Genomic DNA, 55,136 nt, shown 5'->3' on the forward strand with positions numbered 1-55,136 from the left:
TGCTGGATGGGAAGGACATCACCGGTCAGGCGCCGGAACGAATGGTCGCGCACGGAATGGCGTATGTCCCGCAGGTATCCAACGTCTTTGGAACTATGACCGTCCTGGAAAATCTCGAGATCGGAGGGGCGCGCCTGTCCCGATCGCGGCGCGAAGCGCGCATCGAGGAGATGGTTTCGCTTTTCCCGGTGTTGGGCGAGCGGCGCAAACAGTTGGCAGGCACGCTCTCTGGCGGGGAACGGCAGATGCTGGCGCTGGCGCGCGCGCTCATCCCCGAGCCGTCGGTCATTTTGCTGGACGAACCCTCGGCCGGGGTGGCGCCGAAGATCGTTGAAGAAATCTTTCAACTGGTCGCCGGGCTCCGCCAGACCGGCGTTTCCGTCCTGATGATTGAGCAGAACGCCCGACAGGCCCTGCCGTATGTCGATCGCGGCTATGTTCTCGAAGGCGGCGCGGTCAAGATGACCGACACGGCCGACTCTCTGCTGCATGACGCCGAGATCGCCAAGCTCTATCTGGGCGGCTGATGCAGATACGGTGATACTTGACGATAACACATAACCCACGCGTGCGACACGAAGGATCCAGACGGCGATCGTATTGGATCGCTCGATGCGGACCTTCCCCGCGAGGCCTTCATCCACATTCGGGATGGATTCGGCGGCCGCACTGGAGCCGCCGAGACATGCCTGAAAGCCATACGCGCAGCATATAAATGGGGCCAAGATTGGTGGTATCCCCCAAACAGCCCCGTATTCAGTGTGAAGTCAGGGCACGAGAATAAAGGGGGCGCGACTCCGTGGAGCGCCGAAGATGTTGAGAAATTCTTGAATAAGCACGGCCCAGGCGCCATGGCCCGGCTATGGTTTTGTCTGGCGCATGCGACACACGGGAGGATTGGCGATGCCCCGACTCTCGGGCCAGGCAACGAGCGCGTTCATGACGGTGTGCGTCAACTTGAGTAGCAGCCAAGGAAAAAGGGTCTGCCTTCGTTGCACTTCCATTCGACGGAGCGCTCGCCGAAGAACTTGAACACCATACCGATCGGGAGACATACCTTGCGACTGAATATGGAAAGCCCTTCGCGTCATCGGGTAGCCTCGACAACCGTGTGCGAAAATGGGTCATCGCCGCGGGCCTCGTTGGCCCAAACGGGAAGGCGAAGCGATCGCAGCACGGTATCCGGAAAGGAGTTGCGGCAGCCATGGCAGAGAATGGCGCGACCGAATACGAACTGATGTCATCGTTCGGATGGACAGCAGCAAAGACAGCGGGAATCTACACCAAGAGATTCCAGCGCCGAGGGGCTGCGGCGGCCGCTTCCCGGCGGCTTGCTGGCGCGCAAGATGGACCACGGCCAGAAATTCGTGGTCCAGTTTCTGGCCTAAGTGTCAGTAAAACAAGGGAAAAATAGGTGTAGTGGTAGCCCGTAGGGGAATCGAACCCCTCTTTCCAGGTTGAAAACCTGGCGTCCTAACCGATAGACGAACGGGCCATCCTTGGCGTGAGGCGGTATCTAGGCAAAGCGGCCTCTGCGTGCAAGGGAAAATTTTGCCGGATTTGCAGTTTTTTACTCGCCGCCGTCCGCGGCGGGGCTGGCGTCTTCGAGGCGGAGCTGAACGCTCTTGCGTCCGCCCCATTCGTTGATCTCGAGTCGGCCGGCGAGGTGAAAGCGTTTGCCGCCGTGGTTTTCCAACGCGGCGCCCATCGGGCCGTCGTATGCACCGAATGCGATCGCGTCCATGGTGGCGCCCATTCCATCGCCAAAGCGGATCTTGAGGTGGCTATCGCCGACGCGACGGGCATAGCGCAGTTCCATGTCCGCGAACGCAAATCGCGGCGCGGGGGCCCCGGCGCCGAAGGGGCCGGCGGCCTCGATCCTCTCGATCAGCTCGACCGTCGCGGCGCCGGGCATCAGCACACCGTCAAGGCGCAGGTCGGCCGGGCCGGCCTCGCCCGCGCCCTGCCGCGCCAGCAGCTCCGACAGGCGAGTCATGGCGGGCTCCAGCAGTTCGCGCGCCACGCTTAACCCTGCCGCCATTCGGTGCCCGCCGCCCTTGAGGAGCAGCCCTTCGGCCGCCAGCCGCTGTATCGCCGCGCCCAGGTCCACGCCGGCGACGGAACGGCCCGAGCCCTTGCCTTCATCACCATCCAGGCCGATCACGATGGCGGGGCGATTGGTCGCTTCCTTGAGGCGCGAGGCGACGATCCCCACGACCCCGGGATGCCAGCCCTCGCCAGCCGCCCAGACCAGCGGCGCGTCCAGCCCGCGATCCTCAGCCTGTTGCATGGCGGCGGCGCGCACGGCGGCTTCGACCTCGCGTCGCTCTGTGTTCAATTCCTCAAGCCGGTCGGCCATGGCCCGTGCCTCAGCGATGTCGGTGCAGGCCAGTAGGCGCGCGCCCAGATCGGCCTTGCCGATGCGACCGCCCGCGTTCACGCGCGGCCCCAGGACAAAGCCCAGGTGATAGGAATTGGGCGCCTTGTCCAGTCGCGCCACATCGCACAGCGCAACCAGTCCGGGGCGTTCACGGCGGGCCATGACGCGCAGGCCCTGCCGGACGAAGGCGCGGTTGACGCCGGTCAGGGGGGCGACATCGGCCACCGTGGCCAGCGCGACCAGGTCCAGCATCGCCATCAGGTCCGGCCCCTGAGTGCCCGCCGCGCGCAACTGCCGCCCCGCTTCGACCAGCATGAGGAACACCACCGCCGCGGCGCACAGGTGGCCCTGATCGCCGGTCTCGTCCTGCCGGTTGGGGTTCACCACCGCCTGCGCCGGCGGTAGGGTTTCACCGCCAAGGTGATGATCGAGGACGATCACATCAGCGCCCAAGGCCACCGCCGCGGCGATCGGCTCGTGCGAGAGAGTGCCGCAATCAACGCATATGATCAGATCATGCGTGCGCGCCAGCTGTTCCATCGCGGGGGTGTTGGGGCCATATCCCTCGTCGATCCTGTCGGGCACATAGAGCGTTGCCTCGCGGCCCATCCGGCGCATCCAGTCCAGCAAAAGCGCCGCAGAGGTGCCGCCGTCGACGTCGTAGTCGGCGAAGATCGCGACCCGTTCGGTGCCGCTGCCCACTGCGGCCAGGAAACGCACGGCGGCTTTCTCCATATCGCGCAGGCCGCGCGGGTTGGGCATCAGATCGCGCAGTTGTGGTTCAAGAAACGCGGCGGCGGCCTCGGGGGCAACGCCGCGCCGGGCCAGCGTCATGCACACGGGCGCCGGCAGGGCGGTGCTTTGCGCCATTGCCTCGGCCATGCGCTCCACCTCCTGCCCGGGCCCGATCCAGCGGCGCGCGGTCAGTGATGCGTCGACTCCCAGAAAACTCACGGTGTGCTTTCCCATTGCTCAAGCGGTCTCAGTGTCCCGAGGTCCCCACCGGCCGGTACGATATGCGGCTCAGACCGTTTCGATCCGCAACGCGACGGGGCTTTCGGTGACATCATCGGTTGCTTGCATTGCCTCCAGCGCGGCGTCGATGGCCGCGCGCGTGGTCTTGTGGGTCACGATCAGGATCGGCGCGCTGTCGTCGGGGTGATCATACTGGCGCATCCGGTGGATCGAAACGCCCGCCTCGCCGAGCATCGCCGCGATACGCGCCAGCGTGCCGGGCCGGTCCCTCAGCGACATGCGCAGGTAATAGGGTGCAGGCAGCGCCGTGCGGGCCGGCTTGGCCTGCGTCAAGGTCGTGGCGGGCTGGCCAAACACCGTGCTACGGGTGCCGCGTGCGATATCGCAGATGTCGCCCATCACCGCGCTTGCGGTGGGGCCTTCGCCGGCACCGGCGCCGCGCATCACGATCTGGCCGACTGCATCACCTTCGAGCACCACCATGTTGGTGCCGCCTTCGAGCTGTCCAAGCGGCGAGGCCGCCGGAACCAGGCAGGGCGACATCCGCTGTTCCAGGCCGCGACCTGTCATCTGTGCCACGCCCAGCAACTTGATGCGGTAGCCCATATCGGCGGCGTGGCGAATATCCTCGAGCGCGATGCGGTCGATGCCTTCAAGCTCCACCGCGTCGAAACTGACCTGCGTGCCAAAGGCGATCGACGACAGGATCGCCAGCTTGTGGCCGGCGTCGATGCCGCCGACATCAAGCCTCGGGTCGGCCTCGAGAAAGCCTAGGCGCGCGGCCTCTTCGAAGAGCGCGTTATAGCCCAGCCCCTCGGCCTCCATCCGGGTCAGGATGTAGTTGCAGGTGCCGTTCATGACGCCCATCACGCGGGTGATGCCATTGGCCGCCAGCCCCTCGGACAGGGTCTTGACCACCGGGATGCCGCCCGCGACCGCCGCTTCGAAGCGGATCACGCGCCCGGCGGCTTCGGCGGCTTCGGCGAGTGCCTGGCCGTGGATGGCAAGCATTGCCTTGTTGGCGGTGACAACGTCCTTACCGGCCTCGATCGCGGCCTCCGTCGCGGCCTTGGCGGGGCCATCGCTACCGCCCATGAGTTCCACCAGAACATCGACATCATCACGCCGGGCCAGCGCGACGGGGTCGTCTTCCCAATCGTAGCGGTCCAGGTTGACGCCGCGATCCTTGTCGCGGTTGCGCGCCGACACGGCGGTGATCACGATGTCGCGCCCGGTGCGGGCCGAGAGCAGCGCGGCTTGCGTCCGCACAATTCGGATCACGCCGACACCGACGGTTCCCAATCCGGCAATCCCTAGGCGCAGGGGCTGTGTCATCGTGATCTCCGTTCTTGGTCATGTTTGCGTGTTGATGGCGATGTACCGGGTTCGCCCCCACCTTGCAACGCGGCAATCGCCGGACCGGGGGCGCTGCCCCCGGACCCCCGGGATATTTCCGGCCAGAAGAAACACCGTGCGCGGCGGGTGTCGGGGGTCAGGGCGTTTCGGCGCGCAGCCGTGCGGCGCGGGCGCGCAGGGCGTCGGCGCGCGCCTTCAGGGCCTCTTCCTGGGTGTCGGGATCAGAGCGCGCGCTGTCCTGCGGATCGTCCAGCAGCGGCTCGATCGGTTTGAGGGCCGGGTAGGGGGCCTGTTCGTCTTGGGGCGCGACGGTATCATCGAGGGCGGGAAACCGGGTGCAGCCCGGGATCGCGGGAAGCAGTACTGTCAGGATCATGAGGCAGGCAAGGGTGCGCATCGTGCGGTCCGTTCATCCGTGTGCATCATGTGTGCCGCACTCCCGCGTGGCTTGCAAGACGGGGCTTTGATATGAACGCGCGTTCAGTTAAGCAGGCTCCATGGCACGAACGCAGGGGTCTCATTCGGATATCACCGGGCCGCGGGTACACCGCGCGGCGCTGCGGTTGTTTGCGCGGCATGGGTTTGCCGCCGTGTCGATGCGCCAGATAGCAGCCGAGGTGGGCGTGCAGGCAGGTGCCCTCTACAACTACACGACCGACAAGCAGAGCCTGCTGTTCGACCTGATGCGCGAGCACATGCATGAATTGCTGGCGGCGCGCGCGGAGCTGGCCCAGGGCCGCGATGCGCTTGAGCGGCTGGAGGCATTCACGCGGTTCCATATTCGGTTTCATCTTGATCGTCCGGATGCGGTGTTCGTGTCCTACATGGAGTTGCGCAGCCTGACGCCGGGCAATTTCGAGGTGATCGAGAGCTTGCGCCGCACCTACGAGGACCAACTGGAGCAGATCCTGCGCGAGGGGGTGCGTGACGGGGTGTTCGCGGTGCCCGACAGCAAGATCGTCACTTTGGCGGTGATCGCGATGCTGACCGGGGTCACCACCTGGTACCGCAGCGCCGGCCGCTTGAGCGCGGGCGAGGTGGAACAGGTATACTGGGACATGGTGCGCAAGGCTGTCTCGGCAGTATAGGGCGTGCCCCGCGCATTGCCCCCTCGCATCCCGGCGCTTGGCAGGATATGCGTTCGCGGCGGGATCAAGGAAGGAAACAGGCGATGACGAGCGAGACCGGCCCGGACAAGGGCCCACAGCAGACAGAGGCACCGGAGGTTATGGCGCGGGTCGGGGCGACCGGGATGCGCCGTCTGATCGGGGTTGGGATGTTGGTGGTGCTGGGGGGCGCGATGCTCTACATCGCTTTGGCCTCGCCGCCGCAAGAGACGGGATGGCAGGTTTTCCTGCTGGTCGTGGGGGGCGGCGCGCTGATCCTATCGGAGAGCATGCGCCGCGCAACGCGGTGGCAGCTGGAACTGACCGAAACAGGCCTGCGCATGAGCGACGGCACGGTGGTGGCGCCGTTGGACATGATAGAGGGGATCGAACGGGGGATGTTCGCTTTCAAGCCATCCAACGGCTTCACGCTTCGCCTCTCCGAGCCGCTGGGGCGTCAGTGGCTTCCTGGGCTGTGGTGGCGCGTTGGCCGCCGCGTGGGCGTGGGCGGTGTCACGCCGCGACCTCAGACCAAGTTCATGGCCGATACGCTGCAGGCGCTGCTGGCAGAGCGCGGCACATTGGGCTGACGCCCGCGCGCGGCCTGCTCAGGGCGCTTGATCGTCAAGATTCCCAAACCAGCTTGGGGGCGAAGCGCGGACGCGTGAAAACCCGGTTGTGCAGATCTTGCGAAAGCGGGCCGATATTGAACGGCGCTGTATAGTGGGACCAGGTTTCGACCAGGATGATGCGCTCGCCATCTGGGACCACTGGTAGCACGTCGGTCATGTCCGCGACGTTGGAGGCGGTCAAAGCATCGACATCCCCGCGTGTTTGTGACCAGTCACGCCTGAACTTCTTGCTCTTCTCGTGCCAGCGGACGACGGTGACCCGGAGCCGCGCGGTGTCGTCAGAGCGCGCGAGGAACTTGAACATGTTGTCCAGGCCATCGAGATAGTCGTTGTTTATCGCGGTGGTCTCGCGCGAGAGCATGTCGCCAATCGTAAAGGCCGCTTTCTGGTTGATGCTGGTTTGGCGAAAGGCGTCGAAGAAAACGAACATCGCCATGTAGGCCCAAAACAGGATAGGCAGTATTATCACTGCTTCTACCGCAACGGTGGCGCTCGTTTCCTTGCGGAACCTGCGAAAGAAGCCTTTGATCGCATTTGGTAAAATCATCACAGTGGCTCCTGCACGAAGGCCGTACTACTTACCATGGCGGCATACCCCGCCCCGTCCTTGGTCAGTGCATCACCCAGTCCCGTGAGTGGAAAGAGGGGCTGATACTTCACGCAGACCCGGATCACCATCATCTGGTTTTCCTGTCCGTTTTCGAAGGTGCGGACGGGTTTCACCTCTTTTGATTGATCGGTGCAATCGGGCGTCGGATCTGGGGCGACCCAGTTGCGTGGGTCAATCTGGATCATCTCGACGCGCAGGTTGTCGTTGCAATCGGGGATCATTGCTGCGGTATCGCAGATCTGCGTCTTGATTTCGCTGTGTTGCGGTGCGCTGCCGGTGCCCAGGCGGATGTCCCGCACCGTCATGTCCACAGCGCGCTCCAGCATCGTGTGCCGCATGGTGATGAAGCCCAGCTCGGCCGACGAGAGCAGGAAGAACACCATCACGGGAAACATGATGACGAACTCCAGGGTCGGGTTGGCCCGCTCGTCGCGCCAGAACCCTATGAACCGCATGTGCGTGCGTGTCATTGAGTCAGCCTCAGCTTACTGATGGATGCGGCGATGGAGGCGAATGCCTCTTCGATTTCCAGGCCCTCAACGTCGAAATAATGGCTTGCTGAGCTGGCGCAGCGCTTCAATACGCGGCGGCCACTGCGTGGCGCCTCAAAACCGATGGTGAAGACAACAATGCCTTCGTCCTTGGCGGCGTCGCAGATGTGATCGGTGCGCTGATCCTTGGCGGTGCCGTTCAGGTACGTGTAGGCGGAGTTGTACCAGTCGGCCCATCGGCTGCTGCTGAACGCATAGTTGTAATGCGCATTCCATGCGAGTGACACCTGCGCCCACAGCTCGGGGTAGGTCAGGCGCACGGCCGTGCCGGGCTCACTCTGCTCTGAACAGATGTATTGGTCTTGCCAGTTTATAAGTTCCCACTGGCATTGAGTGTAAGTGCCGTTGCCATACGGATGATCGTGCCATTCGTCGGCATGCGGCCAATAGTAGTTGGTCTCCCGTTCGCTTTTGTAAACGGAATACTTGCCTGTCTCCTCGTTGTACCAAACCTCCGAGTCGCCGTCGCGCAGGGAGGGATTGAGCATGTATTGGTCCGTGTTCTGCCCATCCGACATGAGCACCACGATCTTGAGCGTTTCGCCATCGCGATAATCGGCGGGGCGGCCTTCGAAGTCCGAGCTGATCTCGCCCGCCGCGACCAGGTCGCTGACCACGCTGCGCGTGCCGGGATCAAGCAGGGTGGTGCCCCATTTCATTCCGATATCGATCGATGTGTTGCCCTTCGCTGTCAGGCTGTTGATATGGTTGTGAAGTGTCGTGCGATCCCCCGAAAGAGGCAGGATCTCGGACTCGGCCCGCGTCGGGCAGACCGGAGTGCTGATCGGGTCTTCGGAATAGGTGAATACGTCGAAATGCGCGGTGCGCTGCATCGCGACGTCGCGTGCAAGGTTCGGCTTGCTGTACTGATCTGCGATGAAGTTCACGCAGTGCGAATAGTCATGCTCGTGGGTGGTTGTGTACTGGTCAAGAAGGGCCTCGCCCGCGTTGACCTGCGTGGCGTAGGGCACGACCGAAACGGACACATTGCCCTCTTCCGAGTTGTCCAGAATGGTGTCGACGAACCCGCGCGCCGCCGGTTTCAGGCGGCTGAGCCGCGAGTTGCTGTTCATTGAGCCGGAGATGTCGAGGACCAGAGATACCTCAACGCTGCCGATACTTTCCTCGGCGGCGCCGGCGCCTGGGGCGGTTAGGGTTTCGACGCCCGTTAGGTGCATGAAATGCGTGTCAAAGGTGCTTCTGGCCGTGGCCTGCACCTTGCGAAAGCCCACGCCCTGGGTGACGGTGACATCGTCGCGGGTCAGGTGGTTGCCCAGCCCCGACTTGTCGAAGTAGTTCATCACCACGTCTTTGGGGTCCAATGTCTGGTCCAGGTCGGCGGCGGCCAGCACCGCACGATCAAGCGTGTTCTGGAGGCGCGTCCGCTCCATCTCGAAGCGCATGAGATCGACACCGATGCCGCCGACAAGGATCATGATCAGGAACATGTAGAGGGACAGTATCACCATGACGCCGTCTTCTTGGCGCGCGAAACGATGCATGTGACGTAGGACGCGATCCCGCACCGAATGGGCGTCGCACGATGGCTTCGCTTTTTGACACAGTCGCATGAAGAGTACCCCTATTGCGCAACGATTCGCCGCTCCCCAACCGGACGAACGGCAGGCGCCATTAATCACCTGTAAAGATGGCCGAATTTGGGCGGAAGTTCGTCAGGCCACCTGCTATATTCCGAATGTGAGTAAACAAAAATGCCAAATATCTGGAATTGATCGACTTTAAGAAATGGTAATCGAGCAAGTTTCCGAAAAATCTGTGCGCTTTCGTCGCGATTTTCGCGGGAAGTCATGGATTGACGGTTTCATTTTGCGTTCAAACGCGCAACCTTTCTGGTACTGCCCTGCAAACATGCAACAATCAGGTTTTGCGCCCGCAATTTGAGCGATCGCACCCAGGAGGACCCCAAGAGATGGCCGAGATCAAAGAGCCAACCTTTCGCGAAAGTGTAGATTTGATGTTCAACCGCGCGGTGGCGCTCATGGATATCGCTCCTGGTCTGGAGGAAAAGATACGAGTTGCCAACTCGACCTACACGGTGCGGTTCGGTGTGCGGTTGCGAGGGCGGATGCATACGTTCACGGGATACCGATCCGTCCATTCCGAACATATGGAGCCGGTCAAGGGCGGCATCCGCTACGCCATGGAGGTCAATCAAGACGAGGTGGAGGCGTTGGCGGCCCTGATGACCTATAAATGCGCCCTGGTCGAGGCCCCCTTTGGCGGGTCAAAGGGCGGGCTTCGCATCGATCCGCGCGAATGGGACGAGCACGAGCTGGAGCTGATCACCCGCCGGTTTGCCTATGAGCTTATCAAGCGCGACCTGATCGACCCGGCGCAAAACGTGCCGGCCCCCGACATGGGAACCAGCGAACGCGAGATGGCATGGATCGCGGACCAGTACGCGCGCATGAACACCACCGACATCAACAGCCGCGCCTGCGTGACCGGCAAGCCGATCGACAACGGCGGCATCGCCGGGCGGGTCGAGGCCACGGGGCGCGGCGTGCAATACGCCCTGCGCGAGTTTTTCCGCCACCCGGAGGACGTGGCGGCCGCGGGCCTTGAGGGCAAGCTGGAGGGCAAGCGCGTGATCGTGCAGGGACTCGGGAACGTTGGCTATCACGCGGCCAAGTTTCTGCATGGCGAGGACGGCGCGCTTATCACCGGCATTATTGAGCGGGATGGCGCGCTGTATAATGAAAAGGGCCTGGATGTCGAAGCCGTGAGGGAATGGATCGTCAAGCATGGTGGCGTGACAGGGTACCCCGATGCGGTGCATTCCGCAGAAGGCGCCAGCGTTCTGGAAGCCGAGTGCGACATCCTGATCCCGGCCGCATTGGAGGGCGTGATCAACCGCAGCAACGCGGAGCGGATCAAGGCGCCGCTGATTATCGAGGCAGCGAACGGCCCGGTCACGGCCGGCGCCGATGACATCCTGCGCGAGAAGGGCGTCATCATCATCCCCGACATGTATGCCAACGCCGGCGGTGTGACCGTGTCCTATTTCGAATGGGTGAAGAACCTCAGCCATATCAGGTTCGGCCGCCTGCAACGCCGCCAGGAAGAGGCGCGCCACCAGCTTGTTGTAGACGAGTTGGAGCGGCTGGACCGCTACCTGGGCGATGCGTGGTCGATCCGCCCGGAGTTCAAGGAAAAGTACCTGCGCGGCGCGGACGAGCTTGAACTGGTGCGCTCGGGGCTCGATGACACGATGCGCATTGCCTATCAATCCATGCGCGAGGTCTGGCATGGGCGCGACGACGTCCACGATCTGCGCACCGCCGCCTATATCTGCGCGATCAGCCGCGTTGTCGCCAGCTATCGTGCCAAGGGGATCTGAGTCGCTCTCAGCCTCGATCGTGTGATTCCCGCCGCCGAGAGGTGTTTACGGCGCGGCGGCGGGACCACGCACATCCGGTTCAAGAGTTTCTGAAGCACGCTTCAGCGCAGTTGGCACAACGCGTGCCCCGGCGCCGAGTTGCGTCGTGCATTGACCCGGGAATGTCGAAAACCCCTGCTGCTGGCGCAGTTGCCCATTGCTATGCTGCGCCGGAGTTGGTTCAGTTGGACCGCACGGATACGAGGGGGATGTCATGCGCTTTTCGGGACTGCGCGTTCTTAAGGAAGGGTTGACCGGCAACAAGGGCTGGCAGCCCCACTGGCGCGACCCCGAGCCGAAACCGGCCTATGACATGATCATCATCGGCGGTGGCGGCCACGGATTGGCGACGGCCTACTACCTCGCGCGTGAACACGGGCTGACCAATGTCGCGGTCCTGGAAAAGGGCTATATCGGGGGCGGCAACGTCGGGCGCAACACGACCATCGTGCGGGCCAACTATTTCCTGCCGGGGAACTCGGAATTCTACAGCCATTCGCTAAGGTTGTGGGAGGGACTTGAGCAAGAACTCAACTACAACGTGATGCATTCGCAGCGGGGGCTCATCAACCTGTTCCACTCGGACGGGCAGCGAGACGCCTTTGCGCGGCGCGGCAACGCGATGATCAACCAGGGCGACGATGCCGAACTGCTGGACCGTGACGGCGTGCGCCGGCATTTGCCCTACCTGGATTTCGACAACGCGCGCTTTCCCATCTATGGCGGGCTGTACCATCCGCGCGGCGGCACCGCCCGGCACGACGCGGTGGCGTGGGGCTATGCGCGCGGCGCCGATCAGCGCGGCGTGGACCTGATCCAGAATTGCGAGGTCACCGGCATCGACATCGAGCAGGGCCGCGTGACCGGGGTGCAGACAACGCGCGGCGCGATCCGCGCGAAAAAGGTGGGCATCGTGGTGGCCGGCCGCTCGGGACAGGTGGCGGCGATGGCGGGGATGCGCCTGCCGATCGAAAGCCATATCCTGCAGGCCTTTGTCACCGAGGGGCTGAAGCCGTGCATCGATCACGTGGTCAGCTTCGGCATGGGGCATTTCTACATCAGCCAGTCCGACAAGGGGGGGCTGGTGTTTGGCGGTGACCTGGATTTCTACGCCTCCTACGCGCAGCGCGGCAACATGCCGATGATGGAGCACGTGATGGAGGCGGGCATGACCCTGATGCCGATGATCGGCAAGGCGCGGGTGCTGCGCAGTTGGGGCGGGATCATGGACATGACACCCGATGGATCGCCCGTCATCGACAAGGCGCCGGTTGAGGGGCTCTACCTGAACTGCGGCTGGTGCTATGGCGGGTTCAAGGCGGTGCCGGGGTCGGGCTACAGCTTTGCGCATCTGATGGCCACCGACCGCCCGCACGCGCCGGCGGCTGGTTTCCGGCTGGATCGTTTCCAGACGGGGCGCGGTTTGATGGACGAGGAAGGCACCGGCAGCCAGCACAACCTGCACTGAGGCGCCAGTGGGAAAGGACGGTATCTTGAGTATTTACAGCAAGATGAAGCGCAGGAGGAGCGCATGAGGATCAGCTGTCCGATTTGCGGCGAACGCGACCGGCGCGAGTTCTACTACCAGGGTGCGGCGGTGGCCCTTGACCGTCCCGCGCCCGATGCCGCGGCGCAGGCGTGGGATGATTACCTTCACAACCGCGACAACCCGGCGGGGCCGGTGCGCGAGATGTGGCATCACGAGGCCGGCTGCGGTGCATGGTTGGTGGTCACGCGGGATACGGTCACGCATGAAATGCTGGCAAGCGACCTGGCGTCGCGCGTGCAGGAGGCGGGATCATGAGGCTGCCGAAGGGGGGATTGATCGATCGCGATCAGGTGGTGCGTTTCAGCTTTGACGGGCGTCACTACGAGGGTCTGGCGGGGGATACGCTGGCGTCGGCGCTGCTGGCCAACGGGGTGCGGTTGATGGGCCGCTCATTCAAGTATCACCGCCCGCGCGGTGTGCTGACGGCGGGGTCGGAGGAACCAAACGCGTTGGTCACCGTGGGGCAAGGCGGACGGCAGGCGCCGAACCTGCGGGCGACGATGCTGGAACTGCACGAGGGGCTGGTCGCCCGGAGCCAGAATGCGTGGCCGTCGCTGGAGTGGGACCTGCTGGCGCTGAACGATGCGTTCGCCCCGTTTCTGAGCGCGGGGTTCTACTACAAGACATTCATGTGGCCGCGCTCATTTTGGGAAAAGCTGTATGAGCCCATCATTCGCCGCGCCGCCGGGCTGGGGGCGCTGTCGGGCGCGCATGATAGCGATACCTACGAGAAGGCGCATGTCCATTGCGATCTGCTGGTGATCGGCGGCGGCCCGGCCGGGTTGATGGCGGCCTTGGTGGCGGCGCGCGCAGGCGCCGATGTGATCCTGGCCGACGAGGATACGCGCGTTGGCGGCCGGTTGAACGCCGAACGCGAAGACGTGGATGGCAAGCCCGGCCACGCGTGGGCCTCAGAGGTCGAAGCCGAGTTGGCAGCGATGGAGAACGTACGCGTGATGACACGCACCACCGTCACCGGAGCCTATGACCAGGGCAGCTATGGCGCGTTGGAACGGCTGCCAGCCGATGTGGCGGCGCGCGCCGGTGCGCCGCGTGAGTGTTTCTGGCGGATCGTGGCGCGGCGCGCGGTGATGGCTGCGGGGGCGCTGGAGCGGCCTGTGGCCTTTGCGGGCAACGACCGGCCCGGCGTGATGATGGCCGGGGCAGTGCGGGCATATATCAACAGATGGGCGGTTGCGCCGGGGCGCCGCGTGGCCGTTTTCGGCAACAACGACGGCGCGCACCGCACGGCGGCCGATCTGGTCGCGGCGGGAGTGCACGTGGCTGCCCTGGTGGATTCGCGCCCCGATGCGCGCAACGATCTGGATGTGCCGTTCTTTGCCGGCGCGCAGGTTTGCGGCAGCAGTGGGCGCAAGGCGCTGGAGGCGGTCGAGATCGAGGTGGCGCCGGGCCGCCGCGAGAAGATACAGGCCGATTGCCTGGCGATGTCGGGGGGCTGGAACCCGTCGGTGCACCTGGCGTGTCATATGGGCGCGCGGCCCGAGTGGAGCGAAGAGATCGCCGGCTTCGTGCCGCGCGACGGGATGGTGCCGGGGATGTCGGCGGCCGGGGCCTGCGCCGGCGCGATGTCTACGCATGCCTGTCTGCGCGACGGCGCCAAGGCTGCGCAAGACGCGCTGGGGGAATTGGGCCTCAAGGCGGCAAAGCTTCCTGATGTGCCTGACGCGGGCGATGCGCCCTATAGGATCAGGCCGCTGTGGCAGGTGCCGGGGCGTGGGCGCGCTTGGCTGGATTTCCAGAACGATGTGACGGTCAAGGATGTGACCCTTGCCGCGCGCGAGAACTTTCGCAGCGTCGAGCACATGAAGCGCTACACCACGCAGGGCATGGCGCCGGACCAGGGCAAGAACTCGAACGTTGGCGCGCTGGCGGTTCTGGCGGATGCCACGGGGCGTTCGATACCCGAAACGGGCACGACCACCTTCCGCCCGCCCTACGTGCCGGTTCCGATCGCGGCCATGGGCGCGGGCGCGCAGGGGCAGGGCTTTGCGCCGCGCCGCCTGACCACAAGCCACGCGGCATCGCTGGCCATGGGGGCGCCGATGATCGAGGTGGGGCTGTGGTATCGTCCGTCGTTTTTCCCCCGCGCGGGCGAGACAACCTGGCGTCAGTCGTGCGACCGCGAGGTTGCGCATGTGCGCGAGGCGGTTGGCATTGCCGATGTCTCGACCCTGGGCAAGATCGATATCCAGGGCGCCGATGCGGCGCGGTTCCTGGACTTCGTCTATACCAACACCTTTTCCACGCTGAAGGTGGGCCGCGTGCGCTATGGCGTGATGCTGCGCGAGGACGGGCATGTCATGGATGACGGCACCACCGCGCGGCTGGGAGAGGATCATTTCGTGATGACCACCACCACCGCCGCCGCGGGACAGGTGATGCGGCACCTGGAGTTCGTGCACCAGTGCCTGTGCCCCGATTGGGATGTTTCCATGATCTCGGTCACTGAACAATGGGCGCAATTCGCGGTCGCCGGGCCGAAATCGCGCGATCTGCTCAATGGCGTGCTGGATATGCCCGTTGACGGCGAGGGTTTTCCGTTCATGGGCTGCGGGGCGGTCACGCTGGCCGGTGTCGCGGCGCGGTTGTTCCGGATATCGTTCTCGGGGGAACATGCCTATGAAATCGCCGTGCCGGCCCGGTATGGCGCAAGCCTGTTCCGGCTGCTGGTTGCCCGCGCCGAGGAAATGGGCGGCGGCGCCTATGGCATGGAGGCGCTCAATGTGCTGCGGTTGGAGAAGGGTTTGCTGACACATGCCGAACTGCATGGCCGCACGACGGCGTTTGACCTGGGAATGGAGCGGATGATCAGCGCGAATAAGGACTGCATCGGTAAGGCCGCCGCCGCCCGCCCCGGCCTGACGGAGCCTGATCGCGAGCGGCTGGTCGGGTTGAAGCCGGTTGGCGCGGTCAAGCAATTGACCGCGGGGGCGCATTTGTTCGACGAGGCAGACGCGGCCACGCGCGAGAACGATCAGGGCTATGTCACCTCGGTCGGGTTTTCGCCGACGCTGGGGCATTACGTTGGGCTGGGCTTTCTCAAACGCGGGTCTGATCGGTATGGCGACGTGATCCGCATGGTTGATCACCTGCGCGGGGTTGAGGCGCTGTGCGAGGTGACCCCGCCAGCATTCTTTGACCCGGACGGAGGGCGCGCACGTGATTGAACTAACCGCCAAGAGCCCCTTTGACGGGATGCTGCCGCTAACCGTGGGGGCGCTGAGCCTGAGCGAGGTTGATACCGGCGCGATGACAGCGCTAAGCGCGCGAAAAGGGCAGGGCGAGGCGTTGGCCTCCGCGTTCAAGCAGGCGCATGGTGTCGCCTGGCCCCGCGCGGGACGCGCCACCGGGCGCGAAGGGTGCCGGGCGTTATGGTTCGGGCATGTGCATGTCCTGCTTATGGGGCCGCCTGCCGCCCCGGCGTTGGCCGAATGGGCGGCATTGGTGGATCAGTCGGATGCCTGGGCGGTTGCCCGGCTCGAAGGGGCGGGCGTGCGCGACGTGCTGGCGCGGCTGACACCGCTGGATTTGCGCGAGGGGCAGTTCAAGCGCGGCCGCACCGCGCGCAGCGAGGTGGCGCACATGCCCGCATCGATCACCCGCATCGGCGCGCAGAGCTACCAGGTGATGGTGTTTCGGGCGATGGCCGGCACCCTCGTGGAAGAGGTGCAAACAGCCATGCAAGGGGTTGCAGCGCGCGCTGGCGGCTGACATCAAGACGCGGAGATTAACGGATAACAGGTGTGTCCAATGATGCGGTTCGCAATGATCGGTATGGTCTTGATCCTGAGTGCCCCCGCCGCGCAGGCCGAAACCGACGAGGAAAAGGCCGCGCGTTGCAGTCAACAGGCCGCGCTGATTGGTGGGCTGGTGGCGCAGCGCAGCGATGGTGCGTCTGTCCAGGACGCGATCCCGACGGTGCGCGAGGCGCATGCCGACATGGATGACCGTTATGTCGCGCTGGTGCCGGTCCTTGCCGATTGGGTTTATTCTCTGCCGCAAGAGCAGCTTGGCGCCGGCGTGGCCGATAGTTTCGAGGCGGCTTGCGTGGGATATGACGCCTGACCGCGCCATGGCCCATGGTCAAGCCGGGGCGCGGAGGCTATATTATGCGCCATGAGCCTGCCCCCCGGATTCCTTGATGAACTGCGCACCCGCACCTCGCTAAGCCAGGTGGTCAGCCGCAAGGTGATCTGGGATACCCGCAAGTCCAACCAGGGCAAGGGCGACATGTGGGCGCCGTGTCCGTTCCACCAGGAAAAGACGGCCAGTTTCCACGTCGATGACCGCAAGGGGTTCTATTACTGCTTTGGCTGCCACGCCAAGGGCGACGCGATTTCCTTCGTCCGGGAAACCGAAAACGTCGATTTCATGGAGGCGGTCGAGATCCTTGCGCGCGAGGCGGGCATGTCGATGCCCGCGCGTGATCCACAGGCACAGCAAAAGGCCGACCGGCGCAGTCAACTGGCCGAGGTGATGGAGATGGCCCTGCGCCATTTCCGCATGCAGTTGCAGACACAGGCAGGGACAGAGGCGCGCGAGTACCTGGCGCGCCGAGGCCTGGATCAGGGCGCGCAGGACAGATTTGAGATCGGATTTGCGCCCGACAGTTGGCAGGGGCTGTGGGATCACCTGAAATCCGCCGGGGTGTCCGATGATTTGATCCTCGATTGCGGGTTGGCCAAAACGGCGCAATCCGGCGATCGACGCTATGATACGTTCCGCGGGCGTATCATGTTCCCGATCCGCGATCCGCGCGGGCGCTGCATTGCCTTTGGCGGGCGCGCGATGGATCCCACTGATAACGCCAAGTACCTCAACAGCCCCGAGACCGAGCTGTTCGACAAGGGGCACACGCTCTATAATCACGGGCCCGCGCGCGAGGCAGCCGGCAAGGGCCAGCCCCTGATCGTGGCCGAAGGCTACATGGATGTGATCGCGCTTGGCGAGGCGGGCTTTGGTGCGGCGGTGGCCCCCTTGGGAACCGCGGTGACCGAGACGCAGTTGCAACTGCTTTGGCGGATCGCGCAGGAGCCGGTGATCGCGCTGGATGGCGACGCGGCGGGGCTGCGGGCCGCTTATCGCCTGATTGACTTGGCATTGCCGCTGCTGGAGGCGGGGCAATCGCTACGCTTTGCGATCCTGCCGCCGGGCAAGGACCCGGATGATTTGCTGCGCGCGGGCGGCGCGCGCGCCATGCATGCGCTGCTGGATCAGGCCATGCCGATGGTCAACCTGCTGTGGCAACGCGAGACTGAGGGGCGCAACTTCGATAGCCCCGAACGGCGCGCCGCGTTGGACAAGGCCCTGCGCGAAAAGCTGCGCGAGATCCGCGATCCGTCGCTGCGCAGCCACTATGGCCAGGCGATCAAGGAAATGCGGTGGACACTGTTCAACCCCCGCCGTGCGCAGAGAGGGGCGCCCCGTAGGCCGGGGGGCGGGGGGCGCGGCGCGTGGATTTCCGCCCCGGCGCCGGCGATGCCGGGCACCAAATCCTCGCTTCTGGTGTCGGGGGACAAGCACACGCAGGACCACTTGCGCGAGGCCGTGATCCTGGCGGCCTTGGTGTGCACGCCCACGGTTATCCCTGAGTTCGAGGCGCAGCTCGACAGGATGGAATGCCGCGCGCCCGAGCACGCGGCGATGCGCGATCTGCTACTGGATCACGCGGCCGGCGCGGTTGCGGCGGCCGGCTCTGATCCGTTGCGGGACGCTATCAAGCAACGTTTGGGTGATAATGCGCTTGAAAACTTGCTGTCGTTGCCCCATGTGGCCATTACACCGCCCGTGCGCTGCCCCGGTGACGCCGACAAGGCCCGCATGACCGTGGCCGAGGAACTGGCCAAGATCGACGCGCTGCGCGGGCTGGATGCCGAGGTGGCCGAGGCGGAAGAGGATGTAACCGGCCTCGCCGATGAGGCGATGACCTGGCGACTGCATCAGGCGGCTGAAATGCGCAACAGGGCGCTGCGCAGCCAACAGGAGGATCGCACCGAATACGATACCGGCCCCAACGGGGCACGAATCAGTCGCACCGAACGTAGCGCGCTGGACGCGTTACTGGATCAAATTGGCCACGCAAAACCCAAGAGCTAGAGGTTTTGATGGAGAACCGTTAAAGAAATCAGGGTAAACGAGTGCGCGAATCAGTTGTGCGCGTTATTGATTCGGGTCACGAATCACCCTGAGCACCAGTCAGCCACCCGTGCAGGAGCATTACATGGCCGCAAAAGACGCCGAGAACACGCAACCGGATGTTTCCGACACCGAGGTCTCGCTGGACATGAGCCAGAACGCCGTCAAAAAGATGATAGCAGAGGCGCGTGAAAAAGGGTTCATCACCTACGATCAGCTAAACAAGGTGTTGCCGCCCGAGCAGGTGTCGTCCGAGCAGATCGAGGATGTGATGTCGATGCTGTCCGAGATGGGCATCAACATCATCGAGGACGAAGAGGCCGAGGAAGAGGATTCCAAGTCCACCGCCATCGTCGAAACCTCGTCCAACCGTGATGTCGCGCTGTCGTCGGGTGCCAGCGACAAGATGGATCGCACCGATGATCCGGTGCGCATGTACCTGCGCGAAATGGGGAGTGTTGAGCTTCTGAGCCGCGAGGGCGAGATTGCCATCGCCAAGCGGATCGAGGCGGGGCGCAACACGATGATCGCGGGGCTGTGTGAAAGCCCGCTGACCTTTCAGGCGATCACGATCTGGCGCGACGAGCTTCTGTCCGAGGACATTCTGCTGCGCGACGTGATCGATCTGGATGCCACCTTCGGCAACCAGCTGGGTGAAGATGCCGACACGAGCGTGGCGCCCGTCGACCCGCCGGTCGAGGCGGCGAATGTCACCTCGGCCCCGGCCAGCGACGAGTCCGAGAAGCAGCCCGAATACGATGCCGACGGCAACCCGATCGCCAAGGATGACGACACCGACGAGGAAGAAGAGCAGGCCAACATGAGCCTCGCCGCGATGGAGGCCGCACTCAAGCCGCGCGTGCTTGAGGCGCTGGACCGCATCGCCGAGGATTACGCCATGCTGTCGGAAATGCAGGACAGCCGCATTTCCGCCACCCTGAACGAGGATTCCTCGTTCTCGGAAAAGGACGAGGCGACCTACCAGAAACTGCGCGCCGAGATTGTCGCGCTGGTCAACGACCTGCACCTGCACAACAACCGGATCGAGGCGCTGATTGATCAGCTTTACGGCATCAACCGGCGCATCATGCAGATCGACAGCGCGATGGTGAAGCTGGCCGACCAGGCACGGATCAACCGCCGCGAGTTCATCGACTGCTACCGCGGATACGAGCTGGACCCGAACTGGCTCGAGAGAATGGCCGAGAAGCCGGGGCGCGGCTGGCAGGCGTTCATCGAGCGGTCCACCGACAAGGCCGAGGCGCTGCGCGCCGACATGGCGCAGGTGGGGCAGTATGTGGGTCTGGATATTTCCGAGTTCCGACGCATCGTTCAGCAAGTCCAGAAGGGCGAGAAAGAGGCGCGCGTCGCCAAGAAAGAGATGGTCGAGGCCAACCTGCGGCTGGTGATCTCGATCGCCAAGAAATACACCAACCGGGGCCTGCAATTCCTGGACCTGATCCAGGAGGGCAACATCGGCCTGATGAAGGCGGTGGACAAGTTCGAGTACCGCCGCGGCTACAAGTTCTCGACCTACGCGACGTGGTGGATCCGGCAGGCGATCACGCGCTCGATCGCCGACCAGGCGCGCACGATCCGCATCCCGGTTCACATGATAGAGACGATCAACAAGCTGGTCCGCACCGGTCGCCAGATGCTGCACGAGATCGGCCGCGAGCCGACGCCCGAGGAACTGGCCGAGAAGCTTCAGATGCCGCTGGAGAAGGTTCGCAAGGTGATGAAGATCGCCAAGGAACCGATCAGCCTGGAGACCCCGATCGGGGACGAGGAAGACAGCCAGCTGGGCGATTTCATCGAGGACAAGAACGCGGTTCTGCCGCTGGATGCGGCGATTCAGGACAACCTCAAGGAAACCACCACGCGGGTACTGTCGAGCCTGACGCCGCGCGAGGAGAGGGTGCTTCGGATGCGGTTCGGGATCGGGATGAACACCGATCACACGCTGGAGGAAGTGGGCCAGCAATTCAGTGTGACGCGGGAAAGAATCCGGCAGATCGAGGCCAAGGCCCTGCGGAAATTGAAGCATCCCAGCCGCAGCCGGAAGTTGCGGTCCTTCCTGGATCAGTGATCAAGGGCCCCTTCCCGGCACTTGGGGAGGGGCGGCGCGCTTCACTGTGGGCGCTACAGGCTAAGCCGTTGATTTCATTGTGAAATCAGGATCAGAGGCGGGCGTTTTGCGTGAATTGCCCTGTCGCGACGCCGATCCGGAAAATGCGATCAATTTGCCTAAAATTTCCCTAGCCGACCACCTCGAAGCTTTCGGCGCCTTCTGGGGCGGCGGGGGATTGCTCGATATCCTTGACACTGGCCATTGCAGGGCCGCCGCGCAGGTCGTTTATCAGGCCCCGCACGGCGTCTTGCGGGCCCTCAAGATGCGCCATTACAGTGCCATCGGGCATGTTGCGCACCCAGCCCTTGATGCCGCGCCGGCGTGCGGCGCGCTGTGCCCAGGCGCGGTAAGAGACCCCCTGTACGCGGCCAGATATTTGCACTTGCTTCGCGGAAATGTCTGTCATCGGGTACTTGCCTCCGATAGGGCGCGCCGGCGCGAGGGGGATCGCGGCGGACGCATGACCGCCTGTTTGGCGATCAGGGGTTGACGTTTGGGACAGAACGCGAACATCCTGTCCTCTCTTGAACCAAGGATCACATTGAATGCTTGACTTTTCAACCTTTTCAACGACGACCTTGATCCTGTTTGCGGCAGTTGTGGTCGCGTTGGTGGCGCTGTTGTGGGCGTTGCGGCGGGTGGCGGCGGTGCGCTCGGACCTGGCCGACGCGCAGGTCACGTTGGCCCGTTTGGAGGAACGCGCCAGCGGCGCCGAGCAGCGCGAGGCGGACGCCGCCGCCTATCGCGCTCAGCAAGAGGAACAAGCCCGCCGCGCGCATGAGGAGCTGCGCTCCGCGCTGGAGGACGAGCGCCGCGCGCTGGAGCAGGAACGCCGTCAGGTCGCCGAACGCGACACCCGCATAGGCGAGTTGAAAACCACGCTTCACAAAGAGCGCGAGGCCGGCGATGAGCAGCTCAAGCTGCTCAAATCGGTACGCGAGGACATGGAGGCGCGGTTCAAGGCGCTGGCGGATCATTCGGTCAAGACGCAGGGCGAGACGCTTTCCAAGCTGAGCCAGGAGCGGCTTGAGGCGCTGTTGAAACCGCTGCGCGAGAATGTCGGCAAGTTCGAGACGGAGTTACGCCACGCCCATCAGGGCGCCGCCAAGGAACGCGAGCGCCTGAAGACCGAGATCGAGCAGCTATCGGCCAAGTCGCAGGCGATTTCGGACCAGGCGGTGAACCTGACCCGCGCGCTGAAGGGCGACACGCGCCAGCAGGGCGCATGGGGCGAGATGATCCTGACCAGCCTGCTGGAGCGGTCGGGCCTGCGCGAGGACGAGGAATATTTCACCCAAAGCCATGCCACCGACGAGGAAGGGCGCCGCTATCGCCCCGACGTGGTGGTGCGCTTGCCGGGATCGAAAAGCCTTGTGATCGATTCCAAGGTGTCGCTGGTGGCGTATGAACGCGCGGTGAATGCTGAAACGGACGAGGAGCGCGCGATTGCCCTGCGCCAGCATCTGACGGCGATGAAGGCGCATATCGACGGGCTGTCGTCGAAGGCCTATCACCGGGTCACGGATGAAACGGTGGATTACGTGGTGATGTTCCTGCCGATCGAGGGGGCGCTGTCGGAGGCGCTGCGCGCGCAGGGGGATCTGACGGGCTATGCGCTGGAGCGGCATGTGACGATCGCGACGCCGACGACCCTGATGATGGCGCTGCGCACGATCGAAAACGTCTGGGCGGTGGAGCGGCGCACGCGTAACGCCGAGGAAATCGCCGACCGCGCCGGGCGCCTTTATGACAAGGTGGCGGGGTTCGTCGACGCAATGCAGGAGGTGGGCACGCGCCTTGATCAGGCGACGCGTGCGCATGGCACCGCGATGAGCCGGCTATCGACGGGATCGGGCAACGTGATCGGGCAGGTCGAGAAGCTACGCAGCCTTGGCGCCAAGACCAGCAAGAGCATCGCCGTACAAAGCGAGGATGGCGGCGCGATCGAGGATCAGGGAGATGATGGGGAGCGAGAGGAGAGCGGGGAGGCGTGATGCCGGAGCAGGCGACATTCACCGTGGGCACACAGGGCGCCGGCCTTTACGAAGTCACGCCGCGGGTGCGCGAGTGGCTACGCGGGCAGGGCGGCGACGGGGTGCTGACGCTGTTTGTTCGGCACACCTCGGCCAGCCTGCTGATACAGGAAAACGCCGATCCCGATGTGCAGGCCGATCTACGCGCGTTTTTCGACCGGCTGGTGCCGCATGCCGATAATCCGGCAATGGGGTACCTGCGCCACCGCTCCGAGGGGCCCGACGACATGCCCGCTCATATCAAGGCCGCGATGATGCCGGTCAGCCTGTCGATCCCGGTGGCGGATGGGCGGGCGGTGCTGGGCACCTGGCAGGGCATTTACCTGTTCGAGCATCGCAGCGCCCCACATAAGCGGCAGATCGCCGCACACCTGTCGCGCGGGTAATGCGCCTTGCCTGCGCGGATCCGTCCGCTAGATTTGAAATAAAGTGACGAGGATCGCAGCCGATGACCGCAGATCGAGCAAAATTGCCGTTTATGCGCGCCGCCCTGCTGGCTGTGCTATGCGCGGCATTCGTGGCCGCGCCTGCGGGCGCCAGCGACCGGTTCACCGCCAAGAACCTGCTTCGCGTTTACGCGCTGGAGCGCGCGGGCGCGTTCGAGGTGGTCGCCGCGCGCGGGGCGGGGCCGAGCGAGATATGGTGCGCCGCTGCCGAGTATGCGCAGGCGCGCCTTGGTCCCGATTTCAGCCGCCGCATTTTCATCTCGCGCCCCTTGTCGCGCAGCGTGCACGAGCCGGCGCGCAAAGGGGTCGGGTTTACCGTAGCCCCGACGCCCAAGGTGCGCGCGGGCCCGCGTCCGGGCGAGGCGGGGGTATTCACGGTGTCGGTGTCTCGGCTGGGGTTCAACCTGTCGACAAGCCACGCCCACAACCTGTGCCGGGGCCTGCGGGACAAGCCCGTCTGCCCGCTTTGCGATTGATCGATCGCGCGGCGCGCCTCGCCTATCTAGAGGCTTCATTTCTCCCCTACCCAAAACCTTGCGGCTGGCCTATAGTGCCTGTGGATAACTGGGGCAGGAACCCCAGACACCGAGGCAGAGACGACAATAAGGGGATCGGCTATGCGCTGCCCGTTTTGCGGAAACATGGACACACAGGTCAAGGATTCACGTCCGGCAGAGGATCATGTCTCGATCCGGCGACGGCGGTTTTGCCCGGCATGCGGAGGCCGGTTCACCACCTACGAGCGCGTGCAACTGCGCGATCTGGTGGTCGTCAAGTCCAACGGCCGACGCGAGGATTTCGACCGCGATAAGCTGGAGCGATCGGTGCGTATTTCGCTGCAAAAGCGGCCGATCGAGCCCGAGCGGATCGACCAGATGGTTTCGGGTATCGTGCGCCGACTTGAAAGCATGGGCGACACCGACATCCCCTCGAAGGTGATCGGCGAGATCGTGATGGAAAGCCTGGCCAGGATCGACACCGTGGCATATGTGAGATTTGCCAGCGTTTACAAGAACTTTCAAGCGGTCGAGGATTTCGACAAGTTCGTGTCCGAGCTGCGCCCGGACGTGCCCCACGAAGAATGAACCCCGATACAGCAACCGATGCGGACACACGTTTCATGGCGCTGGCCCTCTCGCTGGGCCGGAGGGCACAGGGCAACGCGTGGCCCAATCCCGCCGTCGGTTGCGTCATTGAGAAGGACGGGCGCATATTGGGCCGCGGCTGGACCGCGCCGGGAGGGCGACCGCATGCCGAGGTGGCCGCGCTGGCGCAGGCCGGCGCGCGCGCACGCGGCGCAACCGCCCATGTCACGCTTGAGCCCTGCGCCCACCACGGCGAAACCCCGCCCTGCGCGCAGGCGCTGGTCGACGCCGGCATCGCCCGCGTGGTGGCGCCGCTGCAGGACAGCGATCCGCGCGTGTCCGGGCGCGGGTTCGAGATGTTGCGCGCGGCCGGGATCGAGGTGCACACAGGCGTACTGGCCGACCGCGCGGCGCATGACCTGGCGGGGTTTTTCCTCAGCCGCGAGGCGGGGCGGCCATGGCTGACGCTCAAGCTGGCCACCAGCGTTGATGGCCGCATCGCCACCGCAACCGGCGAAAGCCAATGGATCACCGGCCCGCAGGCGCGGCGCGCGGTGCACGCGATGCGCGCCAGCCACGACGCGGTGCTGGTGGGGGCGGGCACGGTGCGCGCGGATGACCCGATGCTGACGGTGCGCGGCCTGGGCCCGGTGCCCTGCCAGCCGGTGCGCGTGGTGGCGTCGCGGCGGCTGGACTTGCCGCTGACCGGGCAACTGGCGCAAAGCGCGCGGCAGGTGCCGTTGTGGCTGTGCCACGGCGACCGCACCGACCCGATGACGCGCGGCGCGTGGGAGGGGCTGGGCGCGCGCCTGCTGCCCTGCGCGGCCGGCGGCCGGCAAATCGACCCGGAGGCGATGTTGCGCACGCTTGGCGCCGAGGGCCTGACACGGGTGTTTTGCGAAGGCGGTGGCGCGCTGGCGGCCTCGCTCCTGATGGCGGGGCTGGTGGACGAGCTTATATGCATCACCGCCGGTGTCGCGCTCGGCGCCGAAGGGCAGCCGGGCATCGGCGCGTTGGGGCTTGAACGGCTCGCCGATGCGCCGCGGATGGTGCTGGCGGAAAGCCGTGCGATCGGGCCGGACGTGCTACACCGCTGGCGGCGCGGCTGAACCGGGATCAGGGGGCGCTGCCCCCGCCGCCCGGTGGGCGACTCCCCCGGGATATTTTGGGCCAGAAGATGCACGGGGCGTGCTGCCCTATCCTTCATCTTGCCCTAAATACTCCCGCCGGAGGCGGACCGAGCCGGCGCCCGAAGGGCACAGGCGAGACAGGCATGAGCGCGGCGTAGCCGCGCGCCGCTGGATTATTCTAGCGCCACAGGTGGGCTTGGCTGGCGAGCGCGCCTTGCGCCTTGGCCAGGAGCCGGACCCCGAGGCCGCCGCGGGCGTGGACGCGGTCGCGCAGGCGCTCAGCGATCACTTCGGCCGGACAGGGCAGGCCGGTGAGCGGGTCCATGTAGCGCGGGTAGTCGATCAGGGTGGCATGGGCCAGCCCCGCGAGGCCGGGGCGGGCCGTTCGGCGCGGCAGGGCCGGGCCGCGGTGATCGGTCAGGCCCCAGCCGGCGTAGAACGGCGCGCCAAGGGTGGTGACGGGCACGCCGCGCAGCAGCGCCTCGAAACCCAGCAGCGAGGTCATGGTCCACAGGCCCTGCACCTCGGGCAGGAGCGCGACCGGATCGGCGTGGTGCAGCACCATGTCGGCCAGGCCCGCGGCCGCATCCGGGGGCAGGGCGCCGCGGCGCAGGCCCGCCTCGACATCCGGGTGCGGCTTGTAGAGGATCACCGCGTCCGGGTTGGCCGCGCGGGCGGCGCGCAGCAGGTCATGGTTGGTGCGCACCGCTCCGGTGGCGCCAGCGCGGATCGAGGCGTCATCCTCGACCTGCCCGGCGACCAGGATGCGGCGGCCGTCGGGCAGCGGCGGCAAGGCCGCGCCTTGCAGGTTGTACTTGCTGACGCCGCCGCTGCGCAGGGCGGCGACCAGGGTCTCGGCGCGGGTTTGCTGATCGGGGCGCAGGACCGCACGCGCCGCGATCAGCCGCTCCAGGCGGCTTTCGCGGGCGGGATCGTAGTAGATGCCCAGGTCGTCGCAAACCAGCGATAGCGGCGCGACCAGTTCGGCGCCCAGGCCGCTGGAGCGCAGGAATCCGTCCTCGACGCGCACGGCGCCGTCTCCGGGGGCGGTATGTCCGGCCCATGTCATCAGGCGGCGGCCGTCCTTGGGCGCGCCCTTGCCCTGATCGAAGCGCACTGCGCGGTAGCGCCCGAAAAAGCGGTTGAGCGCCCCGCGTTTCCACAGGCGCATGCCGCGCGCGTGCCAGCCGCGCCGGTCCTCGCGCCAGGCGCGGGTTTCGGCGTCTAACTGGTCAATCGCCTGCTCCAGCGTGCACAGTCTGTCGCGGCAGGGATCGTACCAGATCGGGTAGAGGATCATCGCCGCCGCGAACAGCTGCGTGCGGGTAAGGCTCCGCTGGCGGCGGGTGATCGGGCGGGCATCGTGGCTAAGACCCCACCCGGCGTAGAACGGCTGGCCAAAGACATGCGGGCGGTGCCCGGCCATGATCGCCTCGAACCCCATTTGCGAGGACACGGTATAGACCGCCACCGCCCCTTCGAGGAGGGCATGGGGGCTGACCGGGGCGGTGCACAGGGTGATGCGGTCGGGGTCGGCCTCGGCGCTTTGGGCGGCGAAGTAGCCCGCGCGCGCGCCGCTGGCGGTGTCGGGGTGCGTTTTGATCACAATGGGGGTTCCAGGGTGATCGGCTTGCGCGTGATACAGCATCTCGCGGAACGTGTTGGCATCAGAGCCGCCGATCCGCACGGCGGCGTCATCGCGGGTCTGGTCGATTACCAGGACGTAGCCCGGCGGCGGCGGTGACAGGTCCGGATCGTGGGCGTTGTATTTGCTCAGATCCGCCTCGCGCAGGCGGGCGATGGCGCCGCGCGCGCGGTTCAGAAGTGCGGTATCGTCAAGCGGGTCCTCGGCCAGGATCCGCTCCAGCCTAGATGGGCGCGCCGGGTCGTAGTGCATGGCGCGCTCGTCCAGCAACAGGCCGATGGGCGGGCCGCCGCGGGCGCGTCCGGGATGCACGGAGCGCAGGAAGGCATCCTCGATCCGCACAAGCGGCGCGCCGGTGCGCGAAGCAAGCCATTCGCCGCGCCGCGCGCGGGGCGCGTGGCCCCAGACCGCGACCTGATCGCCGGCGCGGGGCCAGCCGAGGCGCAACTCATAGCCCGCCAGTTGCAGGATGCGGCGCAGGCGACGCTGGCGCAGAAAGCCGCCGCTGAGGTGGCACAGCCGCCGGGCCGTGGTGCCGGTATCGGCCGCGCGCGCCATAGCCCGGGTCAGTTGCCGGTGGCGTTCGACAGGGTGTTGACCGCGCCGAGCGAGCCGGTCATCGCCGAGATCGTCTTGTTCCACTGGGTAAAGGGCGCCTCAGTCACGTAAAGGGTATCGCCGTCGCGCACCGCGAAATCGCGGGCCATGAACATGCCGTTCGGCTCGGTCAGGTCGAGGACATAGACCATGCGCTGTGCGCCTTGCAGGTCGTTGCGGCCAAGCACCTGGTTGGCGATCTCGGCGGGCTCATTACGCATGACGAAGACGCCGGTCGGATCGGCGGCGTTGGACATCAGGCCACCGACCTGCGCGATCGCCTCGATGCCCGAGAGCGTCTGGCTTTCGAAGCGCACGCGCGATTGCGAGCCGGTTGCGCCAAGCGCGGTAAAGGAACGGGTGTCGCCCTCGACCAAAATGCGGTCGCCGGGGCGCAGGGCGATGTCGTATTCGGGGTGATCATAGAGGTCTTCGAACCACACGGTGCCGCGCTCGCCGTTGCGAATGACGGTGACTTGCGCGATCTCGGGCTCGATGGTGACGCCGCCGGCCTTGGCCAACATCGAGGAAAGGGTGCGGGTGGGCCGCTCGATGGGGTAGACGCCCTGTCCGCCAATGGCGCCGACCAGCGACACGGTCGCCCCATCGCCGGCAAGGCGGCGCACTTCGACCTGGGGATCGGGCGTTTGCACGCCCAACTTTTCGGTGATGATGCGGCGCAGCGCCTCGGGGGAGTTTCCGGAGGCGCGGATGCGACCGGCATAGGGGACAAAAATGAAGCCGGAGCCGTCGACCTGCACCTGCTCCAGCGCGGTGGAATTCGCCGCCTCGCCCGACAGCAGGCCATCATCCACGTTTTCCCAAATGGTCAGGCCCAGTAGGTCACCGGGGTGGATCGTGTCCGAGCCAAGTTGCCCGGCGCGTTTGAACGCCTCGGAAAAGCCGAGTGACGGGACAACGGAGGTTGCGCGGGTGACGCGGTCATTGACGGCGACGATGAAGGCATCGCCTTCGCGCTGCACGGAGCCTGCGAAAATCTCGCGCTTGTTCGGGCCCACGCGGGGCAGGCCACAGGACGCAACAAGCGCCACGGCGGCCAGAAGGGCGATGGACCGCGCCCAGCGGCTGGCAAGGGGTTTCACTGCTCGGTCTCCTCGACCTGTTATTGTTCTGCCTCGATTTTTTCGGCCAGCCTAACGGATCATGTGGTGAAAATCCAGCGTTAGCGTGCATCACGCGGCACAGGGGGCCGGGCGGTGATTTGACTGCTATGCCGGGAGGGCATGGATGGTCTGTTGTCACGGTTGGGTAACCGGCTGGGTGCCGCGCGGTGCCCGATCGCCGGGTGGGCGCAGCAACGCGTGTGGAGCGCGCTTTATGCCAGCCAAATACTTCCTCGTTATCGTTGGCGTGATACGCCTGCAAAAGCGCCCGCCCGTCACGCCGGAGGCGTGCCGACTTTCAACGGCGCACCTCCGGTGTGACGGGGACGGTCGGGCGCTGCGCGGCGGCGCACAAGCGTGCCTCGATTACGCGCGGTGTGCCTGTTGTCAAACCCCGGAGATCTTGCCGATCAGCGCACTAGCCGTAGCTGTTGCCGTGGCGCTGCGTTGCCGGAGGCTAGCGCCTGGTAGGGGTCTTCGTCGCTGAGCATCATGTCGACGACATGGCGCAGGAGTTGCCGGCGCCCGCGCGCGGAATAGTATCCGCCGGGTACCTGGCTGGTTTCCAGAAGGTAGCGGCGATACACGTCATAGGCGCGTCTGTCGGGGCGCTTTGCCCCTGCAAAGAAGGCGGCGAGCGGTTGATCGGATATGAACTCGGGCTTGGCGTAGACGGCATCGCCATAGACCTTGAGCGGCAGGCCGCGCCATAGCACCTGCTGTGCGGCAGTGGAATTCACGGTGACGGCGCTGCGCGCCTCATCCAGGAGTTGCGCCAGCTTCCCGCCCAGCAGGAAGTGCACCCGGCCGGCCACGTCTGCGCGCGCGGACAGGCGCGCGACCTCGCGGCGCAGGTTGACCCGCCCATCCTCGAGCGGGTGGGCCTTGATGACGAGGTGGTGATGCGCCGGCGCGCCGCGCGCGAACTCGCCGATCACCTGGTCGAGGAACTCGGTCATGCTGGAGAACGGCGAATGGACGCGAAAGCTGGCATCGTGTTCGAGTTGCAGCAAGGCAACGTGATAGGGAAATCGGCCCATCCGGATGCGCAGCGTGGTCAGGCGCCGCTCGGCCGCGAGAAACGGCATCGTCAGGAGCCGCCGCAGGTAAAGCCGGAATTCGCGCGTCACGCTCAGGTCGCGGTGCGGTTTGAAATTGCGGTAGCCGCGATTGGCGCACATGACGAACCAGTGATAGAGCGCCCCGTAGAAGATATGCTGGCGCATGTCGCCCCAGCGGGCGGGGGCGGCAGGCGTCTCGGCATCGCTATGGTCCAGGGTGGTGCGCATCTCGTCCACGCTGGTGTGCATCAGCCGCGAGTGGCCGTTGGCGCCGCCGCGCTCGTAGCTGATCCAGTAGGGGCGCAGGTAGCCTTCCTCATAAACATGCACGCGCAGGCCTCGGTCCTGGGCGATGCCAATGGCCTGCGTGTGGATGGTGCGGGTGTCGCCGTAAAGGACGATATCGGTGGCGCCCTTGTCGTCAAGCAGCGCCGCCAGCGTGTCCGGCCAGTCGGCGGCGTGGCCGCGAAACGGGATATAGCTGGCGGCGTGGGGCCAGAACGCCCTGTCGCCGGCGTTGAAGCCGATGCGCCAAACCTGCGCGCCGGTGCGGCGCAGCATCGTGCCAAGCTGGCTGAAGAACGGGCCGTGGGGCCCTTGCAGGAACACGAACACGCGCGGATCGGCGCGCTGCTGCGTGCCGGGGGCAGGGGGTGCCTGTGGTGCGCCGTGATCCGTCATGGCGCGTTGATAACGGCCACGCGGGACGAAAGTAAGGCGCAATGGTGACTAAACTTGCCTCGCGCGGCACGTAAGGCTAGGTCAGGCAAGGCGGCAAGCAGCTGCGCATTATCGAGAGAGGGTTCCATGTTCACCGGCATCATCACGGATATCGGAGAGGTTCGCGCGCTGGAGAATCGCGGCGATCTGCGGGCGCGCATCGGCACGCGCTATGACATGAGAAGCGTCGATCTGGGCGCGTCGATTGCCTGCGACGGGGTGTGCCTGACGGTGGTCGAGACCGGCGCGGACTGGTTCGACGTGGACATCTCGGCCGAGACGGTGGCGCGCACCAACCTGGATGCCTGGCGCGAGGGGACGCGCGTGAACCTCGAGCGGGCGCTGAAGGTCGGCGACGAGCTGGGCGGGCATATCGTGTCGGGCCACGTGGACGGCCTGGCGCGGGTCGCGTCGGTGCAGGACGAGGGTGACAGCACCCGCGTGACATTGCGCGCGCCGAAAGAGCTGGCGCGGTTCATCGCGCCCAAGGGCTCGGTCGCGCTGAACGGTGCGTCGTTGACGGTGAACGAGGTGGATGGCTGCGATTTCGGGATCAACTTCATCCCCCATACCAAGCAGGTCACGACCTGGGGCGACGTGGCCGAGGGGGATGATGTGAACCTCGAGATCGACACCATGGCGCGCTACGTGGCGCGGCTGGCGGAGATGAGCGCGTAGGGAGTGTTGCGTGATCGGGTTGCGGGGGGCAATGGAAGGTTCGCGCTCGGCCGGATAACGTTCCACAGCTCTTTTCGACATATCGGCAATGCACCATGCCCGGCTCTCCAAGCGGTAGTCATGCGTGCCGGGGCACCCTTAACATATTCATAAATTAAATTGCGTTGTGGCGTGTATGCCCTATGCTTTGTCTGAACCAAACGGGAGGACAAGTTCATGACGTTATTGAGACCGGGACGCCGCGATATCCTGAAGATGGCCGCGATGGCGCCGGCCTTTGCCCTGCCTGCGGTTGCGCGGGCGCAACTGGGCGCGCCGGCGGGCAAAAACCCCGCGTATTTCCGGTTCACCCTGGGCGAGGCGAAGCTGACGATCCTGTCGGACGGCTATTTCTCGCTGCCGACGGACGGCACCGGGGTGAATGCCGACCCCGAGGATGTGCAGGCCTTCCTCAAGCGGCATTTCCTGTCGCCCGAGATGGGGTATTCGCACACCAACCACCTGTTTATCGAGCTGGGCGATGCCAAGGTCCTGGTAGATGTGGGATCGGGCAATCGCTTCATGAATACCACCGGCCGGTTGATGGACAACATGGCCGAGGCGGGGATCGATCCCTATGAGGTGACCCATGTCATCATCACCCACGCGCACCCCGATCATATCTGGGGCATTCGCGACGGCTTCGACGAGGCGATCATCCCCGACGCGCAATACGTGATCGGCGAGGCCGAGCATGCCTATTGGACGCAGGACGGGCTGGTTGACCGGGTGCCTGCGGAGGATCAGCAATTCGTGCTGGGTGCGGTCAATTCGATCAACGTGGAAGGCGCCAAATGGACACTGGCCAGCGACGGCTACGAGGTGGCGCCAGGCATCCGGGTGATCGACACGCCGGGCCACACGCCGGGACACATGAGCGTGGTCGTGGAAAGCGGCGGCAAGCAGTTGATGGCACTTGGCGATGCGATGACGCACGCGCAGCTAAGCTTTGCGCGGCCGGGGTGGTTCAACGGGTTCGATTCGGACGGCCCGCAGACCGTCGAGACGCGGATGCGTCTTCTGGACATGGCCGCCGCCGACCGGATCAGCGTGCTGGGCTATCATTTTCCGTTCCCCGGCGTCGGCCATGTCCTGCGCGAGGCGGACGGATACCGCTTTTTGCCGGCGCTGTGGCAGTTCCAGGGGTAGCGCGCAGCGCCCGGCCACGTCAGGTTTGACTGGCATTCCGTGGCTGGGCGGGCTATCTGGCGGGGGTAAATCCGAGGGAACCCCATGTCTGACAGCAAACCGTTCGAAACCCCCGGCCCGGTCGAGGAAACCATGCGCGCGGCGATCAGCCCGATCGAGGACATCATCGCCGATGCCCGCGCCGGGCGCATGTTCATCCTTGTCGATCACGAGGACCGCGAGAACGAGGGCGATCTTGTCATCGCGGCCGAGTTCGCCGATGCGCAGGCGGTCAATTTCATGGCGACGCACGGGCGCGGCCTGATTTGCTTGCCGATGACCTCGGAGCGGATCGATCAGCTGGGCCTGCCGATGATGGCGGTCAACAACTCGTCGCGCCACGAGACCGCGTTCACCGTGTCGATCGAGGCCCGCGAGGGCGTGACCACCGGCATCTCGGCCGGCGACAGGGCGTTGACCATCGAGACCGCGATCAACGAGCAAAACACCGCCGCCAGCATCGCCACGCCGGGGCATGTTTTCCCGCTCAGGGCGCGCAATGGCGGGGTCCTGGTGCGGGCAGGCCATACCGAGGCCGCGGTGGACATCGCGCGGCTGGCGGGGCTGAAGCCGGCCGGCGTGATCTGCGAGATCATGAAGGAAGACGGCACCATGGCGCGGCTGCCCGACCTGGTGGAATTCGCGCAGGCGCAGGGGTTGAGGATCGGCACGATATCGGACCTGATCGCCTATCGCCACAAGCACGACAACCTGGTGCGCGAGACGCGCAGCGAGGTGGTCACATCGGCCTATGGCGGCGAGTGGCGGATGCGCATTTTCGCCGACGTGATCAGCGGCACCGAACACGCGGTGCTGACCAAGGGGGACGTGACCGATGGCCGGCCGGTTTTGGCGCGGGCGCATGCGCTGAACGCGCTTGAGGATATCCTGGGCATCGGCCTGTCCGCCCCCGAGCAAAAGCTGCCCCGCGCGATGGAGATCATCGCCGAGGAAGGGCGCGGCGCAGTATTCCTGTTCCGCGAGCCGCGGCCCAAGCTGATGCGCGCCGAGGATGACGACGGCCCGCGCACGGTCAAGCATACCGGGCTGGGCGCGCAGATCATGTCGACGATGGGGCTGCACGAGCTGATCTTGCTGACAGACAGCCCCGATACCCGGTACCTCGGGATCGATGCCTACGGCATATCCATCGTGGGCACCCGCCCGCTGACCCAAGGAGAGACGTGATGGCCGCAACCGACGAGCATAGCAGCCTGCCGCGCCCCGAGTTCGACCGGCCGGTGAATATGCTGATCGTGGTGGCGCCGTTTTACCGCGATATCGCCGATAACCTGCTGGCCGGTGCCCGCGCCGAGATCGAGGCGGCGGGCGGAACCCACGAGACGGTAGAGGTGCCCGGCGCGCTGGAGCTGCCGACGGCGATCGGCATGGCGGGGCGGATGAAGGAGTATGACGGCTATGTCGCGCTTGGCTGCGTGATCCGGGGCGAGACGACGCATTACGAGACCGTGTGCAACGACAGCTCGCGCGCGCTGACGCTGCTGGGATTGCAGGGGCTGTGCATCGGCAACGGTATCCTGACGGTCGAGACCCGCCACCAGGCCGAGGTGCGCGCCGATCCCACCGATCAGAACAAGGGCGGCGGCGCGGCAGCAGCTGCCTTGCATCTGGTCGCGCTTGGCCGTAAGTGGGGCGCGGCCCGCAAGGGGGTCGGGTTTCAGACCCAGCCCGGCAGCAAAGGTTCGGGCACGGATTCCAAGGGTACATCCACCACATGACCACCGCAGACGACAGGCCACAGGCCCCATCGGGCAATCTCAGACGGCGGATGAAATCCGCCGCGCGGCTCTATGCCGTGCAGGCGTTGTTCCAGATGGAGCATTCGCAGCAATCCTCTCAGGCGGTGCGGGCCGAGTTCCTTGCCTACCGCTTTGGAGAGGAGCGCGACGGGGTCGAGATGCTGGACGGGGATACCGAGCTGTTTGGCAAGATCCTGGATGACGCGGTGAACTGGCAGGGGCGGATCGACAAGATGACAGACCGCGCGTTGGTGGCCAAGTGGCCGATCGACCGGATCGACCCGACGCTGCGGGCGCTGTTTCGCGCGGCGGGGGCGGAACTGGTCAATTCCGACACGCCCCCGCGTGTGGTGATCAGCGAGTACGTAGATGTCGCCCGCGCCTTTTTCCCCGAGGGCAAGGAAGGCGATTTCGTCAACGCGATCCTTGATCACATGGCGCGCGCGGCCAAGCCCGAGGCATTCTGACCCAGCCGCCCGCTGGGCGGGCGTCATTGCCGCGCGGGACCAGCGCCGTTACACCTGTTGCAATGGTGCACGCAGGGCGGGGCAGGCGCGGATGAAGTGGTTATTCACCAAGTTACCTGAGGCACTGGGAGATGTCGGGCGCGTGTTTCGCGTATCGCTCCTGATCGTGGCGGCGTTTGTCGTGGCGGCGGCCATCGTCCCCGGCGCGGTCCAAACGGCGGCGCAGGCCATCTTGCACGCGACGGCGGCCAACGTGGGGTGGATGTACCTGCTGGTCACCACGGGATTCGTGGTGTTCGTGCTGTATTTGGGGGTGTCGCGGGCCGGCAATATCCGGCTGGGTCCGGATGACGAGCCGCCGGAGTTTTCCTTTAACAGTTGGCTGGCGATGATCTTTTCCGGGGGTATGGGCGTGGGCCTTGTGTTCTGGGGCGTGGCAGAGCCGATGATGCATTTCAACGACCCGCCCCTGGGCAACGGCCTGCCGCGCACCGCCGCCGCCGCGCAAACCGGGATGCGGTATGCGTTTTTCCACTGGGGTGTGCACCAATGGGCCAGTTTCGTGCTGGTTGGACTGGCGATTGCCTATGTACGGTTTCGCCACCAAAGCCGCGGCCTGATCAGCGAAACGCTGCGCCCGGTTCTTGGGGATCGGGCCGACGGCGGATGGGGCGATGCGGTGGATGTCCTGACGGTGGTGTCCACGGTGTTTGGCGTGGCGACGACGCTGGGCCTTGGGGTGTTGCAGATCAACAGCGGGGTCGCGCGCCTGACGGGGCTACCGTATGGGTTTGGCATACAGCTTTTGATCCTGGCGGTGCTGGGCGGGCTGTTCATGCTGTCGGCGATGACCCCGCTGGAGCGTGGCGTGCGGGGCCTGAGCAACGTCAACATGGGCTTGGCGGGCGCTTTGCTATTGGTTGTGCTGCTGCTGGGGCCGACATCGTTCATCTTTGGCGTGATGACCCAGACGCTGGGCGAATACCTGGGCAACGTGGTGCAGATGAGCCTTGTCACCAGCCCCTATTCAGGCGGGCAATGGGTTGAGCAGTGGACGATCTTCTACTGGGCCTGGGGCCTGAGCTGGGCGCCGTTCGTGGGCAGCTTTATCGCGCGCATCTCGCGCGGGCGCACGATCCGCGAGTTCGTGCTGGGCGTGATGATCGTGCCGGTGGCGTTGAGCATGCTGTGGTTTGCCACCTTTGGCGGCGCGGCCATCCATTTCGAGATATTCGAGAATGCCGACATCGCGGGCGCGGTGGCGCGCGAGGTGCCAGCGGGGCTTTATGCGCTGCTGGATCAACTGCCGGGCGGGGGCCTTTGGGCGGTGCTGGCGATCCTGCTGGTGTGCATGTTCCTGGTCACGTCGGCCGATTCCGCGACGGTGGTTCTGGGCATGTTCACGGCGCGCGGGGTGCTTAACCCGTCGCGCATGCTGCGGCTTTTGTGGGGGGTGGCGCAGTTGCTGGTGGTGGTGGTGCTTTTGCTGACCGGGGGGCTGGAAAGCCTGCGGACGGTGTCGATCATCGCGGCGTTTCCTTTCATGCTGTTGATGTGCGTGATCGCGGTGTCGCTTTATCGCGACGTGCGGCAGGACTTCGAGTTGCAGGATGAAAAGGCGCGCCTGCTGAGCAGCCGCATCGACAACCTGTTGCTGCGCGAATCCGAGCGCCGCGCCGCCGAGGAGGCCGCCGAGGAGGTCCACCCGAACGCGCCGGATTGTGATCCGCCGGATGGACCGGGCGCAGGCGGGTAGCGGGCTGTTGAGAGAGGGTCGCACGGCCCGGGCTTGCAGCCCACTAAGGATGTGGAAAAGTGCTCGAAGAACGACTTCCCCGGCGGGGGAGATGGGTTCAGGGTAATTGGCGCGAAGTGGCGCATATTGGCGCAGGGCGGGCGCGAGGGTTGTAATATGCAGGTCGTGCGATACGTTTATACATGACAGCCAAAAAGGAGGCGACCATGCCCAAGCTTATCCGTCTCTACATCAAGCACGTCCTGATCGGCTTTGGGATCGCCGGGGCCTTTGTCGCGATGCTGCTTTATTTCAACGTGGCCAGCCTCTGGCACCTCGTCACGCATTCCGATGCCGGTCTTCTGGCCGTTGTTGTGCTGTGGTTTGCCAACGGGATCGTCTTTGCCGGGGTTCAGTTCGCCATCGCGGTGATGAACCTCAAGGATGAAGACGATGATGATCAAGGCGGCAAGCGCGACGGTATCGCCGTGGATCTGCGCCGGATGATCCCCGTGCGTGCAACCGCGAAAGCAAACGACAAGCGCCGCTGATCCGCCATTTGGCGGGTACGCCTTGTGCCAAGTGCGCCTTGTGTTCAGTCCGGGGAATGTGTGGCGGGCCCGCAGCGACCGTGTGGTTAACGAATTCCCGAGAGCCTGTGAGTACAGGTGGGCGCCGGGTAAACAGACCACGGCCTGAACAGAGCCAGCTCCCTCGGAAGTTTTTAAGGCCACTGGAATGTAACCGTTTCACGCGAAGAGCAGAACCCGCCAACACCCTACCTAATGCGCCGTCGGAGCCGCGACAAGGGCTTGCATTCGTTCGCGTTTCGTTCATATTGATTTCATGCCTGAACCCACACTCCCCGGTGTCCTTCTGGCGCGCGGCGTTTCCCGCGCGCTGATCGGGCACGGGTTTGTATCTGTTGAGGAATTCGTGCCCACGCAGGGCCTTCGCGTGGACGTGATGGGCCTTGGCCCCAAGGGGGAATTATGGGTGATCGAGTGCAAGTCAGGGCTGGCGGATTTCCGCGCGGACACCAAGTGGCAGGGCTATCTGCCATGGTGCGACCGCTTCTTTTGGGCAGTGGACCGCGATTTTCCGCAAGACGTGCTGCCCGACGAGAGCGGCATATTCGTGGCCGACGCCTATGACGCCGAGATACTGCGCATGGCGCCGCAAACGCCGCTACCGCCGGCGCGGCGCAAGGTCTTGACGCGCAAATTCGCCATGCACGCGGCGCGGCGGCTGCATGCCCTGCGCGACCCTGAGGCGCGACTCAGCGTTTGACGTGGCGCGCCCCGCCAGCGGCGGCGCGGATTTCCTCGGCGATTTCATCGGCCTCATCAGGGGTGAAATCCATCGGGATTTCAATGCCGTCCGCCTCGATGAACAGGCGCACCATTCCCAGGTTGGTCGGTCCGATCCTGAGGTTGGCCTCGATGTTGCGTTCGGTGTCGATGCCCATTCTCGTTCTCCTTTGCTGGCGCTGTGTGCTACTGGCTTTGCCCTTGATTGACAAGCATCGAGCGGCAATCATGCGCGCCATGGATACGATCGCCTTGCACCCATTTACCCCGAATGATGCCGAATGGCTGATTGCGCAGCACGAGGCGCTATATGCCAGTGATGAGGGGTTCGACGCCACGTTCGGCGCGTTGGTGCGCGGGATTGTCGAGGGGTTCATCGCCGATCACGACCCCGAGGCCGAGCGCGGTTGGATCGCGTGGCAGGGGCAGCGCCGGGTCGGCAGCATCTTTTGCACGCGCCACGATGCACAAAGCGCCAAGCTCAGGCTATTCCTTATTGTGCCCGAGGCACGGGGCAAGGGGCTGGGTCACAGGATGCTGGACCAGTGCATGGCGTTTGCGCGCGCGTGTGGATACGTGCGGATGCAGCTTTGGACGCATGAAAGCCACCGTGCCGCCTGTGCGCTCTATGCGTCGCATGGCTGGCGTTTGACCGCATCGCACCCGGTGCGCAGTTTCGGCGTGGACCTTGTTGAACAAAGCTGGGAAATCGACCTTTAACAGGCTTGCATTCAGCGAGCAGTAAAGATAAATCGCCCCCCAGTGCCGCCTTAGCTCAGTTGGTTAGAGCGCTGGATTGTGGATCCAGAGGTCCCCCGTTCGAGCCGGGGAGGCGGTACCATCCTTCGGGGCCGTATCGGAACGTAAGGGCGCGCCGGTTTGCCGGCGCTGTTAGTTTGGCGTTTCGATCTTGATCGTTTGTCTGAGCATGCCGCTGTTTCGGTCGAAGATCAGGATCTCGTCCTGGGCGGTGACGACGGCATACCACTTGTCGGTCATGGTAAAGGCCGCGGGCGTGCTGCCGTCGGGCAGGGTGATCGCGCCGGGAACGGGGGCGGGGCGATCCGAAAAGCGGATGACAAACAGGGCGATGATGACTAGAAGCCCTGCAATCATCGTGCCTGTCAGAATTGTAACCAGCAGGCGCAGGTACTTGAGGTTTGCCGGCTCTTCCGGCTGAGGGTTTTCATCCATGGGTTCCGCCCGTTTGACGTTTTGCATCGCGGCCGATCCGCCTGCCCGCCTTGATAAGGCGCTTTCGCGCGATGTGCCAGCGTCGGCTGCGCTGTCGCGGACGCGGCTGGCCCGGCTGATGGCAGAGGGGTGCGTGCGGGTCAATGGCGCGCGCGCAGACAACCCCAAGGCCCGCGTGGCCGAAGGCGACGCGATCGAGATCGACGTGCCGGAGGCGCAAGAAAGCCACATAGGCGCGCAGGAGATCGCGCTTGAGGTGGTGTATGAGGATGATGACCTGATCGTCGTGAACAAACCGGCGGGCATGGTCGTTCACCCCGCGCCGGGCAGCCCCGAGGGCACGCTTGTCAACGCGCTATTGCATCATTGCGGCGATAGCCTGTCGGGCGTGGGAGGGGCGCGCAGGCCGGGCATCGTGCACAGGATCGACAAGGATACCACCGGGCTGCTGGTGGTGGCGAAATCCGACCGGGCGCATCATGGCCTGGCCGAACAGTTCGAGAAACACAGCGTCGAGCGCGCCTATCTCGCGGTGGCCCACGGTGTGCCCGAGGCGGGTGATCCGCGCCTGCGCGGGGTGCGCGGTGTTGGGTTTGAACAGGGCGGCATCCTGCGCATCACCACGCAACTGGCCCGCCACAAGGCCGACCGCCAGAAACAGCAGGTGGTGTTCCAGGGCGGGCGCCACGCCATCACCCGCGCCCGCGTTCGCGAGCGGTTCGGCACCCCGCCAGTGGCCAGCCTCCTGGAATGTTGGCTGGAGACCGGGCGCACGCACCAGATCCGCGTGCACCTGGCGCACGCTGGGCATGCCCTGATCGGCGATCCGGTCTATGGCGGCCGCCGCAAGATCGCCCAAAAGGCTGTGTCCGATGCCGCGCTGGAGGCGGTGCGCGGCTTTGGCAGGCAGGCGTTGCACGCGGCTGTCTTGGGGTTCGAACATCCCGTGTCGGGGCAAATGATGCGCTTTGAGGCGCCTATGCCGCCCGACATTGAGGCGCTTGTCACGGCGCTACGCCAAGGCGGCGCGTGCACGGTGTCGTGAGCGCCCTGCAATCGGGTTTCGTTCATGCTACAATGCGCCTACATTTCCGAAAGCATTCGCGTCTAGGCTTGAAAGGGCGCAGCGGATTACCTAGATCAATGTTAAGCCCCTATACATTAAGGAGGGACGCAACTTGAGCAACTATGCAAACCTGCCCGTGCCCACGCCCGAGGGCGGGCTGAACAGGTACCTTCAGGAGATCCGCAAGTTTCCCCTGCTGGAGCCTGAAGAGGAATACATGCTGGCCAAACGCTGGGCCGAGGAGCAGGACACCGAGGCGGCGCACAAGATGGTTACCAGCCACCTGCGCCTGGCGGCCAAGATCGCCATGGGCTACCGCGGCTACGGGCTGCCGCAGGCCGAGGTGATTTCCGAGGCGAACGTGGGCCTGATGCAGGCGGTCAAGAGATTCGATCCCGAAAAGGGGTTCCGCCTGGCGACCTATGCCATGTGGTGGATCCGCGCCAGCATCCAGGAATATATCCTGCGCAGCTGGAGTCTTGTAAAGCTTGGCACCACCAGTGCGCAAAAGAAGCTGTTCTTCAACCTGCGCAAGGCGAAGGCCCGCATTGGCGCGCTGGAAGAGGGGGATCTGCGCCCCGAGGCGGTGCAGCGGATCGCCACCGATTTGGGCGTGACCGAGGACGAGGTCATATCGATGAACCGCCGCCTGTCGGGCGGGGATGCCTCGCTCAACGCGACCGTGGGGTCCGAGGGCGAGGGAACCATGCAATGGCAGGACTGGCTGGAGGACGAGCACGCCGACCAGGCCGCCGATTACGAGGACCGCGACGAGCTGGACGCCCGCCGCGAGATGCTGGGCCAGGCAATGGATGTACTGAACGAGCGGGAACGCGATATCCTGACGCAGCGTCGCTTGAAGGACGAGACCGTGACGCTGGAAGAGCTGAGCACACAATACGACGTCAGCCGCGAGCGCATCCGCCAGATCGAGGTGCGGGCCTTTGAGAAACTGCAACAGCGCATGCGCGAATTGGCCGCCGAGAAAGGCATGCTGGAGCAGGCATGAGAGCGGGAGGCAAAGACAATGGCCGGTGGATGGGCGCGTGACGGCGCGGTTAACGAACAGATCGAAGCCTCGATCGCGGACGAGCTGGCGCGGATGAAATCCCGGCGCGCCCCGGTGGGCGAAAGCGCGCGTTACTGCGCGGACTGCGAAGAAGAGATCCCGCCCGCGCGGCGCGAGGCGATACCCGGCGTCAAGCTGTGTATCGAGTGCCAGCAGGAGCGCGACGCGCGCAATCGCCCGCGCGGCGGCCCCAATCGCCGTGCCTCGAAGGACAGCCAGCTGAAATAACGCGGGCAGGGGCGCTGCCCCTCTTGGCCTGCGGCCAATTCACCCCGGGATATTTTTGGCCAGAAGATGCAACGTTTTGTTAATCCGCGCCGGTCATCATGAACCGGCGGTACAGGCGGGGACGCCGATGACCGCGCCAGGAGAAGCACGTTTCGTTTCCCTCCACGGGAGGGTCCTTGGGGCTCTCCCGTGTTTTCTTCTGGCTCAAAATATCCCCGCCGGAGGCTCCGCCGGGTCTCTCATGCGCGACGGGTGGCGTCAGTCTTCCATCGCTTCCAGCTCGTCGATCATGGATGAGATCATCGAAAGCCCCTTGTCCCAGAATTTTGGGTCGCTGGCATCAAGGCCGAACGGGGCGAGCAATTCGGAATGGTGCTTGGAGCCGCCCGCCTTGAGCATCTCGAAGTACTTCTCCTCGAAGCCATCGGGCGATTCGCGGTAGACGGCGTAGAGCGCGTTCACCAACCCGTCGCCGAAGGCATAGGCGTAGACGTAGAAGGGCGAGTGGACGAAGTGCGGGATGTAGGCCCAGAACGTCTCGTAGCCGTCCATGAACTCGAACGCGGGGCCGAGGCTTTCGGCCTGAACGCTCATCCACAGGTCGTTGATGTCGTCGGGGGTCAATTCGCCGCCGCGGCGCGCCTCGTGCAGCTTGCATTCGAAGTCGTAGAACGCGATTTGCCGCACCACCGTGTTGATCATGTCCTCGACCTTGCCGGCAAGCAGCGTCTTGCGTTCGCCTTGCGTGGCGGCCCCGTCCAGCAGCTTGCGGAAGGTCAGCATTTCGCCGAAGACGCTGGCGGTTTCGGCAAGGGTGAGCGGGGTCGCGGAGAGCATCTCGCCCTGGTCGGCAGCCAGAACCTGGTGCACGCCGTGGCCCAGCTCATGCGCGAGGGTCATAACGTCGCGCGGTTTGCCCAGGTAGTTCAGCATCACGTAGGGATGGACATCGGTCACGGTGGGGTGCGCGAAGGCGCCGGGCGCCTTGCCGGGTTTCACGCCGGCGTCGATCCAGCCCTTGTCGAAAAACGGTTCGGCCAGCTCGGCCATGCGTGGATCAAAGCCGCTATAGGCGTCCATGACCATGCTGCGCGCGGTGGTCCAGTCGACGGTTTTTGGCTCTTCGATGGGCAGCGGTGCGTTGCGGTCCCACACCTGCATCTTGTCCAGCCCCAGCCATTTGCGCTTTAGCTCGTAATAGCGGTGGCTGAGCTTGGGATAGGCGGCGACAACGGCGTTGCGCAGGGCCTCGACGACCTCGGGCTCGACATCGTTGGACAGGTGCCGGCCGGTTTGCGCCGAGGGCATGCCGCGCCAGCGATCCATCACCTCTTTTTCCTTGGTTTGCGTGTTGTGCACTCGGGCAAAGATGTGGCGGTTGTCGCCCAGAACGCGGGCCAACTCGTGCGCGGCGGCCTCTCGCTTGTCGCGGTCGGGGTCGGTCAGGAAATTGAGCGTGCCCTCGATGCCGAGCGTCTCCCCGTCCACGACGAATTCCAGTCCTGCGATGGTTTCGTCAAAGAGGCGCTCCCACGCGTCGCCGACGACGCCCAAATCATGCAGGAATTTCTCGAGCTCGTCAGAGAGCTGATAGGGTTTCATCGCGCGGATGCGCTCGAACACGCGGGTATAGCGGCCCAACTCTGCGTTCTGCGCCAGGAGCGCGTCGAGGTGACTATCGTCGAGCCGGTTCAATTCGAGCGTGAAGAACACCAGCGGCGTGGTGTAGTTGGTGATCTTTTCCTGGCAATCGGACAGGAACTTGGCGCGCCCCGCGTCGGTTGTCTGCTGGTAGTAGCGCAGCCCCGCGAAGGACATGATGCGTCCCGCGACGGCGCTGATGCGTTCGTTGCGCTTGACGCAATCCAGCATCTCGTCCGCCGACAGGTTGGCCAGCTTGCCCTCGTAGTCCTGGGCGAAGCGGGCGCAGGCGTCTTCCAGCCAGTCCAGATCGCGCTTGAGCTCGGGGGCGTCGGGGGCGGTGTAGAGGTCCGACAGATCCCATTCCGGCAGCGGGCCCAGGTCCTTGTCACCGTGGGGGGCGTTTGCATCGCGGGCGGGCTGGGGCAGGTGGATCATGCGGAGTTCCCTTTTGTTGCTCGGCTCAGACATATGCGGGCGGCGGCGATGGCTCAAGGGGCGACGTCCGAATTGCGCGGGCTAAGGGGGCTGGTTTGCCATGCCGGAGGGACATGATGGCCTTGAGCGGATATTGGGCGACCGCCTGACGAGCCGCGCAAGGCGATATATGAGATGTCCGCGACGGGTCGCCACCGCCCCCAGTACCCCGCACCTTATGCCATATGTCGCACACTCGCGCTTGCTCGCGGCTTGCGTTCGGCCCGCCTGCGGGTAGTGTGGCGCGCAAACGATCAGGAGGAGCGATCATGCGGTTTGTACGTTATGGCGAGCAGGGGCAGGAGCGGCCCGGTGTTCTGGATGCGAGCGGGGCGCTGCGCGACTTGTCGGGCATAGTCAGTGACTTGTCGGGCGATGTTCTTGTAGATTTGCCGCAGGTTGACCCCGAGACGTTGCCGCGTGTCGAAGGCGCGCCGCGCCTTGGGGTGCCGGTGGGACAGGTGGGCAAGTTCATCGGCATCGGGCTCAATTATTCAGATCACGCGGCCGAGGCGGGGATGGAGCCGCCGGCGATGCCGATCGTGTTCATGAAGGCCACATCAAGCCTGAGCGGGCCAAACGATCCGGTCTATTTGCCGCGCGGGTCCGAGAAATCCGATTGGGAGGTGGAGCTTGGCGTGGTGATCGGCAAGCGGGCCAAATACGTGTCCGAGGCCGAAGCATTGCGCCACGTCGCGGGCTATTGCGTGGTCAATGACGTGTCCGAGCGCGCCTTCCAGACCGAGCGCGTCGGCCAATGGACCAAGGGCAAAAGCTGTGACACGTTCGGGCCGGTGGGGCCGTGGCTGGTGACGCCGGACGAGGCGGGCGATCCGCAGTCGCTGGTGCTGTCGCTGGATCTGAACGGGCAGCGCATGCAGACGGGCACGTCGGCCGCGATGATCTTTACGGTGGCGCAGATCATCGCGCATCTGTCCGAGATGATGAGCCTCAACCCGGGCGATATCATCGCCACGGGCACGCCGCCGGGCGTGGGGATGGGCATGAAGCCGGCACGCTTCCTGACCGAGGGAGACGTGATGGAGCTGGAGATCGAGGGCCTTGGCCGGCAACGGCAGGAGGTGCGGCGCGATCCCTGATCGGTGGCGGCTGAAAAAGCGTTGAGATTGTCACCTCCGCCGGGGAGGTCGTTCGTCTGCACTACGCTCACCCCTGAACCGAGGGGCGCGCCCGACCCTGGGTGGGCGCATTGAAACGCCAGTTCTGCGCGCGGCGCTAAAAAGCATCAATGTCGTCAGTGTGTTGCGCGACATCGCCTAAGCGCCCTCCCGGGGGGAGGGTCGGGCGCGGCCCGGGTTTGCAGCCCGCGCCAAGGGGGGCATGGCACTCGCCTTGTTTAAGGGGCTTGCAGCGCTATGCGTTGTCCTTGAACAGCGCGGCGATTGCGTCGATCAGCGGCGCGCGCATTTCGGGGCGTTCCATCAGCACCTCGTGCTCGGCCCCCTCAATCCAGTTCAGCGTGCCGCCGGGCCAGGCATTCATGCGCTCGGTGATGCGGGACAAATCGACGATGCGCTCGTTGCTGCCCACGAAGGTCGCACAGGGTAGGGCCGGCGACGGGCGCCGCGATAGCGCCAGCGTCTCGGCCAGGGCCTCGTGCAGCCAGTGCAGGCTTGGCCCGCCGAGGGCCAGTTCAGGATATTGCAGGCATTGCGCCTGCATGTAGGCGTACATGTCGGGATCCGTGGTCAGCATGTTGTCCGCAAACGGCTCGGCGCTGACATAGGTTTCAAGCTTGGTGCTGGGGGCCAGCCTGTGGCCCTGGCCAAGCGCGGAGCTGACCGCCGCGATGGCGCCGCCCAAGGTGCGGGTGACCGGCGACATGGCGATGCCCCACATCGGCCCGGTAAAGGTGCAGGCCCGCACATCGAGGCCGTCCATCACCGCCCGCAGCCCGATACAGCCGCCCATCGAGTGCGCCAGAAGGTAATAGGGGCGCGGCAGGCCCGCCTTTTGCGCCGCGGCGAGCATGGCGGCGACATCGCGCTGATAATCGGTGAACTTGTCCACGTGACCGATGCGCCGATCGTTCAGCAGGCGATCCGACAGGCCCTGGCCACGCCAGTCGATGGCCATCGTGGCAAACCCGTGCGCGGCCAGCTCTGTCGCCGTGCGGCCGTATTTCTCGACGTATTCGGTGCGTCCGGGGAACAGCAGGACAGTGCCCTTGGCGGCGCCCTGCCGGGCCCAGGCGCACAACCGCAGCCGGATATCATCCTCGGCAGTCACCCACCACGCGGCAGCATCCGCCGGACCATCGGCCACGTCCGAGAAAAACGGCGCGTCTTCCATGTCAGCCAAGGACCGATCCCAGTTTCATCGCCAGGCCCATGTCGCCGTCAACGGTGAGCTTGCCGCTCATGAAGGCTGCGGTGGGGTTGGTGTCGCCGTCCATCATCGACTGGAACGTCTCGGCATCCGCGGTCAGGGTCACGTCGGCATCATCGTCGCCCGCGCGCGCGCCCTGACCATCGACGATGACCGCGCCTTCGCCTTCGATCACGAACTTCGCGGACCCGTCGAAATCGGCCTCGGTCAATTTTTCGTTCAGGGCTTCAACGGCCTTGTCAATCACGTTGCTCATTCGTGCTATCCTCATATTTCATGCGCCCCGGGGGTAACATTTCCCAATCTGCGCGCTACACTGAGGCAAGTTATGGGCAGCAATACCTCTTGGATCAATCGTATCGTCGCGGCAGGCATCACGATAGTGATGTTTTCCGTACCCGTGTGGTCACAGGATGCGCGGCTGCAGGACTTGTATCGCGATCTCGCCGATAGCGGGCCGAAGCAGGCGATAGGGATCGAAAGGGACATCCGGCATGAATGGTCGCGGACGGGATCTCCGGCGATCGATTTGCTGCTCAGGCGGGGGCGCGACGCGCTGGAGCGGGGCGAGATCGAGGCGGCTTTCGAGCACCTAAGTGCTGCCACCGATCATGCCCCGAACGTGGCGCAGGCATGGCATCTGCGCGCGCAGGCGTTTTTCGCGCAGGATCGGCTGGGCCTTGCGCTATCGGATCTGGAGCGGGCGCTGGCGCTGGACCCGAACCATTTCCAGGCGGCGTTCGGGCTTGCCGCGATCCTTGAGCAACTTGACCGGCCCGAGCAGGCCGCGCGCGCCTATGCGCTTGTCCTGCGCCTTCACCCACATTACGACAAGGCGCGCGAGGCGCTGGACCGGCTGGAGGCGCGCACCGGCGATCAGACGCTCTAGCCGGTGCGCGGTGCGGGCCGCTATAGACAAGGCGTGCGCAGCGGCGCGGGCACGCAGAATTCGGGGTACGATCCATGGCCGAACCCTCTCGGATCACGGCGGTTCTGGGGCCGACCAATACCGGCAAGACACATTACGCGATCGAGCGCATGCTGGGCTATCGCAGTGGCGTTATAGGGCTGCCGCTGCGCCTGCTGGCACGCGAGGTCTATGACAAGATCGTCGCCGCGCGTGGGCCGTCGGTCGTGGCGCTGGTCACGGGCGAAGAGCGCATCGTGCCGCCGCGCACGCAATACTGGGTCTGCACGGTCGAGGCGATGCCCGAGGGGCTGGGCGCCGATTTCGTCGCGGTGGACGAGATACAGCTTTGCGCCGATCCGGAGCGCGGCCACGTGTTCACCGACCGTCTGCTGCGCGCGCGCGGGGAGCACGAGACGCTGTTCATGGGCGCAGACACGATGCGCAGCGCGATTGCCGCGCTTGTGCCGGGGGTCGAATTCATGCACCGCGAGCGGATGTCGCAGCTATCCTATGCGGGTTCAAAAAAGATTAGCCGTATGTCCGCGCGAAGCGCGATTGTCGGATTTTCTGTTGAAAATGTATATGCGATAGCCGAATTGCTGCGCCGGCAAAAGGGTGGTGCGGCGGTTGTCATGGGGGCGCTCAGCCCGCGCACGCGCAACGCGCAGGTGGAGATGTATCAAAACGGCGATGTGGATTTCCTTGTCGCCACCGATGCGATCGGCATGGGGTTGAACCTCGATATCGACCACGTTGCGTTCTCGTCCCTGAGCAAGTTCGACGGGCGGCGCATGCGGGCGCTGGCCCCCAATGAGCTGGCGCAGATCGCGGGCCGGGCGGGGCGCGGGATGGCGCACGGATCATTCGGGGTAACGGGCGAGGCGCCGCCGTTGGAGGACCACGTCGCGCAGGCGATCATGGAACACCGCTTTACCCCGATCCGGCGGTTGCAGTGGCGCAATCCGTCGTTGTCCTTCGGCAGCATCGATGCGCTGGTCTCGGCCCTTGAGCAGGCACCCAAGGATGATCTGTTGACGCGGGCCCGCGAGGCCGATGACCTGGGTGCACTCAAATCGCTATCGTCGGTCGCCGAGGTGCGCGCGCGGGCCAGCGATCCGGCCTCGGTGCGGCTCCTGTGGGATGTTTGCCGCATCCCCGATTTCCGCGGAATCAGCAACGCCGAGCATGCCGGCCTTCTGGAGGCGATCTACGGCTTCTTGCATGAGGGGGGGCGCGTGCCGGACGATTGGCTTGCGCGGCAGGTCAAGCGTATCGACCGCACCGATGGCGACATTGACGCGCTGTCGAAACGGCTGGCATTTATCCGCACATGGACGTATGTCGCGCAGCGATCGGGCTGGGTACATGACGAAAGTCATTGGCGCGGGCGCACACGCGCGGTAGAAGATCGCTTGTCGGACGCGCTGCACGAGCGGCTGACGCAGAGATTTGTGGATCGGCGCACCTCGGTTTTGTTGCGCCGACTCAAGCAGAAGGAGGCCATGGTGGCCGAAGTGAACGACAAGGGTGAAGTGACGGTCGAGGGCGAGTTCGTCGGCCGTCTGGAAGGGTTCCGCTTCCGTCAGGACAAGGACGCCACCGGCCAGGAGGCCAAGACATTGCGGCAAGCCAGCGCCGCCGCATTGGCGCCTCAGTTCAATCTGAAGGCCGACAGGTTTTATAACGCGCCCGATACCGAGATCGACTTCACCGAACAGGGCGGTCTGATGTGGGGCGAGCAGGCCGTTGGCAAGCTGGTGGCGGGGGCCGATCCGCTCAAGCCGCAGGTGATGGCCTTTGTCGACGAGGAGGCGGGCGAGGACGTCGCCGCCAAGGTGCAGCGCCGCCTGCAGCATTTCATCGATCGCAAGATCGCCACCCTGTTCGAGCCGCTGCTGAACCTGCAACGCGACGAAGAACTGACTGGCCTTGTGCGCGGGTTCGCCTTCCGTCTGGTCGAGGCCATGGGCCTGCTGCCGCGCGGCGAGGTGGCGCAAGAGGTCAAGGACCTGGATCAGGACGCGCGCGCCAGCTTGCGCAAACATGGCGTGCGGTTTGGCCAGTTTACAATTTTCATGCCCCTGATGCTGAAACCCGCGCCGACGCGCCTGCGGCTGGTGCTGTGGTCGCTGACGGGCGGGTTCGATACCTTCCCCGAGGCGCCGCCGCCGGGCTTGGTGACCGTGCCGGTCGCGGCGGATGTGCCGCAGGGCTATCACACGATGTCGGGTTATCGCGCGGCGGGAACGCGCGCGATTCGCATCGATATGCTTGAGCGTTTGGCCGATATGCTGCGCGGCGAGGACAGCCGCGCCGGGTTCGAGGCCAGCGCGGATATGCTGTCGATCACCGGCATGACGCTGGAGCAATTCGCCGAGTTGATGCAGGGGCTGGGTTACGCGGCCGAGCGGGGCGAGCGCGAAAAGGTCAAGCCGGTCGATCAGGCGGTGAAAGACGCACCGGCCAGCAATGCCGAGACCGATGCCGCCGCCGCAGCAGATCCCGCGACGGACGCCCCCGAACACCCCGCCCCCGAGGCCGAGACGCCCGAGCAGGACACCGCGGCGGTCCCCGATGAGCAAGCGCCGCCCAAGGCCCCGGCCGAGCCCGCGACGGCCGAGCCGGAAACCGAGGTGTTCTATACCTTCACATGGGCGCGCAAACCCGCCGGTGCGGGGCGTGGGCCGCGGGGCCGCGGCGACAAGCCGCAGGGCCGTGCCAACGCGAAACCGGGCAAGGGGCGCGGCCCCAAGGGCAAAGGCAAGGGCAAGCCAGACGCCGCACCCAAAAACGCAGAGGCCCGCCCGCCCCGGAGCAAGGACCGGATCGACCCGGACAACCCGTTTGCTGCCGCGCTGATGGGGCTCAAGGACAAGAAGTGATTGCAAGGGGGTGAGCCGATCCCTGAATCAGCTGACAAGATCCGCCTCGACAAATGGCTATGGCAGGCTCGGTTTTTCAAGACCCGCAGCCTTGCGGCGGGCGTTGTGCGCGGGGGGCGGGTGCGCGTCAACGGCACGCGTGCCGTGAAACCGGCGCAGCAGGTCGGCCCCGGTGACGTGATGACCTTTCCGCAGGCGCGCCAGATTCGGGTTGTTCGGTTGGTATGTGCGGGCGTGCGGCGCGGCCCGGCATCCGAGGCGCAAACGCTGTACGAGGATTTGACCGAGATCAAGGACGATATCCCGCCCGCTCCGCGATACGAGGGCAAGGGGCGGCCCACCAAAAAGGACCGCAGGATAATTGATCTTGATCGCTCGCGGACGCTTGAATGATCCGTGGCGCTGGTCTAGGTCACTGGTGTTCGGGAAAGATGAGAGAATAATATGACTTACGTAGTCACCGACAATTGCATTGCTTGCAAGTACACCGATTGCGTCGAAGTGTGCCCCGTGGATTGCTTCTACGAGGGTGAAAACATGCTGGTCATCCATCCCGACGAATGCATCGATTGCGGCGTCTGCGAGCCGGAGTGCCCCGCCGACGCGATCCGCCCGGATACCGAGCCGGACATGGAAAACTGGGTCGAGTTCAACAGGAAGTACTCGGAAAACTGGCCGGTCATCATATCCAAGAAAGACCCCCTTCCCGAAGCGGATGAGCGCGACGGAGAGGACGGCAAGCTGGACAAGTATTTCTCGGAGGCGCCGGGCGAGGGGGGCTGACGTCCGATTCGCAATGCGTGCGGCCTGCGCGCCACCTGCGCACATGAGGTAATCAGCGTAAGCTGATAGGAAACATGAAAAATCTCATCACAACGGCGGCCGTGCTTTCGGTTGTCGCAAAATTGTGATATACATAGCGGCGTCGTAACTGGCCTATTGAACCCTGCCCGCGCGGGTAACCCGCGTGTCCAAGTGAATCGTGTGATGAAACCCATCGAGATTGGCAATGATCTCGGTCCGGTTTTTTTGTCGGGTTATCAAGGGCGCTGCTTGCAAGGAAGGTTTGCATGAGCAAAACAAAGAAGTCTGAATTCCGCCCCAATGATTTCGTCGTATATCCTGCGCATGGGGTCGGACAGATCATATCGATCGAAGAGCAGGAAATTGCCGGTATCCCGTTGGAATTGTTCGTCGTCTCCTTTGAAAAGGACAAGATGACATTGCGCGTTCCGACCAACAAGGCGACCGAGATCGGCATGCGCTCGTTGTCCAGTCCCGATGTCATTTCCAAGGCGATGTCCACCCTCAAGGGCAAGGCCAAGGTCAAGCGCGCGATGTGGTCGCGCCGGGCACAGGAATACGAGCAGAAGATCAACTCGGGCGATCTGATTGCGATCGCCGAAGTGGTGCGCGATTTGCACCGCACCGATGACCAGCGCGAGCAGAGCTATTCCGAGCGGCAGCTTTATGAGGCCGCGTTGGAGCGCCTGACCCGCGAAGTCGCCGCGGTGAGCGGTAATGACGAGGTGGCCGCGGCCAAGCAGGTTGACGAGGTCCTGATCACCCGCGCGGCCTGAACCCGGTTGCCACCGCTAGATGAGAATGCCGCGTTCCCGGTCAGGGGCGCGGCATTTTCGCTTTGTGCGGTGAGGGTTGCGCGGGATCAGATGCACAGCATCCACAGAACGGCAATTTCGCAAAGCTGCTGACACGCGCCGAGGATATCGCCGGTCTGGCCGCCGATCTTGTGCGCGGCCACCCATGCAACGGCAAAGGCCAGCGCCCCGGTTATCAGGACCGCCGCCAGCATCGTGCCAAAGCCAAGGCTGAAGAGGGTAATCACCACAGCCACCGCCGCCGCCAGCGCGGCCATGCTGCCGTGCGGGCGACCGACGCTGCGCGACAACCCGTCGTTGCGCGCATGGGGCAGGGCGACCATCACCGCGGGCATTGCCCCGCGCGACAGGACCGCCGCCGCGATCATCGCGCCGATTGCCGCGCCGTCCTGCCACAAGAGGCCAAGCGCCCCCCACCGCGCCCCGAGTGACAGCACCAGCGCGATAACCCCGTAGGTGCCGATGTGGCTATCTTTCATGATTTCAAGGCGCCGGGTTTCATCCCACCCGCCCCAAAAGCCATCAGCGCTATCGGCCAGCCCGTCTTCGTGCATGGCGCCGGTGAATACGATGAGGCATAGCAGGCTGATCCCCGCCGCCATTGGCGCAGGCAATCCGGCCCATGCCGCAAGCGCCCCGACCGCTCCGGCCAGCACGGCGACGATTAGCCCCGCCAGCGGATAGGCCCATACCGCCGTGGCGGTGCGGGCGAACCGCGCGGGATCAAGCGTGATCGGTAGCCGTGTCAACAATGCCAGCGCCACGCCGATATCCACCGGGGTCGGGCGCCGTGGGTCGGTTTCGTGCATGGTGTCGCCTTTTCCTGCCTTGTTCGCCCTGCTCAGACGGTTAAACACCCGTAAGCAAATACAATCAACGAGGGATACCATGACCGCGCCATTTTCCAATCTCGCCGAGTTTTCCGATTTGCTCGATGCCGCGCCGGCGCGGGACGAAGGCGCCGTTGCGGCCGCGCAAGAGCGCAATGGCCAGTTGACGAAGCCGCCGGGCGCGCTTGGTCGGCTTGAGGATCTGGCGATTTGGTACGCGGGCTGGCGCGGCACCGCCAAGCCGCAAATCGCGGCGCCGCAGGTCCTGGTGTTTGCGGGCAATCATGGTGTCACCGCGCAGGGGGTATCGGCCTTTCCGCCCGAAGTGACAGCGCAGATGGTCCAGAATTTCGATCATGGCGGCGCCGCGATCAACCAGTTGGCCAACTGCTTTGGCGCGCGGATGGACGTGCACGCGCTGTCGCTTGAGACGCCCACGTCCGATTTCACCGCCGCCCCGGCCATGGACGAGGCCGGGTTCCTGGAGGCGCTCGGGGTTGGCTGGCAGGCGGTCGATCCAGGGGGCGATGTCCTGATTTGCGGGGAAATGGGGATCGGCAATACCACCTCGGCGGCGGCGGTCGCGCTGGCGCTCTTTGGCGGCGTGGCGTCTGATTGGGTGGGGCGCGGCACGGGTGTTGACGATGCCGGGCTTGCCAACAAGGCGCGCGTGGTCGAAGCGGGTGTTGCCCTGCATGGCCGCGAAGGGCAAAGCGGGCTGGATGTGCTGCGTTGTTTGGGCGGGCGCGAGCTGGCGGCGATGGCCGGCGCGATCGCGCGCGCGCGGGTGCTGCGTATTCCGGTTCTGCTTGACGGGTTCATCTGCACCGCCGCCGCCGCCTGCCTTGATCAGCCTCGGCGCGGCGCGCTGGATCATTGCGCGGCCGGGCATGTCAGTGTCGAGCCGGGGCACGCGCGCCTGCTTGGGGTGCTGGACAAGGCGCCACTGCTGTCGCTGGGTATGCGCCTTGGCGAGGGATCGGGCGCGGCGCTGGCGCTTGGGGTGCTCAAGGGGGCGGTGGCCTGCCATTCGGGCATGGCCAGCTTTGCCGAGGCGGGGGTCAGCGAAGCCTGATCATCCCGCCTCGTCGCGCGCTTCGAGCTGCGCCAGAAGGGCGGTTTCCAGCTCTTTCTGCAACTCGCGGGAGCGCGCGATATACGCCTCGTTCTCCGAGGCCGGCACCTGCGGATCCCACAATTCCGCGAGATCGCGGATGGATTGCCTGTCGTGCTGGTAGAAGAGTTTTTCCGCCTCGGCGGCTTCGAACTCGCTCAGGCCCATGTTTTCCAGAACATAGCGCCCCGCGCGCAGCGAGCTGTCGAACATCTCGCGGACGATGTCGTTGGCGCCTGCCTGATACAGCTTGTAAACATGGGTGCGGTCATGCGCGCGCGCGACGATGTGCAAATCGGGCCGCTCGTGCCTGGCATAACTGACCAGCCGGGTCGCCGAGGCGGGATCGTCCATCGCGACGACAAGGATGCGCGCCTCGCCCAACCCGGCGGCATGCAGCAATTCGGGGCGGGTCGGATCGCCGAAGAACCCCTTGATTCCGAATTTGCGCATCAACTGGATGGTCGAGAGGTTATGGTCGAGCACCACCGTGGTGAAGCCGCTGGATTGCACGAGCCGGTTAACGATCTGCCCGAACCGCCCGATCCCGGCGATGATCACGGTGCCTTGCTCGTCGATCTCGTCCGGTTCGGGGCTCTCGGCCGCCTCGGCAAAACGCCGGGCAAGGTATTCGTGCAGCAAGAACAGCACCGGCGTGATCAGCATCGACAGCGCGATCACCAGCAGGAGTTGCTCGGCCAGGACGGGCGGCAGCACGTTTTGCTGCACCGAAAAGGACAGCAGCACAAAGCCGAATTCTCCGGCCTGGGCCAATGACAGTGTGAAAAGCCATTGGTTCCGTCCGCGCAGGCGAAAGATCCGCCCCAGGACGAACAGGATCACCATCTTTGTCAGGATCAGGGCCAGCGTCAGCCCCGTCAGAAGCAGGGGAAACTCCCACAAGAGGCCGAAATTGATCCCGGCCCCGACCGTGATGAAAAACAGCCCCAGAAGCAGGCCTTTGAACGGCTCGATGTCGCTTTCCAACTCGTGGCGAAATTCGCTGTTGGCCAAAACCACGCCCGCCAGGAAAGTGCCGAGCGCGGGCGACAGGCCGACCATCATCATCGCCGCGGCAATGCCCAGCACGATCAGGAGCGACAGCGCGGTATACATCTCGCGCAGGCGCGCCTGGTGGATGAACCGGAACAGCGGCCGAGTGAGGTAAATCCCGGCCAGCACGATCAGCCCGACCACCCCCAACGTAACCAGCGTCACCCCCCAACCGGGTAGCCCTTCGACCAGCGACACCGCTTCGCCGCCATGCGCCGTCTCGGCGTCCGGGGCAGGGGCCAGCGCCAGCAGTGGCAGCAACGCCAGCATCGGAATTACGGCGATGTCCTGCGTGAGCAGAACCGAAAAGGCAGATCGCCCGCCGCCGGTCTGCATCAGGCCCTTTTCCTTGAGCGTTTGCAAGACGATAGCGGTCGATGACAACGCCAGGATCAGCCCCACCGCAAGCGCGCTGCGCGTGTCCAGCCCCAGCAGCGTGGCGCCGCCCATGACGGCGGCCATGGTCAGCAGGATCTGGGCCCCACCCAGCCCCAGCAGCTTGTGCCGCATCGCCCACAGGGCGCGCGGCTCCAGCTCAAGACCGATCAGGAACAGCATCATGACGACGCCGAACTCGGCAAAATGCTGCAAGTCCTGGGTTTCCGAGCTGCCCACAAGGCCCAGCACCGGCCCGATGAGAATGCCCGCCGACAGGTAGCCAAGCACCGAGCCAAACCCAAGACGCGCCGCCAAGGGCACCGCGATGACGGTCGCAGCCAGGTAGATCGACGCTTGTATCAGGATTTCCTGCATGTGCTGTCCTTCGGGGGCTTAGGTTGGCAGGGGGGCGTCCTGTTTGAACTGGTCCATGACGACCTGGCTCTGAACGCGGGCGACGGC

General features: G+C 64.9%; 54 protein-coding genes, 2 tRNA genes and 1 pseudogene (1 of these 57 running past the window's edge). 38 read left to right on the top strand and 19 right to left on the bottom strand.

The window, feature by feature from the left end; all coding sequences use genetic code 11:
• The coding region (locus tag G568_RS0112195) for an ABC transporter ATP-binding protein (protein ID WP_026758305.1) at window positions 1-527 on the top strand (527 nt) is incomplete at its 5' end.
• A 521-nt stretch (window positions 528-1,048) separates the two neighbouring features.
• Window positions 1,049-1,414: pseudogene (locus G568_RS20865) on the top strand (site-specific integrase); the annotation flags it as partial.
• A gap of 6 nt (window positions 1,415-1,420) precedes the next feature.
• On the opposite strand, the gene G568_RS0112200 reads toward G568_RS20865, so the two are convergent.
• The 4 genes from G568_RS0112200 to G568_RS18765 all read right to left on the bottom strand — a co-directional run bounded on the left by G568_RS0112200 (window position 1,421) and on the right by G568_RS18765 (window position 5,087).
• Window positions 1,421-1,495 (bottom strand) — tRNA-Glu (locus G568_RS0112200).
• Window positions 1,496-1,570: 75 nt separating this feature from the next.
• The gene (gene recJ, locus G568_RS0112205; protein ID WP_026758306.1) at window positions 1,571-3,334 is read right to left on the bottom strand and encodes a single-stranded-DNA-specific exonuclease RecJ; all 1,764 of its coding nucleotides are present in this window, start codon (window positions 3,332-3,334) and stop codon (window positions 1,571-1,573) included.
• 69 nt (window positions 3,335-3,403) lie between these two features.
• Window positions 3,404-4,690: a homoserine dehydrogenase gene (locus G568_RS0112210; RefSeq protein WP_026758307.1), complete on the bottom strand. Its 1,287-nt coding sequence runs from the start codon at window positions 4,688-4,690 to the stop codon at window positions 3,404-3,406.
• Between the two features lie 157 nt (window positions 4,691-4,847).
• Window positions 4,848-5,087 (bottom strand): hypothetical protein, encoded by a 240-nt coding sequence (locus G568_RS18765; RefSeq protein ID WP_211222254.1) that lies wholly within the window; start codon window positions 5,085-5,087, stop codon window positions 4,848-4,850.
• Window positions 5,088-5,208: 121 nt separating this feature from the next.
• On the opposite strand from G568_RS18765, the gene G568_RS0112220 reads away from it, so the two are divergent.
• Both G568_RS0112220 and G568_RS0112225 read left to right on the top strand, forming a co-directional pair.
• Complete coding sequence (locus G568_RS0112220) at window positions 5,209-5,799, top strand: TetR/AcrR family transcriptional regulator (RefSeq protein WP_026758308.1); 591 nt, start codon at window positions 5,209-5,211, stop codon at window positions 5,797-5,799.
• Window positions 5,800-5,882: 83 nt separating this feature from the next.
• A complete protein-coding gene (locus G568_RS0112225) occupies window positions 5,883-6,407 on the top strand; it encodes a hypothetical protein (protein WP_051202971.1) in 525 nt (174 codons plus the stop codon).
• Window positions 6,408-6,441: 34 nt separating this feature from the next.
• Here G568_RS0112225 and G568_RS0112230 read toward each other — a convergent pair whose 3' ends face one another.
• From G568_RS0112230 to G568_RS0112240, 3 genes are read right to left on the bottom strand one after another with little or no spacing between them, the layout of a single operon-like run.
• Window positions 6,442-6,996, bottom strand: a complete 555-nt coding sequence (locus tag G568_RS0112230) for a TadE/TadG family type IV pilus assembly protein (protein WP_037374096.1) — start codon at window positions 6,994-6,996, stop codon at window positions 6,442-6,444.
• Window positions 6,996-7,529, bottom strand: a complete 534-nt coding sequence (locus tag G568_RS0112235) for a TadE/TadG family type IV pilus assembly protein (protein ID WP_026758311.1) — start codon at window positions 7,527-7,529, stop codon at window positions 6,996-6,998. The genes G568_RS0112230 and G568_RS0112235 overlap by 1 nt, the downstream gene beginning before the upstream one ends.
• On the bottom strand, window positions 7,526-9,079 hold the full coding sequence (locus G568_RS0112240; protein WP_245582941.1) for a pilus assembly protein TadG-related protein: 1,554 nt from the start codon (window positions 9,077-9,079) through the stop codon (window positions 7,526-7,528). Before G568_RS0112240 ends, G568_RS0112235 begins: the two co-directional genes overlap by 4 nt.
• A 277-nt stretch (window positions 9,080-9,356) precedes the next feature.
• On the opposite strand from G568_RS0112240, the gene G568_RS20580 reads away from it, so the two are divergent.
• From G568_RS20580 to rpoD, 9 genes are all read left to right on the top strand, one after another.
• Window positions 9,357-9,512 (top strand): hypothetical protein, encoded by a 156-nt coding sequence (locus G568_RS20580; protein WP_211222255.1) that lies wholly within the window; start codon window positions 9,357-9,359, stop codon window positions 9,510-9,512.
• A 28-nt stretch (window positions 9,513-9,540) separates the two neighbouring features.
• Entirely contained in the window at window positions 9,541-10,971 is a 1,431-nt protein-coding gene (locus G568_RS0112245) for a Glu/Leu/Phe/Val family dehydrogenase (RefSeq protein ID WP_026758313.1), read from the top strand.
• A 253-nt stretch (window positions 10,972-11,224) separates the two neighbouring features.
• The gene (locus G568_RS0112250; RefSeq protein ID WP_026758314.1) at window positions 11,225-12,478 is read left to right on the top strand and encodes a sarcosine oxidase subunit beta family protein; all 1,254 of its coding nucleotides are present in this window, start codon (window positions 11,225-11,227) and stop codon (window positions 12,476-12,478) included.
• 63 nt (window positions 12,479-12,541) lie between these two features.
• A complete protein-coding gene (locus G568_RS0112255) occupies window positions 12,542-12,814 on the top strand; it encodes a sarcosine oxidase subunit delta (protein WP_026758315.1) in 273 nt (90 codons plus the stop codon).
• The gene (locus G568_RS0112260; RefSeq protein WP_026758316.1) at window positions 12,811-15,747 is read left to right on the top strand and encodes a sarcosine oxidase subunit alpha family protein; all 2,937 of its coding nucleotides are present in this window, start codon (window positions 12,811-12,813) and stop codon (window positions 15,745-15,747) included. The genes G568_RS0112255 and G568_RS0112260 overlap by 4 nt, the downstream gene beginning before the upstream one ends.
• Entirely contained in the window at window positions 15,740-16,291 is a 552-nt protein-coding gene (locus G568_RS0112265) for a sarcosine oxidase subunit gamma (protein ID WP_026758317.1), read from the top strand. Before G568_RS0112260 ends, G568_RS0112265 begins: the two co-directional genes overlap by 8 nt.
• A gap of 39 nt (window positions 16,292-16,330) precedes the next feature.
• Entirely contained in the window at window positions 16,331-16,645 is a 315-nt protein-coding gene (locus G568_RS0112270) for a hypothetical protein (RefSeq protein WP_026758318.1), read from the top strand.
• Between the two features lie 51 nt (window positions 16,646-16,696).
• The gene (gene dnaG, locus G568_RS0112275; RefSeq protein WP_026758319.1) at window positions 16,697-18,676 is read left to right on the top strand and encodes a DNA primase; all 1,980 of its coding nucleotides are present in this window, start codon (window positions 16,697-16,699) and stop codon (window positions 18,674-18,676) included.
• A gap of 124 nt (window positions 18,677-18,800) precedes the next feature.
• The gene (gene rpoD / locus G568_RS0112280) at window positions 18,801-20,804 is read left to right on the top strand and encodes an RNA polymerase sigma factor RpoD (RefSeq protein WP_026758320.1); all 2,004 of its coding nucleotides are present in this window, start codon (window positions 18,801-18,803) and stop codon (window positions 20,802-20,804) included.
• A 169-nt stretch (window positions 20,805-20,973) separates the two neighbouring features.
• Here rpoD and G568_RS0112285 read toward each other — a convergent pair whose 3' ends face one another.
• On the bottom strand, window positions 20,974-21,252 hold the full coding sequence (locus G568_RS0112285; protein ID WP_026758321.1) for an acylphosphatase: 279 nt from the start codon (window positions 21,250-21,252) through the stop codon (window positions 20,974-20,976).
• 139 nt (window positions 21,253-21,391) lie between these two features.
• Here G568_RS0112285 and G568_RS0112290 point away from each other — a divergent pair, with 139 nt between their 5' ends.
• The 5 genes from G568_RS0112290 (at window position 21,392) to ribD (ending at window position 25,519) form a co-directional block, all read left to right on the top strand.
• Window positions 21,392-22,840 carry a DNA recombination protein RmuC gene (locus G568_RS0112290; RefSeq protein ID WP_026758322.1) on the top strand — a complete coding sequence of 483 codons (1,449 nt, stop codon included), beginning with the start codon at window positions 21,392-21,394 and terminating at the stop codon, window positions 22,838-22,840.
• A complete protein-coding gene (locus G568_RS0112295; protein WP_037374091.1) occupies window positions 22,840-23,265 on the top strand; it encodes a secondary thiamine-phosphate synthase enzyme YjbQ in 426 nt (141 codons plus the stop codon). Before G568_RS0112290 ends, G568_RS0112295 begins: the two co-directional genes overlap by 1 nt.
• Before the next feature lie 62 nt (window positions 23,266-23,327).
• A complete protein-coding gene (locus tag G568_RS19700; RefSeq protein WP_051202973.1) occupies window positions 23,328-23,801 on the top strand; it encodes a hypothetical protein in 474 nt (157 codons plus the stop codon).
• A gap of 141 nt (window positions 23,802-23,942) precedes the next feature.
• Entirely contained in the window at window positions 23,943-24,410 is a 468-nt protein-coding gene (nrdR, locus tag G568_RS0112305) for a transcriptional regulator NrdR (RefSeq protein WP_026758324.1), read from the top strand.
• Window positions 24,407-25,519 (top strand): bifunctional diaminohydroxyphosphoribosylaminopyrimidine deaminase/5-amino-6-(5-phosphoribosylamino)uracil reductase RibD, encoded by a 1,113-nt coding sequence (gene ribD, locus G568_RS0112310; RefSeq protein WP_051202975.1) that lies wholly within the window; start codon window positions 24,407-24,409, stop codon window positions 25,517-25,519. Before nrdR ends, ribD begins: the two co-directional genes overlap by 4 nt.
• 199 nt (window positions 25,520-25,718) lie before the next feature.
• Here ribD and G568_RS0112315 read toward each other — a convergent pair whose 3' ends face one another.
• From G568_RS0112315 to G568_RS0112325, 3 genes are all read right to left on the bottom strand, one after another.
• A complete protein-coding gene (locus G568_RS0112315; RefSeq protein ID WP_026758326.1) occupies window positions 25,719-27,743 on the bottom strand; it encodes a capsular polysaccharide biosynthesis protein in 2,025 nt (674 codons plus the stop codon).
• 8 nt (window positions 27,744-27,751) lie between these two features.
• A complete protein-coding gene (locus G568_RS0112320) occupies window positions 27,752-28,885 on the bottom strand; it encodes a polysaccharide biosynthesis/export family protein (RefSeq protein WP_026758327.1) in 1,134 nt (377 codons plus the stop codon).
• A 431-nt stretch (window positions 28,886-29,316) separates the two neighbouring features.
• The gene (locus G568_RS0112325) at window positions 29,317-30,648 is read right to left on the bottom strand and encodes a capsule biosynthesis protein (RefSeq protein ID WP_084627397.1); all 1,332 of its coding nucleotides are present in this window, start codon (window positions 30,646-30,648) and stop codon (window positions 29,317-29,319) included.
• A gap of 126 nt (window positions 30,649-30,774) precedes the next feature.
• Here G568_RS0112325 and G568_RS0112330 point away from each other — a divergent pair, with 126 nt between their 5' ends.
• From G568_RS0112330 to G568_RS0112365, 8 genes are all read left to right on the top strand, one after another.
• On the top strand, window positions 30,775-31,365 hold the full coding sequence (locus G568_RS0112330; RefSeq protein ID WP_026758329.1) for a riboflavin synthase: 591 nt from the start codon (window positions 30,775-30,777) through the stop codon (window positions 31,363-31,365).
• A 216-nt stretch (window positions 31,366-31,581) separates the two neighbouring features.
• The gene (locus G568_RS0112335; RefSeq protein WP_026758330.1) at window positions 31,582-32,553 is read left to right on the top strand and encodes an MBL fold metallo-hydrolase; all 972 of its coding nucleotides are present in this window, start codon (window positions 31,582-31,584) and stop codon (window positions 32,551-32,553) included.
• An 84-nt stretch (window positions 32,554-32,637) separates the two neighbouring features.
• Complete coding sequence (ribB, locus tag G568_RS0112340; protein WP_026758331.1) at window positions 32,638-33,780, top strand: 3,4-dihydroxy-2-butanone-4-phosphate synthase; 1,143 nt, start codon at window positions 32,638-32,640, stop codon at window positions 33,778-33,780.
• Window positions 33,780-34,331: a 6,7-dimethyl-8-ribityllumazine synthase gene (locus G568_RS0112345; RefSeq protein WP_026758332.1), complete on the top strand. Its 552-nt coding sequence runs from the start codon at window positions 33,780-33,782 to the stop codon at window positions 34,329-34,331. The genes ribB and G568_RS0112345 overlap by 1 nt, the downstream gene beginning before the upstream one ends.
• Complete coding sequence (nusB, locus tag G568_RS0112350; protein WP_026758333.1) at window positions 34,328-34,819, top strand: transcription antitermination factor NusB; 492 nt, start codon at window positions 34,328-34,330, stop codon at window positions 34,817-34,819. The genes G568_RS0112345 and nusB overlap by 4 nt, the downstream gene beginning before the upstream one ends.
• 91 nt (window positions 34,820-34,910) lie before the next feature.
• Window positions 34,911-36,575, top strand: coding sequence for a BCCT family transporter (locus G568_RS18775; protein ID WP_051202976.1), 1,665 nt, complete (start codon window positions 34,911-34,913; stop codon window positions 36,573-36,575).
• Between the two features lie 206 nt (window positions 36,576-36,781).
• Window positions 36,782-37,105: a hypothetical protein gene (locus tag G568_RS0112360; protein WP_026758334.1), complete on the top strand. Its 324-nt coding sequence runs from the start codon at window positions 36,782-36,784 to the stop codon at window positions 37,103-37,105.
• Window positions 37,106-37,400: 295 nt separating this feature from the next.
• A complete protein-coding gene (locus G568_RS0112365; RefSeq protein ID WP_026758335.1) occupies window positions 37,401-37,844 on the top strand; it encodes an MmcB family DNA repair protein in 444 nt (147 codons plus the stop codon).
• Here G568_RS0112365 and G568_RS0112370 read toward each other — a convergent pair.
• A complete protein-coding gene (locus tag G568_RS0112370) occupies window positions 37,834-38,022 on the bottom strand; it encodes a DUF6324 family protein (RefSeq protein WP_026758336.1) in 189 nt (62 codons plus the stop codon). The genes G568_RS0112365 and G568_RS0112370 overlap by 11 nt on opposite strands.
• Window positions 38,023-38,101: 79 nt before the next feature.
• Here G568_RS0112370 and G568_RS0112375 point away from each other — a divergent pair, with 79 nt between their 5' ends.
• Together G568_RS0112375 and G568_RS0112380 are read left to right on the top strand one after the other, a co-directional pair.
• Entirely contained in the window at window positions 38,102-38,584 is a 483-nt protein-coding gene (locus G568_RS0112375; protein WP_026758337.1) for a GNAT family N-acetyltransferase, read from the top strand.
• A gap of 44 nt (window positions 38,585-38,628) precedes the next feature.
• Window positions 38,629-38,705: transfer RNA gene (locus tag G568_RS0112380), tRNA-His, on the top strand.
• Window positions 38,706-38,755: 50 nt separating this feature from the next.
• On the opposite strand, the gene G568_RS0112385 is transcribed toward G568_RS0112380, so the two are convergent.
• Complete coding sequence (locus G568_RS0112385; RefSeq protein ID WP_026758338.1) at window positions 38,756-39,058, bottom strand: DUF6476 family protein; 303 nt, start codon at window positions 39,056-39,058, stop codon at window positions 38,756-38,758.
• On the opposite strand from G568_RS0112385, the gene G568_RS0112390 reads away from it, so the two are divergent.
• The 3 genes from G568_RS0112390 (at window position 39,057) to G568_RS0112400 (ending at window position 41,421) form a co-directional block, all read left to right on the top strand.
• Window positions 39,057-40,103 carry an RluA family pseudouridine synthase gene (locus G568_RS0112390; protein ID WP_026758339.1) on the top strand — a complete coding sequence of 349 codons (1,047 nt, stop codon included), beginning with the start codon at window positions 39,057-39,059 and terminating at the stop codon, window positions 40,101-40,103. The genes G568_RS0112385 and G568_RS0112390 overlap by 2 nt on opposite strands.
• Window positions 40,104-40,236: 133 nt before the next feature.
• Entirely contained in the window at window positions 40,237-41,133 is an 897-nt protein-coding gene (rpoH, locus tag G568_RS0112395; RefSeq protein ID WP_026758340.1) for an RNA polymerase sigma factor RpoH, read from the top strand.
• 18 nt (window positions 41,134-41,151) lie between these two features.
• Window positions 41,152-41,421, top strand: a complete 270-nt coding sequence (locus G568_RS0112400) for a DksA/TraR family C4-type zinc finger protein (RefSeq protein ID WP_026758341.1) — start codon at window positions 41,152-41,154, stop codon at window positions 41,419-41,421.
• Between the two features lie 258 nt (window positions 41,422-41,679).
• On the opposite strand, the gene G568_RS0112405 is transcribed toward G568_RS0112400, so the two are convergent.
• The gene (locus G568_RS0112405; RefSeq protein WP_026758342.1) at window positions 41,680-43,500 is read right to left on the bottom strand and encodes a M3 family oligoendopeptidase; all 1,821 of its coding nucleotides are present in this window, start codon (window positions 43,498-43,500) and stop codon (window positions 41,680-41,682) included.
• Between the two features lie 308 nt (window positions 43,501-43,808).
• Between G568_RS0112405 and G568_RS0112410 the strand changes: the two genes are divergently transcribed.
• Window positions 43,809-44,639 (top strand): fumarylacetoacetate hydrolase family protein, encoded by an 831-nt coding sequence (locus G568_RS0112410; RefSeq protein WP_026758343.1) that lies wholly within the window; start codon window positions 43,809-43,811, stop codon window positions 44,637-44,639.
• A 274-nt stretch (window positions 44,640-44,913) separates the two neighbouring features.
• Here G568_RS0112410 and G568_RS0112415 read toward each other — a convergent pair whose 3' ends face one another.
• Together G568_RS0112415 and G568_RS0112420 are read right to left on the bottom strand one after the other, a co-directional pair.
• On the bottom strand, window positions 44,914-45,852 hold the full coding sequence (locus G568_RS0112415) for an alpha/beta fold hydrolase (RefSeq protein ID WP_026758344.1): 939 nt from the start codon (window positions 45,850-45,852) through the stop codon (window positions 44,914-44,916).
• Between the two features lies 1 nt (window position 45,853).
• A complete protein-coding gene (locus G568_RS0112420; protein WP_026758369.1) occupies window positions 45,854-46,144 on the bottom strand; it encodes an SCP2 sterol-binding domain-containing protein in 291 nt (96 codons plus the stop codon).
• A gap of 72 nt (window positions 46,145-46,216) precedes the next feature.
• Between G568_RS0112420 and G568_RS0112425 the strand changes: the two genes are divergently transcribed.
• The 5 genes from G568_RS0112425 (at window position 46,217) to G568_RS0112445 (ending at window position 51,260) form a co-directional block, all read left to right on the top strand.
• Window positions 46,217-46,777 carry a tetratricopeptide repeat protein gene (locus G568_RS0112425; RefSeq protein ID WP_037374093.1) on the top strand — a complete coding sequence of 187 codons (561 nt, stop codon included), beginning with the start codon at window positions 46,217-46,219 and terminating at the stop codon, window positions 46,775-46,777.
• Between the two features lie 74 nt (window positions 46,778-46,851).
• On the top strand, window positions 46,852-49,680 hold the full coding sequence (locus G568_RS0112430) for a helicase-related protein (protein ID WP_026758346.1): 2,829 nt from the start codon (window positions 46,852-46,854) through the stop codon (window positions 49,678-49,680).
• 18 nt (window positions 49,681-49,698) lie between these two features.
• Window positions 49,699-50,073: an RNA-binding S4 domain-containing protein gene (locus G568_RS0112435; protein ID WP_026758347.1), complete on the top strand. Its 375-nt coding sequence runs from the start codon at window positions 49,699-49,701 to the stop codon at window positions 50,071-50,073.
• Window positions 50,074-50,124: 51 nt separating this feature from the next.
• The gene (gene fdxA / locus G568_RS0112440; protein WP_026758348.1) at window positions 50,125-50,463 is read left to right on the top strand and encodes a ferredoxin FdxA; all 339 of its coding nucleotides are present in this window, start codon (window positions 50,125-50,127) and stop codon (window positions 50,461-50,463) included.
• A gap of 287 nt (window positions 50,464-50,750) precedes the next feature.
• Entirely contained in the window at window positions 50,751-51,260 is a 510-nt protein-coding gene (locus tag G568_RS0112445; protein WP_026758349.1) for a CarD family transcriptional regulator, read from the top strand.
• 86 nt (window positions 51,261-51,346) lie between these two features.
• Here the strand turns inward: G568_RS0112445 and cobS are convergent, their stop codons facing one another.
• Window positions 51,347-52,108 carry an adenosylcobinamide-GDP ribazoletransferase gene (gene cobS / locus G568_RS0112450; protein ID WP_026758350.1) on the bottom strand — a complete coding sequence of 254 codons (762 nt, stop codon included), beginning with the start codon at window positions 52,106-52,108 and terminating at the stop codon, window positions 51,347-51,349.
• A gap of 79 nt (window positions 52,109-52,187) precedes the next feature.
• On the opposite strand from cobS, the gene cobT reads away from it, so the two are divergent.
• Entirely contained in the window at window positions 52,188-53,204 is a 1,017-nt protein-coding gene (gene cobT / locus G568_RS0112455) for a nicotinate-nucleotide--dimethylbenzimidazole phosphoribosyltransferase (RefSeq protein WP_026758351.1), read from the top strand.
• Here the strand turns inward: cobT and G568_RS0112460 are convergent, their stop codons facing one another.
• Complete coding sequence (locus G568_RS0112460) at window positions 53,205-55,049, bottom strand: monovalent cation:proton antiporter-2 (CPA2) family protein (protein WP_026758352.1); 1,845 nt, start codon at window positions 55,047-55,049, stop codon at window positions 53,205-53,207.
• An 18-nt stretch (window positions 55,050-55,067) separates the two neighbouring features.
• A protein-coding gene (locus G568_RS0112465; RefSeq protein ID WP_026758353.1) for an Lrp/AsnC family transcriptional regulator crosses the window boundary here: on the bottom strand, window positions 55,068-55,136 show its final stretch. The gene runs 387 nt beyond the window's last position; the window shows 69 of its 456 coding nt (coding positions 388-456); its start codon lies off the right edge, out of view — the gene reads right to left on this strand; the stop codon is at window positions 55,068-55,070.

Origin of the sequence: Sediminimonas qiaohouensis DSM 21189, assembly GCF_000423645.1 — a bacterium.
Lineage (GTDB): Bacteria > Pseudomonadota > Alphaproteobacteria > Rhodobacterales > Rhodobacteraceae > Sediminimonas > Sediminimonas qiaohouensis.

What these genes read in the sequence shown, in the direction of transcription:
- G568_RS0112390 (WP_026758339.1), top strand. Translation starts at nt 39,057, where the DNA reads ATGGGTTCCGCCCGTTTGACGTTTTGCATCGCGGCCGATCCGCCTGCC.
- nusB (WP_026758333.1), top strand. Translation starts at nt 34,328, where the DNA reads ATGACCACCGCAGACGACAGGCCACAGGCCCCATCGGGCAATCTCAGA.
- G568_RS0112260 (WP_026758316.1), top strand. Translation starts at nt 12,811, where the DNA reads ATGAGGCTGCCGAAGGGGGGATTGATCGATCGCGATCAGGTGGTGCGT.
- G568_RS0112415 (WP_026758344.1), bottom strand. Translation starts at nt 45,852, where the DNA reads ATGGAAGACGCGCCGTTTTTCTCGGACGTGGCCGATGGTCCGGCGGAT.
- G568_RS0112335 (WP_026758330.1), top strand. Translation starts at nt 31,582, where the DNA reads ATGACGTTATTGAGACCGGGACGCCGCGATATCCTGAAGATGGCCGCG.
- G568_RS0112385 (WP_026758338.1), bottom strand. Translation starts at nt 39,058, where the DNA reads ATGGATGAAAACCCTCAGCCGGAAGAGCCGGCAAACCTCAAGTACCTG.
- G568_RS0112375 (WP_026758337.1), top strand. Translation starts at nt 38,102, where the DNA reads ATGGATACGATCGCCTTGCACCCATTTACCCCGAATGATGCCGAATGG.
- G568_RS0112410 (WP_026758343.1), top strand. Translation starts at nt 43,809, where the DNA reads ATGCGGTTTGTACGTTATGGCGAGCAGGGGCAGGAGCGGCCCGGTGTT.
- G568_RS0112270 (WP_026758318.1), top strand. Translation starts at nt 16,331, where the DNA reads ATGATGCGGTTCGCAATGATCGGTATGGTCTTGATCCTGAGTGCCCCC.
- G568_RS0112235 (WP_026758311.1), bottom strand. Translation starts at nt 7,529, where the DNA reads ATGACACGCACGCACATGCGGTTCATAGGGTTCTGGCGCGACGAGCGG.
- G568_RS0112250 (WP_026758314.1), top strand. Translation starts at nt 11,225, where the DNA reads ATGCGCTTTTCGGGACTGCGCGTTCTTAAGGAAGGGTTGACCGGCAAC.
- G568_RS0112330 (WP_026758329.1), top strand. Translation starts at nt 30,775, where the DNA reads ATGTTCACCGGCATCATCACGGATATCGGAGAGGTTCGCGCGCTGGAG.
- G568_RS0112400 (WP_026758341.1), top strand. Translation starts at nt 41,152, where the DNA reads ATGGCCGGTGGATGGGCGCGTGACGGCGCGGTTAACGAACAGATCGAA.
- G568_RS20580 (WP_211222255.1), top strand. Translation starts at nt 9,357, where the DNA reads ATGGTAATCGAGCAAGTTTCCGAAAAATCTGTGCGCTTTCGTCGCGAT.
- rpoD (WP_026758320.1), top strand. Translation starts at nt 18,801, where the DNA reads ATGGCCGCAAAAGACGCCGAGAACACGCAACCGGATGTTTCCGACACC.
- G568_RS18775 (WP_051202976.1), top strand. Translation starts at nt 34,911, where the DNA reads ATGAAGTGGTTATTCACCAAGTTACCTGAGGCACTGGGAGATGTCGGG.
- G568_RS0112325 (WP_084627397.1), bottom strand. Translation starts at nt 30,648, where the DNA reads ATGACGGATCACGGCGCACCACAGGCACCCCCTGCCCCCGGCACGCAG.
- G568_RS0112365 (WP_026758335.1), top strand. Translation starts at nt 37,401, where the DNA reads ATGCCTGAACCCACACTCCCCGGTGTCCTTCTGGCGCGCGGCGTTTCC.
- G568_RS0112255 (WP_026758315.1), top strand. Translation starts at nt 12,542, where the DNA reads ATGAGGATCAGCTGTCCGATTTGCGGCGAACGCGACCGGCGCGAGTTC.
- G568_RS0112430 (WP_026758346.1), top strand. Translation starts at nt 46,852, where the DNA reads ATGGCCGAACCCTCTCGGATCACGGCGGTTCTGGGGCCGACCAATACC.
- G568_RS0112370 (WP_026758336.1), bottom strand. Translation starts at nt 38,022, where the DNA reads ATGGGCATCGACACCGAACGCAACATCGAGGCCAACCTCAGGATCGGA.
- G568_RS0112285 (WP_026758321.1), bottom strand. Translation starts at nt 21,252, where the DNA reads ATGACAGACATTTCCGCGAAGCAAGTGCAAATATCTGGCCGCGTACAG.
- G568_RS0112225 (WP_051202971.1), top strand. Translation starts at nt 5,883, where the DNA reads ATGACGAGCGAGACCGGCCCGGACAAGGGCCCACAGCAGACAGAGGCA.
- G568_RS0112425 (WP_037374093.1), top strand. Translation starts at nt 46,217, where the DNA reads ATGGGCAGCAATACCTCTTGGATCAATCGTATCGTCGCGGCAGGCATC.
- G568_RS0112240 (WP_245582941.1), bottom strand. Translation starts at nt 9,079, where the DNA reads ATGGTGATACTGTCCCTCTACATGTTCCTGATCATGATCCTTGTCGGC.
- G568_RS0112360 (WP_026758334.1), top strand. Translation starts at nt 36,782, where the DNA reads ATGCCCAAGCTTATCCGTCTCTACATCAAGCACGTCCTGATCGGCTTT.
- fdxA (WP_026758348.1), top strand. Translation starts at nt 50,125, where the DNA reads ATGACTTACGTAGTCACCGACAATTGCATTGCTTGCAAGTACACCGAT.
- G568_RS0112405 (WP_026758342.1), bottom strand. Translation starts at nt 43,500, where the DNA reads ATGATCCACCTGCCCCAGCCCGCCCGCGATGCAAACGCCCCCCACGGT.
- G568_RS0112295 (WP_037374091.1), top strand. Translation starts at nt 22,840, where the DNA reads ATGCCGGAGCAGGCGACATTCACCGTGGGCACACAGGGCGCCGGCCTT.
- dnaG (WP_026758319.1), top strand. Translation starts at nt 16,697, where the DNA reads ATGAGCCTGCCCCCCGGATTCCTTGATGAACTGCGCACCCGCACCTCG.
- G568_RS0112290 (WP_026758322.1), top strand. Translation starts at nt 21,392, where the DNA reads ATGCTTGACTTTTCAACCTTTTCAACGACGACCTTGATCCTGTTTGCG.
- cobS (WP_026758350.1), bottom strand. Translation starts at nt 52,108, where the DNA reads ATGCACGAAACCGACCCACGGCGCCCGACCCCGGTGGATATCGGCGTG.
- G568_RS0112230 (WP_037374096.1), bottom strand. Translation starts at nt 6,996, where the DNA reads ATGATTTTACCAAATGCGATCAAAGGCTTCTTTCGCAGGTTCCGCAAG.
- G568_RS0112445 (WP_026758349.1), top strand. Translation starts at nt 50,751, where the DNA reads ATGAGCAAAACAAAGAAGTCTGAATTCCGCCCCAATGATTTCGTCGTA.
- G568_RS0112220 (WP_026758308.1), top strand. Translation starts at nt 5,209, where the DNA reads ATGGCACGAACGCAGGGGTCTCATTCGGATATCACCGGGCCGCGGGTA.
- G568_RS0112210 (WP_026758307.1), bottom strand. Translation starts at nt 4,690, where the DNA reads ATGACACAGCCCCTGCGCCTAGGGATTGCCGGATTGGGAACCGTCGGT.
- G568_RS18765 (WP_211222254.1), bottom strand. Translation starts at nt 5,087, where the DNA reads ATGATCCTGACAGTACTGCTTCCCGCGATCCCGGGCTGCACCCGGTTT.
- ribB (WP_026758331.1), top strand. Translation starts at nt 32,638, where the DNA reads ATGTCTGACAGCAAACCGTTCGAAACCCCCGGCCCGGTCGAGGAAACC.
- G568_RS19700 (WP_051202973.1), top strand. Translation starts at nt 23,328, where the DNA reads ATGACCGCAGATCGAGCAAAATTGCCGTTTATGCGCGCCGCCCTGCTG.
- nrdR (WP_026758324.1), top strand. Translation starts at nt 23,943, where the DNA reads ATGCGCTGCCCGTTTTGCGGAAACATGGACACACAGGTCAAGGATTCA.
- G568_RS0112345 (WP_026758332.1), top strand. Translation starts at nt 33,780, where the DNA reads ATGGCCGCAACCGACGAGCATAGCAGCCTGCCGCGCCCCGAGTTCGAC.
- cobT (WP_026758351.1), top strand. Translation starts at nt 52,188, where the DNA reads ATGACCGCGCCATTTTCCAATCTCGCCGAGTTTTCCGATTTGCTCGAT.
- G568_RS0112245 (WP_026758313.1), top strand. Translation starts at nt 9,541, where the DNA reads ATGGCCGAGATCAAAGAGCCAACCTTTCGCGAAAGTGTAGATTTGATG.
- G568_RS0112420 (WP_026758369.1), bottom strand. Translation starts at nt 46,144, where the DNA reads ATGAGCAACGTGATTGACAAGGCCGTTGAAGCCCTGAACGAAAAATTG.
- G568_RS0112460 (WP_026758352.1), bottom strand. Translation starts at nt 55,049, where the DNA reads ATGCAGGAAATCCTGATACAAGCGTCGATCTACCTGGCTGCGACCGTC.
- G568_RS0112315 (WP_026758326.1), bottom strand. Translation starts at nt 27,743, where the DNA reads ATGGCGCGCGCGGCCGATACCGGCACCACGGCCCGGCGGCTGTGCCAC.
- ribD (WP_051202975.1), top strand. Translation starts at nt 24,407, where the DNA reads ATGAACCCCGATACAGCAACCGATGCGGACACACGTTTCATGGCGCTG.